Genomic DNA, 57,671 nt, shown 5'->3' on the forward strand with positions numbered 1-57,671 from the left:
TCAGGTGGAGAACAATCTAGCGATTTGAACTGAATACGATTCCCTTGTCCAAGTTTTATAGATTTACACAACCCATGCTAAACTGCGAATAGCCAACAACGTCATTCCTATGTAAATGACAAAAAATATGCCAAACCATACGGACCATGACGGGCTGTTCTCTCCCAAAATAAAAAATGCCACAAAGGCCGCTACAATAATAGAAGGAAGCAAAGCAAGCGCTGTATAGTATTTGAATCTCGTTAAAATAAAATCAATATCAAACAATTGATTTGAAGTAGATAAATAGAAATAGACGATTGGAAGTACGAATAGAAAGAGAGCAGTGAATGCAGCAGGTAAAATTTGCCTCTCCCCGAAAATTTGAGGCAGAAGGTTCATCGTTGCGAACGGTGTAAATGCGACCAGATGCGAAATCAATGTAATAGTAAACAGCGAATGCAATTTGGTGCGCCTATGCTTGATGAATTTGTGAATCAGCTTATAAACGCATACTAAATTGCCTAAAAGCACAACGCTGCTAAAGGCTATGACAATATAGTTGTACACTTGGATCGAAAATAAATCAGTCCAAATATACAGCAAGCTTACAATTCCTACAGCGCCGTTAATACCAAATAACGTACCTAAGGCTCTCTTGCTTATAAAAAGAACGTTAAACCGTTGTAAATAGCTGTTCATAAAACTCATGAACAATAATGGAATAACAGGAAGCACAACATAAATAACCGTATTTCCAACGGGGTCGCTTCGATAGGAAGCGGCAGAGCTGTAATAGCTTATTCCAATAGATATAAAGAACATGATCAGCATAATAGCAGCTTTATCATTACGGCGCTTCACATACAGAAAACCTGAAAACGCACAAAAAATAACAAGTGAAATGCCTGGGATATACAACTGAATCAGTAGCTCCCAAACCGAATGATCACCTGTCCACCCTTTAGGAAATGCTATTTCTTGCTTAACGTTGTCTTTATGTAATATTAGAACACGATCAGCATACTCAATGGAGTTATATTTAATAACATTTTCAAACTCGCTAACCGGATTCCCGTTTACCTCTAGTATCTGATCGCCTACTCGTATTCCCTTAACCTGCGCTTGTCCTGCAGGCTCTATCGATTTAACGAAATATCTTTCACCGGGCTCCTTGACCAGAATGGCCCCGATCGATGGAATCCTTACAATAACAGCAGTTAGATAGAAGAGTGACGATAGAAAAACTGCTAGGAAGAGGATAGCAAATATGCGATTAATCAATGTTGGTCTCATGCTGCCCTCTTCCCTCCGATATGATATAAATCCTAGCCCCACATGTATGCGTATCCGCTGTTCTTTTCTTTTTTGTTGTTTAGCTCGCCAAGAAGAGCTTTTTGCTCCGCTGCAGAAACACCTGCTAATTGCAGTTGTCCACCCATAGCCATAGACATTTTTTCAGTACTGTTTACCAACTGGCGAATCGTTTCTTTCAACATTTAAAACTCCTCCGTTTCTTAGCTAAAATAGTAGAAATTACTTCCTTTTCTACTATAACAGGAAACGGATCGACAATAAACGCAAAAGTGATTCGTATTTACCGAAAGACCTTTTGCGTGGTTTTATATTATGCAATTTCTTGGTTTAATATTTGCAAAAAACTCGTTTTCCAAGGACTTGCTTCCTGTAAAGAATCTAATAATTCGACAAACCGATTATAGTGCATTCGGCTCATTACGGATCCGTACAAGATCGTCCCTGTCCGTTCACATGTCTCCGCGAAGCGTTCGCGGTTTGATTCTATGTCTTCAATTGATAGACGGCCTTCGAAATAGTCGAGAATCCACCTATCGCCTTCGGCAAGGCTCTCTAGCAAATACATCGTAAGCAATGTATGCTTTCGCTGTAAAAAATCGCTTTTTTCGTCCCAGCGCAGCAAATCGCGAAGATCGTTTCTTAGCTGGGCGGCAGTTCCGATCTCTGCTGCGTAATCAGCTACAATGCTTTGCTGCGGCTGACCCGCAAGAATAACGCCAGTCATACAGGCGAACGTCAACAGCGCTGATGATTTCTGCTTGACCACCTCTAGATAGGATTGCTCGTCCATCGCAAAATTCATGATATCGAGCATTTGCCCATTCGCCGCCTGAAGCAGCTGGGTGTTCATCATTTCTGCAAGCGCTATACGGACTTTATTATCGGTGGTGCATTCCATCATAGCCTGTTGCGACAGCATTAGTAACGATGATGCCACATGAATGGCTGCAGATTGCGGCACCTGCATCCATGGCTTGGCCGGGGCATCCTGATCCTGCAGATCGTCCAAAATGTCGGATGCCAAAATAAATAGTTCGACAGCAGCTGCAGCAGCATAAACTTCATCCCCGCTGCCGCCGAACATTTTGTAATGAATGACGGTAAGCTGTCCAAACTTTATGGACTCCCGCAGCTTATCATCAATAAACATCCCGGTAAAACGCGCAAGCGGTTCTGCTGTAAACCAGCGTGAAACCTGCTCGCGCATTTTTTGACCTATTAGTGGATTACATTTGTTCACGATTCATCCTCCGAATTACCAGCATTACTTTTTAGTATACTATGATTCGATTAAGGATACATAATACCACTGCATTCGCTTATGTTTTTGTGCTTAATCATCTCTTTCTTATCGTTCTCCTTATTCTCCCCCTCGCTCATTTGATTCATTAAAAGTGCAATCATCTCCATTCGTTTCTCTATTATTTTGCTGCGATTGTCTGACTTAATCCCTATACGCTAACACTCCCTTAACATCCATCGCATATTGCATATAGACAGCTTCCATCGTCATACCGCCTCCAGGCAGCTCTGAAATGAGCGTTAATGGTTTACCGCAAATGACAAGTTCTCCTTTGCGCAGTACGCCGATTCGATCACAATTGCGCTGAACCTCCTCCATATCATGGGAGGCTATCACTATCGTTTTCCCTTGTTGTTTTAATTGCCGCAACAGAGCCCAGTAATCTTTTTTGGCTTGGGGATCGAGGCCTGTGGTCGGTTCGTCGAGAATAATAATTTTAGGATCATTCACAAGCGCGATCGCAAGCGCTGTGCGCTGTCTCCAGCCGCCGGATAACCGTTTTACTACTTTATTTGCATAAGGAGCGAGCCCAAACTGATCAATAATACACTCTAAATCGCTTTTACGTTTATAGAAGGCTTGAAACAGCTCCATTGCCTCGCGAACGTTCATTTTGTCGATCAAGGATGTGCTTTGAAGATGGATGCCTATATCTTCCTTCAAGCTGTCTGTTTCGAGCAGCGTATCATGTCCTAACACTTTAATGTTGCCGATATCCGGCATGCGAAGACCCATTAACATTTCGAGTAATGTTGTTTTCCCAGCTGCATTCGTACCGATGATGCCGAAAATTTCTCCTTCCTTTACTTGAAAGGATACTTGATCGATTGCTTTATTCGCACCATAATACTTGCTGATCGAGCTTACCTGAATGATCGTTTGCTTATCCATTCCTTGGTATACCTCCATTCACACTTGAATGTCGCTTGAGCAAATCGTCTAACGGTGAGATTTATGCTATTGGTATGCGCCATGTTTTTACGATAACGCAAACCGGTTCGTTTTTCACCGAAAATCTCATTTGTAATTCACGCAATTTTTTTGCGTGACCGCAACTGGAGCGCAAAATAGAAGCATAGCATTCCGGATAAGCATCCGCTGAAACAAAAACCTTTATCCACAAATATACACAGAGATATCCACATATCTGTATAAATTGTTAGTTAATTCTGTCGATGGAATCGGGAAAAATAAGCGGTAATTTCGCGGTTTTCGTCGATTCCTAGGTCCTTAATCATACAAAAGGAGATTTTATCCCCATAACAAACATTATCCACAGCTTTCTAATGAAAAAAGTATCCCCTTTTTGCTGACATTGTTGAGGTTACGTAAACCCAGTAATATCGTACCTTTTTCCTATTTATCCACAATTCCGCTTGGTATTGTGGATAACTTTGTGCACAACACTAATTTTGGTAAAATAAAAGGTTAATTTCTAACCGCAAGTCTGCTGCCTGTTGTCATTACCGCTTGATTGCAGGCCGCTACATATGCCTGTGCCGCTGCGAGCACAATGTCATTGTGGACAGAGGTGCCGCGGAAGCGCTGCTGTTCATGCACGATACTGACTACCGCTTCCCCATGCGCGTCCTCGCCTGTGGATAAGGAATGCAGCTCCAGATCCTCGAACACGGCAGCAACCGGAATGGCTTGCTGGATCGCATGGATGACGGCTTCGATCGGGCCGGCTCCCATCGCGATATAGGACTGCTCAGTCCCAAAATCGTTTTCACGAATCGTGACGTTTGCCGTACGGGACCGCTGTGTACCCGCATGAACATGCAGATCAACAAGGACGTAAGGGTCCGGCTGCGTTTGCGTCAGCTCACCGGCAATTCGGATCAGTTCGTTGTCTGTGACCATTTTTTGCGCGTCGGCCGTTTCCTTAAATTTGTTATACACATCCTCCATCTGTGTCTCAGTTACTTCGATGCCGTATTCCGAAAGTCGATGCTTAATCGCATGGCGGCCGGAATGTTTACCCAGTATAATCATGCTGCGCGAAATGCCCATCGCTTCCGGATCCATAATTTCGTAGGTATTGCGGTTTTTCAGCAATCCGTCCTGGTGAATGCCCGATTCATGCTGAAACGCATTGCGTCCGACAATCGGCTTATTGTATGCGATCGGGAAATGCATCGCTCGACTGACCATACGAGAGGTTTCATAGATTTCGCCGATCTGTATATTCGTCTGAGCCTGCATCGCATCTTTGCGTGTTTCAATAGCCATAACCAGCTCTTCTAAGGAGCAATTGCCAGCTCTCTCACCGATCCCGTTAACTGTAACTTCGATTTGCGTCGCTCCGGCATGAACGGCCGCCAGACTGTTCGCTACCGCCAGCCCCAGATCATTATGACAATGCGCGCTGTATCTAACCGTTTCTCCGCCTCTTGCTTGCTTACGCACGACACGGAACAGCTCGCCCATTTCATCAGGCATCGCGTAGCCAAGCGTATCGGGAAGGTTAATGATCGTGGCTCCCTCGGCTATAACGGCTTCGACCAGCTGAATGACGAAATCTCTCCCCGATCTTGTGGAGTCCATAGCGGAAAACTCGATTTCATCCACAAATTGTTTACCGTATGCGACCATATCGCGGGCAATCTTAACGACCTCGTCACGCGATTTGCGCAATTGATGATTCAGATGAATATCCGAGGAGGAGATAAAGAGATGAAGCCGTCTGCGGGCTGCATCCTGTGTTGCTTTCACCGCCGCATCGATATCAGCCTTCACGGCGCGGGCGAAGCCTGCAATTTCAACATGCTGAAGCTCGCGCGAAATTTGCTGAACCGCTGCGAATTCACCGGGACTCGATACCGGGAAGCCAGGCTCGATCACATCGATACCCAGTTTTCCAAGCTGCCTTGCAATGATGATTTTACGCTCCGGATCAAGCGAAGCTCCCGGCGATTGCTCGCCATCTCTTAATGTCGTATCGAATATTTGAATTTTTTTCATTTCGTTTGTCATTGTCGAAACCTCCAGTAATGGTTTTGGGTACAAAAAAAAGCGCGTCGTCTCCTTGTAAGAGACGACGCGCCTTGGGCTGCCGTGGTACCACTCTAATTGACCGGACCCTGATGCAGAAGCGGACAGCAACTACCTTCGCAGAAGGCAGCCGCACCGCTTGCCGCGGGTCCGAACCCGCTTGAAAGCCCGATGACGGCGGCTAGCCGTAACGATGTACGCTCGGCCGCCTGCCGGCAAACCGTTTCCATCATTCCGCTCCCAGGCGAGATTCAAACCTCAGCTTCGACTGCGTTGCACCGTCCCGCAGCTCTCTGTACGCTTTCGAGCCATTCGCCTGCCAATCGGCAAGAACCACTCGAAATACGCTTTGCCAGCTTCCTGTTCTACTGCTCCTGATCATAGCGTTTTCACTCTATGTTGTTGACAACAAGAAAAGCCTGTCGTCTCTTTATTCAAGAGACGACAGGCTATAAAAGACCCGCGCGGTACCACCCTTGTTGACACCCTATACGTTCGCAAACGAGCAGGGACGCCCACCTTAAGCATCTGGCCAACTCCGGATGTTAGCTCACATGCACCCTCTTACGGGGGTTAACCGTAACAATGTACGGCTTCGGTACTTCGTCCTTCGACGATTCTCCCGCTGCTTCCACTGTTCCGCTCCCAGGTGAGTTTCAAGCTTCCTTCGACTGCGTTGCACCGACCCGCAGCTCTCTGTACCGCAAGCATGCCTGGATGATACGACCCGTGGCGATGCTGCCGGCAATCCCGGATAATCTCTACTATTCCTGTTCCTTGCGTTTGTCACGTATGAAGTTTGAAGTATTGTTGCTTATTATATGCGTTAGTAAATAGTCTGTCAATTCAATTGGGAATCTTTTTTTGCGAAAGCACAGACAGTCGTTAATAGCTAACCGACCATTGCTCCAATGACAAGCCGGGATCTCCCTTTAGATCGAGGTCGCTGAATTGCTTGCGTTTTAGCTTCAAATGCGCCGCTGCTCCAATCATGGCGGCATTATCCGTACACAGCGAATTCGGCGGAATGAGCAGCGAAACTTCTGCGGATGCGCAGTGATCCGTTAACGCTGCCCGTAAGCCGCGATTCGCTGCAACGCCGCCGCATAGGAGAAGCTGCTTCACCCCATATTGGCGAACCGCGCGCAGCGACTTCGTTACCAGCACCTCGGTAACCGACTCCTGGAAGCCGCGTGCCAATGCAGCTTCGTTAAGCTCCAGCCTCTTCATTCTCGTCTGGTTAATAACGGCCAGCACGGCTGATTTCAATCCGCTGAAGCTAAAATCAAAGCTGTCCGCTTCCAGCCACGCCCGCGGCAAAGAGATTGCTTCCTCCGCCTCTGCCGCAAGCTTATCGATATGCGGCCCGCCAGGGTACGGCAAGCGGAGCGCACGCGCCACTTTGTCATACGCTTCCCCTACGGCATCGTCCCTCGTACGGCCGATTATTTGAAATACGCCTTCGCGTTCAAGCAGCACTAATTCCGTATGGCCGCCGGATACGACAAGCGCCAGGCTTGGATATACGATGTCATGCACGAGCTCATTGGCATAAATATGTCCGGCTATATGATGCGTTCCGATTAAAGGAATTTCGAGCGCCATTGCCATGCTTTTGGCGGCAACAATCCCGACAAGCAAGGCACCTACAAGGCCGGGACCCTGAGTAACGGCAATCGCGGAAATATCCTTTAAGGCCAGCCCTGACTCCTTAACGGCTTGCTCGATAATGAGTGTGATAGATTCCACATGCTTGCGTGAAGCTATTTCCGGCACTACGCCGCCAAAGCGCTCATGAATCTCGATCTGGCTCGAGACTACATTCGATAAAATTTCTTTTCCTCCGCGAATGACGGCCGCAGACGTTTCGTCGCAGCTTGTTTCGATCGCTAAAATAACAGCATTCGAAAACTCGCAGCTTGCTGTATTTTCTAAATGACCCACGCTCATTGCTCCCCTGCCTTCAACTGCTCACGATCAAGCTCCGCCCACATAATAAGCGCATCCTCGTTGTTATCCGAATAGTACCGCGGTCGTATGCCCGATGGCTCAAACCCATGCTTGCGGTAAAGCCGCTGGGCAACCTCGTTCGACATCCGAACCTCCAGCGTCATTTTTTCCGAACCGAAAAATATCGCCGTCCGTTGCAGCTCCAGCAGCAGTCGGTTGCCTAGTCCACGTCCGCGATAATCCGATCGTATCGCAATATTCGTCACATGCGCTTCATCCATAATGACCCACATGCCGCCGTAGCCGATAATTTCCCCTTCGTATTCCATAACCATATACCGCGCAAAAAGATTGTTCATCAACTCGTTAGTGAACGCTTCAACAGTCCAGGGACTTGTAAATGCCTCCTGCTCGATCGCGATAATCTCTGGAATGTCGGCCAAGGACATCGCGCGGTAAACCAATTTATTCACGTCTATTTTCATGCCTTCGCTTCACCCGCTTGCTTCGCCTTCCAAATGACTTCCGCCTCGGTTAGCTGTGTATAATTGGGAACAAAGAGATGGGGATCCTCGATCAGCCCAGCCTCTAACCGCGTACGGCCAAGTGCCGCTACCCATCGCCCCTCTTGAACGAATGGCTGCAGCTTAACGTCTACGCCAGCCGCTTCGCCAAGCTGCTTCAGCCGCTCCGCTTCAGCTTCATGCAAAGTTAAATCGCCAACAAGTGAAATGCTTCGGACGCTGCCTTGCCCGCGAGTATGGAATTGCGCTGCCAGCTGGTCTACCCATACGTTCATAAGGCGAACGCCGTCATCGGCCCATCGCATCCACTCCGCATCGTTCGTCATGGAGAAGGCAGCAGAGTACACTTGGCCTCGTCTGGCATCCATAATAGGCAGCACCCAATGCTCTCCAGCCTTGGCATCCGCCGCACCGACTGCATGTACCAGCCTTTGATGCCATGCACCGCAGGCAAGCGCCTCTAAGCTGGATACGCCAACGAGCGGCTTGTTCCACACCCATGCCAACGTTTTGGCCACTGCAACCGCGATTCGCATACCCGTATAGGAGCCGGGACCATTGCCGACTGCGATCGCCGCAAGCTCATTATCCTTGACTCCGCTGCTTGCAAGCATTTCCTTTATATGCGATACCACATGAACCGAATGGTTTCTCTCGGCTAACGATTGAATTTCCGCTAATACGTCATTGCCGTTTATAATAGCAGCGGCCATGGATGCCGTGGCTGTATCCAGCGCCAATATCGGCCCCGGCTGGTGTTTCTGCTCTACTCTCATCATTCCGCTCCTATCTCGTTTAAAGCTTTGCACCATGCGGCATACCGCTCGCCGATGCCGGTTATCCCGATACGACGCAAATCGCCGCCCAAATGCTCAATATTCAACTCCAGCCGTTCGGTTGGCAGCAGCTCTTTAATCAAGCTTGCCCATTCTACGATCGTCACACCGTCGCCGTAAAAATAATCGTCTAAACCGAGCTCGTCCGCTTCCTCGGACGAGAGACGGTATACATCCATATGGTAAAAGGGAAGCCCTTCCCCTTCGTATTCTTTAATAATTGTGAAAGTCGGACTATTTACAATCCCTTTCACGCCGATTGCTCCGGCAAAGGCTTGCGAGAACCGTGTTTTTCCTGCGCCAAGATCTCCGTCAAGCGCCATCAAATCACCCGGTTTCACCCAAGCGGCCAGCTTCTGCGCCAAAGCAACCGTATCCTGTTCCGTATGCGCCAGCCAAATGGCTTGCTCTACCTGTTGTTGCATGCTGTTCACCCGTTCATGACGAAAAATGATTGTACCCTTGTTTCTTAAGCTCTACTCGGTAATCTTGATGTCCTGCTGCTCTGCCCGCATAGACCAAGTCATTGCGAACAAGCTCGACGCCTGGCGATCCGGCCTCGGTTTTCCCGATAATAAAGAAAGGAATGCCTTCTTTATGAAAAATAGCTCTCGTCTCCTCGGCGGCCCCGGCAGTCATCGTTCCCAGCAGCGCATAATCTTCTCCGCCGTTCAGCATCCACTCCAGAGGATCCATAGAGACTCTCGAAGCATACGCTGCCATGCTGCCGCTCTTCGGCAGCTGTCTCTCCTCAAGCACCAATCGCAACCCGGACGCCTCGGCTATTTCCCAGGCTTCGCTCGCAAGACCGTCGCTTACATCATTTAAGGAGTGGCAGCTTCCCCTTCCTAGCAGCAGCCGACCCGCACGCACGGAGGGGCTTGGCCGCTGATGCGCCTGCAAAAGAGCGGCAACCTGCGCGGTCTCCATGTCGCACCTGGCCGCAATAGCCTCGCACACAGCCTGGTCTTCCTCGGCCGCTTTACACCCAGCCCCGCGCTCCTCCTGCGCCAGCAGCGCGTGCAATCCTGCCGCCGCCATGCCTACGGCGCCGGTCACAAACACCGCATCGCCCGGCATCGCGCCCGAGCGGCGCAGCTCGCGCCCCGCCTCAACGGTTCCCGTCACCGTCACGGCGACAACCAAATGCTGCGGCGACGAGGTCGTGTCGCCTCCAACAACGGCAACCCCATAGCGCTCGGCGCATTCGTACAGCCCATCATACAGCCTCCGCATCCGCTCCGGCTTGTACGAAGGCGGTACGCTGACCGATACGAGCGCATGCAAAGGCACGCCGCCCATCGCGGCAATATCGCTAATGTTGGCGGCAAGCGCCTTATAGCCGACATCCTCGTCCCGCATCGTCGACTGCTTGAAGTGGACGGTCTCCACCATCGTGTCGACCGCCAGCAGCAGCCGCTTCGGCTCCGCTACGCCGTCCGCCGCCGCGGCAGTGTCAACGACAGCGGCGTCGTCGCCTATGCCGATGACAACTCCGCGCTGACGCTGCCAATCCTCCGATTGCCGCTGCGCCGTCCAATGATGAATACGTGCAAACTCGTCCAATGCGATATCTCCTTCAGCTTTTATACGATACTACCATCATTAGTGTATATCCCGTTTCTTAAACCGTCCGCCCTTCACATCGTGAATATTGCCGACGGCAAGAAACGCGACCGGGTCCAGCTCGTGGACGATCGACTTCATCTTCGCTTCCTCGAGCCGCGTAATCACGCAAAAGATTACCTTCTTGCTGCCGCCCGTAAAGCCGCCTTCGCCATGCAAATACGTAACGCCGCGGCCGAGCCGGCTCATGATGGCGGCACCGATCTCCGTCGATTCCTCGCTAATGATCCAGACCGCTTTCGATTCGTCGAAACCTTCAATCGTAACATCGATCATTTTGAAAGCAATATAATACGCAATGAGCGAATACATCGCCCTATCCCAGCTATAGACGAAGCCCGCGCTGCCGAGAATGAACAAATTAAAAAACATGACCGTCTCGCCCACGGAGAACGGAAGCCGCTTATTAAACAAAATAGCGACGATTTCCGTACCGTCGAGCGAGCCGCCGAACCGTATGACCATGCCGACGCCGATCCCCAATATAACCCCGCCGAAGATCGCCGCAAGAAATGGTTCAACCGTCAAGGGATCAACGGGATGCAGCAGAAACGTGCCGACCGACATAACCGTTACGCCGTAAAGCGTCGACATGGCGAAGGTTTTGCCGATTTGCTTGTAACCGAGAACGAGAAAAGGCAGATTTAATATAAATAGAAATAGTCCAAGCGGCAAACCGGTCAAATAGGAGCTGATGATGGATATGCCGACGATACCGCCATCGATTATTTGATTGGGCACCATAAAGATTTCGAGTCCTACCGAGACCAGAGCTGCGCCGAGCGTAATAAACAGTACTCTTCGCAGTACCTCGAGCCTGGAGAGCTTGTGGTGCTGTAATGTACTCATATAAGAACGCACGTCCCCTATTTGATCTATTTGTTAGTATTTTACCTTAAACCCTTTCATATTTAAAGCAAGACTCCCATTATTGCAAAAAGAAACCTTCCCATTTATCGGCATGCTTGACGCCGAAAGGAAGGTTTCTTCGAGCCGCATTCAGCCGATTACCGCGAATGCCTGTACGCCCGCAGGTATCGTTCTCCTGCGGAATATTATGCCGGCATTGTCATACAACACAAGCCTATAGGATACGGTTGTCAGCGTGCCTACTCTGCTGAAAAAGACAACCCCGAAACGGTCGAAGCGCGCGGTTTGCACAAGCCTATTGCCTCTATATAACGCTGCATTAAAGCCTGTCGTATTAAAAGGAACTCCATTGCCCGCCACCCATAATATGGTTAGCACGTTAAAGGTCGGTCCGTTTTGAAGCTTACCGACAATAGTCGTCTTGTTAAACGCCTTGCTCTTGCCCTTTGGACCAAAAAATGGCGGTTTGACCCGGTTAGCCATGTCATCACTCCTTCTCGCATTACATTAAGCTATGCAAGGGAAGGAGGATTGGTATGGTCAAGTACTATCGGCATGTATCTATTTTTTTTATACTGCAACCTTACAGCTCTTTTACGATCGTAATAAACAGCTCATTCTTAAGCTCGATTTCGTAAGGCTCCTTCGGCTGCGTGCCATCCTTCTCCATAATGATGCGCACCCGCGGGCGATGAACCGCCAGCTCGTTATTTTCCGATACGACTCCGACCTGTCCGGTGCTGAGCAGAAGTGAGGTTGATATCGGATAAATCGATATATGCTTGCAGAACAGCTTAATCAAATCCAGATCGAAGAAGGTGCCGCCTGCGGCGAACAAAAATTCGATCGCTTCGCTGGCGGTATACCGTTTCCGGTGCGGCCTCGGCGATGTCAATGCGTCGAACGTATCGGCGATGCCGACAATTTGCGCATACATATGAATGTCGTCGCCTTTAAGGCCCCTCGGATAGCCGGAGCCGTTAAACCTTTCATGATGCTGCAGCGCGCAGTGTGCGGAGACGATCGATATATCGTGATATTTACGTAAAATATCAAATCCTTCCTTGGCATGGCTTTGTACGATCATTTGTTCTTCTTTCGTAAAACCTCCTGTATGCGAGAGCAGCTTCGGGGAAATTTTGGTCATGCCGATATCGAATAGCAGCGCGCCGATTCCGAGCTCCTCGAGCTGATTGCGGTTAAAGCCCTTTGCGATTCCCATAATGCCCGCGAGCACCGCAACGTTAAATGAATGTTGAAACAAATAAGCATCCTTAGCATGAATGCTCGTTAAGTTGACAAGCATATTCGGTCTTGCAGCCAAATCCTGCATGATTTGTCCGAAAATCGCCCGGAAGTTGCGCCCCATGTCAGGCGCGATCGTTCTCCCTTTCGTAACGGGCTGATCTTTGAAGGAGCTCATCGTTTTGAAAATCATATCGACCGCTTGCTTGCGCGTTTCCTCACGGATGGTGTCCTCGGGAATCAGATCCGCCGTCAAACCATCTTCGACGAATAAGAAATCGATTCCAAAATTGCGCAATCGCTCGATATAACGATCGTTTAGCTCAACACCCTCTCCAAGAAGGACATTCCCGTTTTCCTGAAAGATGGGCTTGGCTATTTTGTCTCCCGGCTTGACCTGATCAATTTGCACTTTTCTCATTTGATTTCGTTCCTGCTTTCGATATCCGGACTTCTCATGCCAGTTTTCTTTTGACCATACGGTTGCGTCCGTTGAATTTGGCTTCATACAGTGCCGCGTCAGCCTGCGCGAGCAGTTCCCGCAGAAACGCTTTCGGATCGGCAAGGTCGGAAGGCTCGAAATGCTCGATGGAAATAACGCCCATGCTTATCGTGACGGATAATACATGCTCGTTCATGCCCGTCTGCACCTTATTTAATTCCACCGCTTCCATGACTCTTTCCGCAATGATATCCGCCTGTTCCCGGTTCGTATGCGGCAAATATACGGTAAACTCCTCGCCGCCGTACCGCGCCAAAACATCCGTTAGCCGAAGCGTGCCGCGAACAGCATCGACCGTGCTGCAAAGCACCTCATCGCCGACCAAATGGCCGTACTTATCATTGATCGCTTTGAAATAATCGAGATCGAACAAAAATACGGAAAACGGAATGCCGTACCGTATATTCGTAACGACCTCCTGCTCCAGCTGCTGCAGCAAATAGCGCCGGTTATAACAGCCGGTCAAACCATCCGTAATCGCCATATGCTCCAGCTTCTTATTCGCTTGAAACAGCTCGTCCTGCATAATAAGCAGATCCCGGTTACGGTCCTGCAACTGCTCATTCTGACGGTTCGTCTCCTCTACCAGCAGCCTTAGCTCCGTGACGTCCTGAAAGGTGAGAACTCTACCGACCGGCGTTTTCTTCTGGTTCAGGATCGGTGCCGACTGTACGATCACATGGCGGTATTTATCGAAAACAACCGCGAACTCAAACTCCAGCCGCTCGAGCGGACGTTTCCGCTGCGCGTCGAAAAAGGCTTCAAATTCCTTCGCGGAATGCCCTCTAAATTGCGAGGCCAGCACGGCGGAGTTGAATTTATCGCCTATTCTAAGCCGAATGATCGGCTTGATCACTTTGTTCACTTCAATAATAATGTCATTCTCATCAAGCACGATGACGCCCATCGACATCGTGTTCATGACGTCGCGTTGAACCGTTTGAATAATGTCGAACACCTTGTTTCGGCCGATCGCGTACACGAGATAAACGGCCGCTACCGCCATGCCGGCAGATACAAGCGGAATGTAACGAGTAAAATAATCGATAAAAAATACGTTTATAGCCAAATCTGCAAGCGAGAACAGAAGAAGCATGATCATGCCGTTCATCGCCGTCTTGACTAAGGTCCGCTGCCTGACCGACTCCTCTCCGCGCAGCTTGTACACCATAATGGTAACGGATACAGCCATGTATAGAACCAATTGGCCGATCATAATCCAATACAAAGGTCCGTGCTGGAGCTGCTTCAACGGATCAAGATGATCATTGATTCTCAAAAACATCCCGTTTGGATTAATGACCACTGCGGCGACGGAGAGAAGCGCGGGTATCGATAAAATGAACAATCGGCTCTTTCGTATCACATACGACTGGCCGGTAAGAAAAACGATGAATACAAACCATCCTACTCCCAATAAAGAAAGGCCTACATAGGAAACCGTAAGGTAGAAGATTCTGAACAGGGCTGAGGAGCTCGTTTGCGAGATAAATTGGGATAGAGGCCAAATCATAAAGATGATATGCAGTAATAAGTAGATTCGGTGCAGTACCGTAACGGAGCTTGAAGCAAACACGTAAAAAAACAAGCCGAGCAGCACTAGAAACATACTAAAGTCTAGCCAGATCATCCATTCCAATACGGTTCACCCATTCATTTGACAGCCATCTTCTTCCATTGTAGCAAATGTTAAAAGCATCGACAATTGCCTAATTCAAAAATCGGCAATGCAAAGCGGATGGATCCTTATTCTGAAGGAGCCGGCCATCGCTCGGACAGCATTTGCTCCAATGCCGGTGAAATACTCAAAAACTGCCGGAATTGCCGGTACTGCTCCCATTTTTTCATAGAAAGGCCTTGCTGCTCGTTTCTGACCGCTCGAATCAGCAGATTTTTGGGAGTGTGCTCAGGATCGACAAACTCCAGCATTTGAACTTTATAGCCTAGCACCTCAAGAAGGGTTCCCCTGACAGCGTCCGTCGTTAAAGCCGCGAAGCGCTCCTTCAGCAGACCTTGCGATAAAATCGGCGACAGCGTATCGCTGCTGATTTGCCGGAACAGCTCATGCTGGCAGCACGGCACCGACATGATGACCGACGCTCCCCAATTGACCGCCTTCGCGAGCGCGGCATCCGTTGCCGTATCGCAGGCATGCAGCGTCACAACCATATCCGCCGCCTGCAGTTCCTCGTACTCGGCAATATCGCCGACCAGGAAATGCAGCTTATCATAGCCCAACTTTTCAGCCAGCTCCGAGCAGAAGGCAATGACATCGGCCTTTAAATCAAGCCCGACAATGTTGATGCTCCGCTGCTGCTCCACAGCTAACAGATGATAAAGGGCAAAGGTCAAATACGATTTTCCGCAGCCGAAATCAACGATTGTAAGCTCGCGGCCGGTCGGCAAATAAGCAAGCACATCGGTTACCATTTCGAGAAATCGGTTGATTTGCCGGTATTTATCCTGCTTCTTCGCATGGACATGGCCTTCCGGCGTCATGATGCCGAGCTCGACCAGGAATGGAGCCGCTTTGCCCTCCTCCAGCACGCGCTGCTTCTGCCGATTGTGCTGAAGAGCCGCCTGCCGGGCCGTACCGGTTGGCGGCTTCGTTAGTACGGCCGCCTTGCCCTTTTTATTAAACAATAGCTGCACGTCCGCTTCCGGCGTCTTTATAAGCGCTTGGCGGTATTGAAGCTGAAGCAGCTCGATAAGCCGTTCGCCGGCCTGCACGCCCGTTACATTATCATGCGTAACCTTATTCGCAGCGTGATACTCGAATTGGTAATGAAGCCCGTTCTTCAGCATGACGGGCCGAATGACGGTTTTGGGAGCTGCTGATCCATCCTTGCGCTTAGGCTGGCTCAGCGTTGCCTGCAGCAGCTCTCCTGCCCGAATCCATCTGCCTATGTCTTGCTGCCATTGCTCTGTCATGCGCATGCCTGCTTTCTACAAAGTGTTATGAAACAAAAACTTGCTGTTTACGCGCAAGCTTTGACTGATTTCTCTACATTTAGCGACTTACGCTGTCCTTAATGCTGCATAAGAGCCGAGAGCCCTTGCTCGACTTCATCGCGCGGCAAGCCGCCCGCCAATAGACGCTCGTCGCTCTCCAGCAGCATCCGTCTATAGATAGCTGCCGCCTCCTCCGTCCAAAGCGCGTTATCCTCCAGCAGCTCATGCATCACATTTTCGGCCCTATCATATCGCCCTTCCGCTATATGCCACTCGATTAGGAGCCGCTTGGTCGGAACGGGCAGCTCATAAGGCCGCAGCTCCTCCAGCAGTTCCGCGATTTGCTCCCGGGGCTCCGCGATGGTCGGCTCTGCGCCGGCAAGCGACAGCCTGACGAACAGCTGCAAAGCTTTCACATTGGCGGAAAAGCTTTCATCCTCCCGTCCCAGTTCGCCGCTAATTAAAGCCTCCTGCTTCATCAATAAGGCGATAGCCTGCATATGGTCGGTTTCCAGTACTCCGTTCGTCGTCATCACCTTCATCAGATCCTCGTCAGACAAAGAACGAATGAGCTTGCTGCTTAATCGAAAGCGCTTATCGAGCAAATCATCGATCACGAGCAGCGCCTCCTCTTGCTTGCGCTCGCGCCTCAAATTCATAATTTGTCCGATCGCCTCGGTCATTTGCTCAACCATTCTCATAAAATAATCGCGCTGAAACAAAGGATTCCCCTCCCATTTCCTGCCTTTTAGCCGTGATACCTTATCATCCTGAATGGAGGCTCACTAAACGCGAATCTTTTTTACAAAATCAAGAATAGTTGCAGCCAGCTCCTTCGGCTGCTCGATCATTCCCATATGTCCGGCGCTTTCCAGCCTTGTCTTCACGGTTGCCCCATTGCCGGCAGCAAATGTATTCTCGGCAGGAATCAGCTTGTCATTCGCTCCCGAAACGAGTAAAACAGGCAAATTCGTGTTCTCGATTACTCGTGTCCGATTCGCTCGGGCCTTCATGCCTTTCGCGGTTCCGATCGCACCTTGCAGCGCAGTGCCATAGCCGATTTGCTTCGCCAGTTCCACTTCTTCCCGCATTGTCTCAAGATTGGCCGGTGCGAATAGCTTCGGAACTAAACCGTCGACGAACGCTTGCACGCCGTTCTCCTCCAAGGCTGCGACAGCCTTGTCGCGGTTTTGCCTGGCTGCATCGCTGTCCTCGAGGGGAGTGGAGTGAATGAGTCCAAAGCCCGACAGCTTCTTCTCATACTTTTCCGCAAACGCAAGCGTTATGTAGCCGCCAAAGGAATGCCCCAGCAAAATGACATTATGCAATTGCAGCTGAATCAGCATATGAGCGATATCTTCCGCGTACAGCTCCATCGAATAAACCTCATCGTTCGGCGCCGAGCTCAATCCATGCCCCCGCAGATCCGGCGCTATAAGGCGAACCGATTGCTCAAGCTCCTCCGCGATATGCTCCCAATAAGCCGAACCTCCGCAATACCCATGCAGCAGCACGACTACCTCGGAAATACCGTCCTCCGCACCTCCATCCTCTGAATGGGAATCGTAATAAGCGAGTTCTACGCCGTTATTCAAGAACAGCTTGCGCTGGGCGATCGAGCGGATCTTTCCGTCAGCTTCTCTGGACATTTCCTGCACGCTCCTCTATAGAATTCGAATTAGTTGTTATTGTATCCAATTTCCTGGCCGTGTTCAATTTGTGGTCATGACCTATTGAAACATGGTACAATTGCTGCAAAGCAAAACGGACGAATAAGCCTATGCTGACGATGCCTGTTCGGATCGCAATAAATTGAGGAGGCCCTTCATGAATAATTTAGAATTGCAAACGCAAGAAAATGTCGAGTTTATGATTGAAGTCATCAAAACGAAGCTGAAAATGGCATCCGCCGCCGCCATGCAGGCTTCAAATTTCGACATGAGCAAATATGAGGATATTAAAGATTTGTACGAGGTAGTCGCGGCGAAGGATAAATTCAGCATTAGCGAGGTAGAAGCTCTCGTATCCGAGCTGGGCAAACTTCGGAGCTGATACAAGATCATTTCTTTCAAACAAATTATTCCATTATAAGACATTTATTTTCATTTTTCAACAATAGAAGAACCGAGCCCGGACGCCTTCGCCGAGCTCGGTTCTTCTGCTTGCATGGCAAGAGACTACTCCTGCTCTTCTGCCTGCGTTTCCGCCGCTTCAATAGACAGCTTTATGGTTACGTTCTTATGCTCCCCCTTGAGGAAATGCGCGATTCTCTCCAGCTTATCGGCCAGATCCGGACCGCTCAGCGTCGTATTCAATTGATAATCGAAGCTGTCGGACGGCAGCTTGCGTCCCGAATAACCGTCTTGGCCGTTCCAGGCCCGCTCGCCGTTTGCATTCGCTCTAGTCAATAATTGCTCTTGAACAGGATAAAATTTGTCTGATTTGTTGACTACTTTTTCATAGATGCGCAGCTTCTTAAGCAGCATATAATATTGCGCGGAATGCTTGAAATTCCAAGCTTCGCGAATATCCTTCAGCGTATAATCCATCTTCCAGCGCTTTAGCTTCTCCACCTGCTCATCTGTGCTCAGCTGTAAGAAATCGTCAAGCGGCAGCATTTTTTCGGGCATTTGAACCCCTCCGATAAATAGTTTACTAAAAAATATATAATAATCATTTGTTTATCCTATAAAAAATACCATAAATTTTGACCTTTTACAAATTAAATAAGTCCGCTTGGCAGATTTTTAACGATTAGGCATGCGTCTCTCATTATAAAAAAGAACCTCCAAGCAAACGCTTTGATTAAGCGTTTGCCGAGGCTCTATTCTATCGTTATGCCTTCTGAAGCCCGATTGATGCGAGAAAGCGTTCAAACGCAGCTGTACCGGCTGGCGTACGCTTGTAGACGCCCGCGTCCTTCAGCACCTGAAGAAACTTTCCGCCCGTCTCCGCTTCAATGATTACTTTTGCTTGCTCTGCCGAAGCCGCCGTGCCGAAGCGTTCGATCAGCGACAGCAGCCAATCCGCATGCTTATGCAAAGGATGCGCGGCATCCTTTAGCTCATCAGCGCCGGCGGATGAAACGCCCGTCAAATAATCTGCGATCTGCTCCAGCTCATCCTTCAAGCGGCCAGGCAATACCGCAAGCCCCATAACCTCGATCAAGCCGATATTTTCCTTCTTGATGTGATGCAAATGCTGATGCGGATGGAAAATGCCGTCCGGGTGCTCATCGCTCGTGCGGTTGTTGCGCAGCACCAAGTCAACTTCGTATTCTCCGTTATCCCGCAGCCTTGCGATCGGCGTAATCGTATTATGCGGCGTAAGCGTTCCATCCGCCTGCTCCGTGAAAGCAAGCACGGCGACGGAAGCATCGCTATACGAGCGCCACTCGTCAAGCAAGCGGCATGCCGCTTGCTGTACATCAGACTTGGACGGTCCGTTCACCCGCACGACCGACATCGGCCAATTGACGATGCCGAAGCGTACTCCCGGCAACTGCGGATCGACGAATGAAGCTTCCGTACCGGCCGCCTCCATCGGGAATACGTGACGGCCGCCTTGGAAATGATCGTGACTTAGGATGGAGCCGCCTACGATCGGCAAATCCGCGTTTGAGCCGATAAAATAATGCGGAAATTGCTCAACAAAGTCGAGCAGCCTCGCAAAGGACGAATGCGAAATAACCATAGGCTCATGTGCGCCTTTAAAAATAATGCTGTGCTCGTTATAGTACACGTAAGGGGAATATTGGAAATACCATTGTTCCTCCTGCAGCGTAAGCGGCAGCACCCGCAAATTCTGACGGGCGGGATGATCGGGACGGCCGGCATAACCGACGTTCTCCGCGCAAAGCAAGCATTGCGGATATTTCGCCTGCGGCATCGTTTTGAGCAGCGCGATTTCCTTCGGGTCCTTCTCCGGCTTAGACAGATTGATCGTAATTTCGAGCTTGCCGAATTCCGTCTCGTGAAGCCAATATTGATTTTTACGGATGCGGTCCATCCGAATGTAGTTGGAATCGATGTTTAGATTGTAAAAGGAATCCGTCGCAGCCTGCAAGCCTTCGGTCTGCGCCTTTCGAACGAATGCGGCATTCGCTTCGGATGGCCGCGGCAGCAGCAAGCCCATGATGCGGGCATCGAGCAGGTCGCGGTATGTCGTCGTATCGTCCGGAATAAGGCCGATGGAGAAGCCGTAATCAAGCAGCGGCTCGAGCACAGGGACCGCGCTTTCCAGACGCTCCTCCGGAACGACCCCATCGTAAGGCTCGGTGAAATGAAATTGGTCAAGCAGCGCGTTGCGCGCCGCATAAAGGTCCATCTCTTCCAATAAATTGCGCTGCAAGGCGAATTGCAGCAGCCGTTCAATGAGCAGCAGCGTTTCTTTTGCCGCAGGTGCCTGTCGTTCTTTTGCCACGATGAGTAGCTCCTTTCGCATTAGCAACGGCTTTATTTGTCGTTGTAGCCCTTCGGATTGGCTTCATGCCAGCTCCAAGCGCTCTTGATGATATCCTCCAGCTTATCGCGCTTCGGATTCCAGCCGAGCTCTTTGCGGGCCCGATCGGATGAGGCGACGAGCACGGCAGGATCGCCGGCGCGGCGCGCTTCCATCACGGCAGGAATTTCTCTGCCCGTTACGGCGCGCGCGATATCAATAACCTGCTTAACCGAGAATCCCGTTCCATTGCCGAGGTTATAGACCGAGCTGTCCTCGCCTCCGCGCAGACGATCTACCGCTAAAACATGCGCATCCGCCAGATCGCTGACATGAATGTAATCGCGGATGCAAGTGCCGTCCGGCGTATCGTAATCCTCGCCGAACACGGAGATATGAGGACGCTGACCGAGCGCAGCCTGCAGCACGATCGGAATAAGATGCGTTTCCGGACTGTGGTCCTCACCGATTTTGCCGCTCTCGTGCGCGCCCGCCGCGTTGAAATAACGAAGCGATACGAATTTAATGTTATGGGCAACGTCGAACCATTTCATCATTTTTTCCATCGCCAGCTTCGTTTCACCGTAAGCGTTGGTCGGAAGCGTCCGGTCGTATTCGTCGATCGGCACGTTTTCCGGTTCTCCGTAGGTTGCCGCCGTGGACGAGAATACGATTTTGCGTACATTGTATTCGTTCATCTTCTCCAGCAGACAAAGCGTGCCGAATACGTTGTTATGATAATATTTGCCCGGGTCTTTCATGCTTTCACCGACTAGCGAATTTGCCGCGAAATGAATGACCGCGTCAATATCGTTTTCTTGAAATACGGTATCGAGAAAAGCCGCATCGCGAAGGTCTCCTTCATAAAGCTTGCCCCCGAGCAATGCTTTGCGGTGACCCTGCTGCAAATTGTCGACCACGACGATTTCCTCGCCGCGTTCCTGAAGCGCGGCTACGGCATGGGACCCGATATAACCTGCTCCTCCTGTTACAAGAACTGCCATCGTTCATTTCCCCTCTCCATTATGCTGCATCTTAATGATTTGAATGTTTATACGAGTCGTTCTACGCCGTTGCCGATCGTGCAAACATAGAAGTCAGCGGTTAAGCCGGTTGCTTCGTTATATTTGCGGCCAACCTCTTCCTTAAACGCTTCTACGCTGTCTTCATGAACAAGTGATACGGTGCAGCCGCCGAAGCCCGCTCCAGTCATTCGGGAGCCAAGCACGCCCGAAACTTCACGAGCCGCCGCAACCATCGCATCAAGCTCGTGTCCGGTTACCTCATAAAGGTCGCGCAGCGAGTCGTGCGAGCCGTTCATGAGCTGACCGAATTGCGCCAGGTCATTCGCTTTAAGCGCTTTGATCGATTGCAATACGCGGTCGATTTCTTCTACGACATGCTGCGCGCGCCTCTGAACCGTTTCGTCCTTGATCAGGTGCTTTGCGGAGTTGAATTGCTCCAGGCTTATTTGACCGAGCAGCGTAAGCTCGGAGAAAGCGGGACGCAGTTCTGCAACAGCCTGCTCGCATTGGCTGCGACGCTCGTTATAAGCCGATTCGACAAGGCCGCGGCGCTTGTTCGTGTTGCCGATGACGAGCTTGTAGCTGCCCGAATCGAAAGGTACGAGCTCATATTCCAGCGTATCGCACATGAGCAGAATCGCATGATCCTCCTTTCCGTTCGCTACGGCGAATTGGTCCATAATGCCGCAATTTACGCCGTTAAACTCATTTTCCGATTTTTGCGACAGCAGGGCAATCTTCACGGTATCGGTCGGCAGGCCCTCAAGATTTTGCAAAGCATAAGCCGTTACGACCTCAATGGATGCGGAGGAGGACAGACCTGCGCCGTTCGGAATTTCGCCGTGGTAGAGCAGGTCATAGCCGTTCTTGAAGACAACTCCGCTTTGCTGCAGCTCATTCACGATCCCCTTCGGATAGTTCATCCAATCGTCTGTCTCGTCATATACAATCGCATCGAACGAGAATTGCTTCGAAGCTGGAAAATTTGTTGTCGCGAGGCCGAGATGATTGTCAGCGCGCTTGCGGATCAGCAGCGTCGTTCCAAAGGTTAAAGCGGCTGGAAAAACGTACCCGCCGTTATAATCCGTATGCTCGCCGATCAGGTTCACGCGGCCCGGAGCGTGGAATACGGCGATATCATTCGCCTCTCCTCCATAATGCTGTATAAATTGCTGTGTTAGCGCGTCAATGTTTGCCATTTGCTATCACGTTCCTTTTTTATCAGATTAGTTTAGTCTCTATTTTCAACTTCAGTATATAGGAATGCATAAAAAAACGAAATGGCGGGAAGTGTTTATTGTATGGATTAATGTGACTTCTCTCTTTATACCAGGACATGCTATCATTATGGAAACACTACATTTGTCCACCATTAATTCTTCTTATGAAGCAGGTGTAAAGGAAATGCAGCAAGATATGTATAAGGTAGCCTCTAACCCTGTTATCGCGCACGGCGAGAAAGACCCCTTGCATGTATGGTTTGCCGGAGAGAGCCAGACAAAGCCGCTGCATCGTCTCGGGCCTAAGGTATATGATTTTTATTTAATGCATATTGTGCTGGAAGGAAAGGGCACGTTCATTTCTGGCGGCAAGTCCTATGCGCTTCAGGCAGGCCATACGTTTCTAATCGAGCCTGAGCAGCTTATCAGCTATGAATCGGACAGCGACGAGCCGTGGCGCTACCGCTGGGTCGCCTTCCATGGCGCACAATCGGCTGAGCTGGTCGCGGCAGCAGGCTTTCACTCCGAGCAGCACGTCGTATTCGCTGTCGATAAACGCCGGGCCGGCGCGCTGTTCCGGCAAATCTACGAAACGTTCCGCCGCGGCGAAGCAACAGCGGATCTGAAAGCGAACGGTTATCTTCATCTATTATTGGCGGAATACAAGACGCTGCTGCAAGCCGAGAGCAGCAGTTCGCTGCGCACCTCGCAGGCAGAGGGAGACCGGTTGCTCCAGCAGGTGATCCATTATTTATCGACGCAATACGCCCATCCCGTCTCCATTGAGCAGATGGCGGAATCCCTTGGCTACAACCGGGCCTATCTGTCGCGCTTCTTCAAGCAGCGGACCGGCGTTTCGCCGGTTACATTCCTGCTCAATCTGCGGATCGATAAGGCTCGCCAGATGCTCCGCGAGCGTCACGAGCTTACGATCGAGCAAATTTCCGCTTCCGTCGGTCTCCAGGACGCGCTTTATTTCTCCAAGCAATTCCGCCGCCTGCATGGTCAATCTCCTACCGCTTATCGCGATGCGATGCGAAATTTAGACGGGTAATTATCCGTTTATGACAAGCTTCATAATTCGCGAAATCGGGTAATACTATCGGAGGGAGTGATGACTAATGAAGGAGCTGCATACCGGAACTCTGTATTGGCCGGGGACGGAAAAAAACGAAAAAGAATATCCGCCCCTGCGGCAAAACAAAAAAATGAAAATCGCCGTCATTGGCGGCGGATTGTCGGGAGCGCTATGCAGCTTGTTGCTTGTCCGCTGCGGTTTCTCAGCTATTATGCTGGAACGGGGACAAGTCGCTGGAGGAAGCACAGGCGCCAACCTTGGACTGCTGCATTCTTCGAATGACATTATGCTTTGCGATCTAATCGAGCAAATCGGATTACGCGACGCGCATAGGTTCTACAGATCGTGCGCGGATGCGATCAATATGTTTGAGGCTGCGGCTGACGAGCTTGCAGCCGACATTGGCTTCCAAAGGAGAAGCAGCCTTTATTACGCATCAACCGAGAAGGATCTGCCTAAGCTAAAAAAAGAATACGACGCGTTAAAAGCATGCGGGTTCGATGTTGAGTTTTGGACGGCGGATGACATTGCGAAGCATTTTCCCTTTAGGAAGCCTGGTGCCATCGTCACGCACAACGATGCCGAGTTTAATCCGTCCCAGTTCGTCAATGGATTGGCGAATGCAGCCGTGGCTGCCGGTCTTGAAATCCACGAGCAAACCGATATCGTGGAGCATAAGAAGCTGCCGGGCGGCCTTCAGCGCTTGCGAACCGCAGATGGTTTCGAGATTGAGGCGGAGCATGTCGTATATGCGATCGGTTACGAACCGGAGGAGCTGCGCGGCAAACTCATTAAAGCTGAATTAAACCGTTCCTTCGCATTGGTCACCGAGCCCCAGCACAATCTGCAATGCTGGCATCAGCGCTTTCTCATTTGGGAAACAGCTCGCCCCTACTTATATATGCGCACGACGGTTGACGGCCGGGTTATCATTGGTGGACTCGATGAGGAAAAAGAGCATCCTTTGCACAGCGACCAGGCCAGGCATAAGAGGAGCGAAAAGCTTATTGGACAGCTAAGATTGCTCTTTCCACAGCTGCAAGCACCCATCGAATATGAGTGGAGCGCCACCTTCGGCGAGTCGCTGGACAATCTGCCGTTTATCGGAGCGGATCCGTTGTGGAAAAACGTTTATTATTGCTTGGGATATGGCGGCAACGGCAGCGTATACAGTATGCTCGCTGCCCACGTTATCCGTGATCTCATCCTAGGCAAGAGCCATCCGTTATCCGAGATCGTCAAGCTGAACCGTCAGTCGCTGGCGAATGTCTAGCCGCTTATCCGAAGAAAACAGAAGCCCCGCTCTGCCGCACGGCAACCGTCGCGGCAAAGTGAGGCCTCGTTATACCGATTGCATCGGACGGCTGATCTACGCTCCGGCCGTAATGACAGAAGCGTTGCATTGACGGAAAACGGCCTCTGCCGCGCTAAGGCGGGATAAGTCCGGACCATCTTCCTTATCGAGTAATGACTTGCTCTCATCCGTTTGCACGATAACGATTACCGCTCCGCCCTGCAGCGACTTGCTGCAGATCTCGGCTTCCTCTTGATCAAGTCCAAGCGATTGCAAAGCGTCGGCATGCCCGTAATCATTTCCCAGAGCGGCGGCGGCAAAAGGGTAGGCGCCTCCAAAATAAGATGGCATACCGGAACCTGACATTCCATATGCAGGCGCGACTGCCATTCCTCCATACCCCGCTGCTTCCATACCGAAGACGCCTATGCCGCGATCGGCGTCCGACGACTCCGCAAGCTCGCGCAGCTCATCGGCATGTACGCCGCTTTCCGCTTCTATGCGTCTTGAATGCTCGGAATCCTTCGCTAGTACCTGCAGCTCGCCGGGAACGAATCCCGCTTGCTCCAGCTGCCGTATAGCGGTTATCGCTTGCTGCTCGGTTTCAAATATTCCAATTTTTCTGGCCAAGGCATTTCCCTCCTGAGACCTATTTGGGTATGTTAAACTCCAGCTGTATTTGGTATGCCCTAACTTTGACGGAATAAGTCGCCTTTTGTCTAATTGCAGGCATAGGTTGTGCAACCCAAGCAGTTCGGAGTATGATGAAGAAATGATATTGGAAAATCGGACAAGCAGGAGGCAGAGCGATGATAAATCGGATGCTTCGCTATCCCGCAGGATGGGAATGGCATGTACTGCAGCAGGCCAAGCAGCAGCCTTCCAGGCAAGAGGCTTTGCCAAGCAGAAAACATACGCAGAAACAATCTACCGCTGCGCGGGACGAGCAAAGAGCGGTCAATGCCGCAGCCAATATGGAGAAGATAGCAGCCGAGCAGCGGGCTGAGGAGCTTAAGACGCAATTTCCGGAATGCGCTTCTTGGATCGACGAATGCACCGGCAGACGAAATAATATGATATCGGTCGGAGAAGCTCCGAACTCGGACCGACTTCTATACGGGACGCTTATGTTCCAAATATCCGAGGACCAGTCCGACATTCAGCCCTTTCATTTCCGGCTGTCCCAGACAAGGCTTATTACGATGCATGACGATATGCGCTTGCCCTTGCGGCTTCAATCTGTACAGCATGCTTCGAGGCTTGAAGGCTGCGATACGGCGCCGGAAGCGCTGTTCGTCATGCTCAGCATTATTTTAGAGACATTCCACGAGGGCTTGGACGGCTTTGAGAAGAGATTAGGCGAGCTGGAAGCAGCGATGCGCAGAGAGAACCGTACGGGACTGATCGACGTTATTTTCGAAAGACGTTATGATCTGCTTCATTGGAGCCATCTATTTATTCCCGTTAGAGAATTGCATGGCGCTGCCAAAGAGGCCTTTATGGGTGAGCTTACCGATACCGACGGCTTCAAGCGGATTACTCATAAGCTGGAGAGAATTGATGCGCTTCTGAAGCATTACGCGCTGGAGATCGATACGCTCATCTCTATGGACGATGCGATTTCCAGCTTTCGCGGCAATGATATTATGAAGACGCTCACCATATTCACCGTTCTGTTCCTGCCGGCGACCATTGCGGGCTCCTTGTGGGGAAGCAACTTTAATAAGCTGCCCTGGAAGGACCATCCTTGGGGCTTTACCGGCATGCTGGCGATTCTTGCCGTCATTACAATCCTTATCTATATATGGTTATGGAAGAAGGGCTGGACCGGCGATTTATTGAACGGTCGCAGGCCGGAGGAAATTATCGCAGGCCAGGCATCCTCAAGAGCCAAGCGTTCTCGAAGAAAGAAAGCCGGCAGGGCGAAGAACAAGCCGGCTTCCTCAGGCAATGAACCGGTGAACGAGGAAATGCGTTCTCGCAAAAAACGCAGTTAATCGATATAGAAACGGGCCTGAACTCCTTACTCAACAGCTTATGGATGATTCCCTTTTCGGATTAATACCTTGATTATACTTTCGTTGATAGAGGGAAGTCCATTTTTTATCCGCTGGTACCCATTCGCCCATTCCGACATATGATACAACATCAGCAATATCGGGACGTATGAGCGGAGGGATGATATGGGAACCAGCGGGGATAATAAGCTTAGATCGCAAGAGCTGGATCTGCGTACGGCTTTGTTTTTGGCTGCGGTTTGCGGACAAACGTACATGCAATTCAACAACAAGGACGGCTTGTTTCTTGTACCTCGATCATACAGCTTGGCGGGCGGGTTTACGGCTAAAGGAGTCGACAACAGCGAGGAACGATTCGGCTTCGTATTGACCTCGGAGCGAGCCTCCGTTCTCGCGTTTCGCGGCAGCGGCTCCGCTGTCGATTGGGTAGCTGATTTCATCGCCCAGCAAACGTCATACCGCCCCGTCAAAAATGCCGGCCTCACCCACAAAGGCTTTACCGACATTTACATGTCCGCACGTAATCAGATTATAAACATTGTAAAACAGCTCCCGGCCGATCGACCGCTCTTTGTAACCGGTCACAGTCTCGGGGGCGCGCTCGCTACTCTTGCCTCCATAGATTTGGCTGTCAACTCCGCGTTTAATAATCCGATCGTCTACACCTTTGGCGCGCCAAGAGTCGGCGATCCGAGGTTTGTAAGCAAATATAATGCGACTGTCGCGTCGCACTGGCGATTTCAAAATGAATTCGATATCGTCCCTCATCTGCCCACGCTCGTCTACCAATCGCCCAAGACAAAGCAAACCTACTATTACATGCACGTCAAGGGCGAGGTGAAGCGCTCTTTCCGAATGGGCTCCATCGCCGGCAACCATGTGCTGCCCAGCTACTTCGCCGATCTTGCGCGCGAAGAGCCGTTGTTTGCCGTTTCTGTATGCGCCGAGCCGCCAGGCTGGTGCCCGGCGGTCGAGCTTTAATTTTCGGAGGCGAAAGGAAGCAGTCTCCGGACGTTCCGCTCAGCCTTTGACAGAGCCGATCATAACGCCTTTTTCAAAGTATTTCTGCAGGAAAGGGTACAGCACCAAAATCGGCAGCGTAGATACGATGATCACACCATATTTGATTTGATCGGCATATCTTTGCGCATAACCTCCCGAATCGCCGCCGGTGCCCGCTCCTCCCGAGAATACCTGATTCGATAACAAAATATCCCTTAAAATGATTTGCAAAGGCCTCAAGTCGTTATCCCTTATATAAATCAATGCCGTGAAAAAGTCGTTCCAATGCCCGACCAGATAGTAAAGCCCGATAACGGAGATCAGCGCTTTGGATAAAGGCAGCGCCACTTTGATAAAGTACACGAAATGGGAACAGCCGTCCATGGCCGCCGCCTCATACAGCTCTGACGGCAAAGACGCTTCAAAGAATGTGCGCGCAATAATCAAATAAAATACATTCACACAAAATGGAAGAATAAATACCCATGCCGTATTTGTCAAATGCAGGTCCTTCATCAACAAGTATGTTGGAATCAAGCCGCCGTTAAAGAACATGGTAAGGACAAAGGAAAACATAATGATTCGTCTTGCCCGGAATTCGCGCCTGGACAGCACATAGGCTGCCGGCAAAGTAAACAGCAAATTCACCAGCGTACCGGCAACCGTATAAAATACTGTATTTCGATATCCTGTCCAAACCCGCTCGTCTTGAAAAATCTCCTTGTATCCGAACAGGCTGGTTTCTTTCGGAATCAGCAGCACTTTACCGGTCGATACAAGTGTAGAATCACTGATTGAGGCAATAATGATAAAATACAGCGGATAGGCAATGGCCAGAAAAATTAGCGCGCATAACGCAATTAAAACGATTCTGAATGCGATCTCACTGCCGCTAAAACGATGACGAACCATGGTTACTCCTCCTTCTGCAGCCGGCTAGAACAAACTTGTATTCGAAACTCGCTTGGAAATGGCATTCATGGCAAACAGGAAAATAAAATTAACCAACGTATTGAACAAGCCGATCGCCGAAGCATAGCTGAACTGATTGGATACGATACCCATCTTGTAAACATAGGTGGCTATGACCTCCGAGACGGGAAGGTTCAGTGAATTTTGCATCAAAAAGATTTTTTCGAAGCCGGTGCCGAGTATATTCCCCATGCTTAGAATGAATAGAATCACGATGGTCGGGACAAGGGCCGGTAAGTCGATATAACGTATTGTCTGCCATCTGCTCGCCCCATCCATTTTGGCCGAATCGTACAGCTGAGGGTCGACGGTCGACAGCGCCGCCAGATAGATGATGCTGTTCCATCCGCAATGCTGCCAAATGTCGGATATTACATAGGTTGGTATAAAGGTAGAGGTCGAAGCCAATAAGTTGATATGGCCTAAACCCAATGATTTCATCATAAGCCCGACAATTCCAGTCTCAGGAGACAATAGAACATTTAACATTCCTACCATTACAATAATGGATATAAAATGCGGCAAATACACCGTCGTTTGCATGAGCTGCTTCATTTTTTTTGTTCGGATCTGATTCAAAATCAACGCCAGGATGATTGGTGCTGGAAATCCTACCACAATAGTAGTTAAGCTAATGATAAACGTATTTTTCATTAAGTCGGTAAACAAATAGCTGTCAATAAATTGCTTGAAGTAGAATAACCCCTGCCATTCTCCCCCGGTAAGCCCTTTGCTGAAATCATAATCCCGGAAAGCCAATTGAACGCCGTACATCGGGATATAGTTAAATATGAAAATCACGGCAATGGCCGGAAATACCATGATCCACAGTTGATAATCGCGTTTGAAGGTGCTGAAAATCGTTCCAGAGCGCATAGAAATTCTCCCCTTGAGAGAATGAAGCTGCCCGCTAACCGACACTGGACAGCTTCTTCCGTCATGTGATTTTGATATTACTTGCTCACATACTCATCATAGTATTTCTGCATGATCTCCAAATTTTGATCCAAGCCGGCTTTTTTGCTTTCTTTCACGTAGGAATCCCACTCGGCCTCAATTCCGCCTTTGGTCACCCATTTCGCAAAGCTGGTATTGGCCAAATTCATAATGTTCGTATTGTTCAGACTCATCGCGTTATTATCAGCAGTCGAATACTTGATGAACATGCCCGGATACACATCTTTTGCCGGGTCGACTTGCTCCAAGGCTCCAGCGAGCGGCTCCGATTGCGTCAACACTTCCTGCATATCTTTGCCTAGCGTCAATTGCATCTCGTCGGAAATATAGAATGCACCGTTGTCTGCCCACGAGGATGTCCACTTCCATGTTCCCGGATCCATCTTTGAATCCGCTGGAGGCAGCACGGCATAGGAGCCGTCTCCGTTATCCTTGATGTTCGGGCCGATCGAGCCGAATAAGACCTGGATGCCGACTTCAGGGTTGTACAATTCATTAATGAATCTCATCGCCGCTTCTTTATTTTTCGTTTTTGCAGACATGACGATTTGATTCACGCCGAAGTTCAACGAATTATAATCGTAGCTCCAGGATACTTGGTCCGAGTCCGCTGACGCCTTGAGCGGCGGCATCGACGCATATTGCGGAGCAACCTGCTCGCCGAATCTGTCAGACGCGACCCATCCCCAGGTAAAGCCTACCTTTGCCGTATCCCCCTCGCCGCGGGCGACAGCTTGGTATTTCGTGTAGTCATGCGTGAATACCTCAGGATTAATCAAGCCCGCTTTGTAGAGTTTATTAAGGAACAAGACCAATTGTTTATAACGGTCATCCGTCAGGAAGTTTTTCACGCTGCCATCCTCGACGAAGTAGCCTCGGCCGCTTACGTCGGAAGCGAGTGTAATCCCCATGCCGCCCAGGAGAACGGCTGGATTGAAATATCCGCCAATGCCGCCCGGCCAATCCATCGGAATTTCGTCATTCGGATCTCCGTTGCCGTTTGCGTCCTTTTCTTTAAACGCGAGCAGAACGTCATACAATTCATCCCACGTCGTCGGCATGCTTAAGCCTAAATTGTCAAGCCACACTTGATTGATATATTGCCTGTTCACGGTGTCCGGCCAATATCGTTGGTATTTCGGCAATCCGTAAATTTTTCCGTCCTGCTGCGTAGCGATCGCTTTCGTTTCCGGCTTTTCTTCAAACATCTTCTGCACGTTCGGCGCCTGGTCAATCAGCTCGGACAAATTCTGGAACAAGCCTTGGAATTGGGCAAAATCGGCATCTGTGATGACGTTCGGTCCAACGAATAAATCCGGAACGTCGCCGCTGGCCAGCATCGTACCTTTCTTCTGGCCCCAGTCTGCCGTAATCTCCTGCCACTCGATATCGACGCCTGCGGCATCCTCCACCTGCTGCAGCCATTCCATTTCGGCAAGCGGCTTTGTGAGCGGATGCTTCGTAATGACCGCTGTCAATTTCACTTTAGCGCCGCTATTCCCGGAATTGCCTGAAGGATCATTCGCGCTTCCACTGTTGTTTCCGCCATCGGAACCAGAGCAACCTGTCAGTACTGCACATAAAACCAGAATGAGCGACAAAAACAAAATGGCCTTTTTTCTCATTGCACAACCCCCATTAAAAGTTTAGTATGCAAAATCCTTGCGGATTGTTGCCGCGGTTCGGGTGAGTCTTGTGATATCGTTCGGCACCCTTACTCTAATCGTTCGTCCGACACCGCGTAAACAGGCAGTTTTTGATGGGTTTTCATTTTTTGAAAGCGCTTATATTTTTGTCTTGAAAGCGATTGCAAAGCGAGCTGACGGCCCTTTTGAAATATTGTATATGTTCAAAAATTGCGCCTGGGCTTGGACAAAAAAGCCGCTGCAGCGCCGACTGGCAGCGTGAGCGACCCTTTATGCTTATCTATGCGTGTCCCGGTATTGCCCCGGCGTAGTGCCGGCTATTTTCTTGAAGGACCGAATAAAGCTTGAAGTGCTTGAATAACCGACTTGTCCCGCGATTGAATCCAGTGCTTCATCCGAGCTTCGCAGCAATTGGATGGACTTTTGAATACGAAGCCGGTCGATATATTCCTTAAAGTTCTGCCCCATCGTTTTTTTGAAATGATAGCTAAAGCCCGAGAGCGACATCCCGAAATGGTCGGCAATCAACTGCAGGGAAAAATCATGATCCATGCCTTTCTTTTCAATTATATCCAGTATTTCTTCTTGCGAAGCCGTCCGGGAAGGCGGCAGCGTGCCGCGAATGATATCGCATAGCTTGCCGCAGCTTTCCCTCATAATGCCGACCATCTGCTCAATAGTATACCGGTGCTGGAAAGCTGCGTCGGTAAGCCGCAGCAGATTCCGGTCGTCCTGCCGGAACCGCTGCAGCCCGTTGAATATGACGCTTATCGTATTTAAATACACGGTCCTGACCATATGCGGCGGCATACCGTCGCTGCCGATGTAATCGATGATCCGGTCCATGACCGATTCGACTACGGCTGCGTCATTTTTCAGTACGGACATCTCCAGCGATTGCAGCAGCTCCGCAAAATAGGATACGGTGCCGGTTTGCGCAACTTCGATTTCATCAAAAACAAGAATCGCGTACTGCTTCCGGATGCGAAGATATTCGGAAGTGCGCACCGCTTGCAAATAGGATAGATGGACGCCTTCCGGAGAACTCGAGCTTTCGGGCGTTCCGATTCCGATCAAAGAATGAGTGCCTGTCCGTGCAGACAGCTCCCGCTGAACGCCGGCGAGATAAGTTTTCATTGAAAAATCGCGGGCGTGTGAGCAAACGAATATGAACTCTTGATTGTAGATGCTCATGAAGAAATACCCGCGAACCCCTTCCGGTAATCTTTCTTCCTCCATCCGGAAATAGTCCATCGCCTTGCAAATGTCTTGTTCTCCCGTTTCGAACGATATGACGGCCGCCGTGATAAATGGCCGGTTGAAAAATACGCCGTATTCTGCAGCCTCCCCGTGAAACGTTTCCCATGACTTATAATGACCGCTCACAAGTTCAAACAACACATTTTCACGCATGATCGGCAGCGTCCGTTTCACCCTCTCATCAAGCTTGCTGTTAGCGGAGGAAAGCTGGTCGAGCGCATAGCGGATCGTATCGATTTCATTCATGGACTTCGGTTCCTGCTGTTTAAACACATCCGTTGCAAAATCGACCAGCCGTTTGATGGGATGGTAATTTTTGCGTATGGAAATATAAATGACGATTATTTCGAACAGCAATATCAAAACGAAAATGACGACCGTATTCCGTTGGAGCGACCGGATATCCTGCAGCGTTTCCGTTAAGGGCAATAAACTTACGTAATGCCAATCGTTTTTGTCTGATACGGTGTGGGATACGATAAAAGATTTTCCGTCGATCCGGTGAATACCCGAGCCTGTCCCGCGTTCTCCCAGACGGGAAATGAGACGGTTGAAATCGCCGGACTCGCTGTAGGAAGCCGCGTTTGAAGCCACCAACCGCTTTCCTTGCCCGTCAAAGATGAAAAAATCCCCGTTATAGGACTCCGAAACCGACTTCATCATACGAAAGATCGTTTCCTCTTTCACCAAAATCATAACTGCGCCGGGAGAATGATCTCCGCCAAGAGGAATCGGAAGCAGAAATGTCAGCATCCGAATCCGGTTGTTGCCGGGAACTATGACATTCTCTGCCGGCCTTACAGTCGGCAAAATCAAGCTGTCCAATTCCATAATCATATCTTCATGCGGCCAAGCTTCGTAATAATACCCGACTCCCCGACGCGCAAAATCCTGAACGCTGTAAACGCTCCCCGTCTTGGCGAACATATAACCGATGCTTTTCACGTATAACAAAGTATTATCGATAAACGCATCCGTCGCATTGTATTTCCTCATTTCATTCGCAATGACGATTCTCTGGTAATCATTTTCCATGGCCATATACAGCTTCATATCCCGGTTTTGCAGCAGCTCAGACGGCAAATCGTAAACATACCGGGTGAATATATCCATGGACGTCATAAATTGTTCAGTGACATGGGCGTTCCACTCCATCTCCTTTTCCTTCGCAGCTTCCGTCGAATAAGGATAATAGTAAACAAGGATAATGATGACGGGAAACAGCAGCACTAAAATATAGGAGAGCAAAAATTTTGCCAACAAGTTCTTTCTGGTCTTTCTCAAATAAGCCCACCTTTCTAAATGGCATCAGTATGGGAAAGTTATATTTATATTACGATAGCGCTTTCTTAATTGAAAGACGGGATTGTACGATTATCGGACAAAATTTTGTTATGTACAAAAAAATTAAGGCTTGCACCCCGTGTAAGGGAACAAGCCTGAGCCAAGCATTTCCATCCTCTATTTCATTAAGCAGGCAAAACATACAGCAATATCGCAAAGAAATGGACAACGGAGCCGCCGAGCACGAACAAATGCCAAACCGCATGATGATACGGAAAGCTGCGCCACACATAAAATACGGTTCCGAACGTATACAATAAACCGCCGGTTACGAGCAGTTGCACTCCTCCCGGAGCCAAGTGCGCCGTCAACGGCTTCCACGCGAACACGATGATCCATCCCATCGCGATATAAATAATCGTCGAGGTGAACAGGAACCGCGATGCGAAAAACGATTTGAAAATGACGCCGGCTATGGCCGCTCCCCACACGATGCCGAACAGCGTCCAGCCCAGCTTTCCCTGCACGATGTGGAATAAGATAGGTGTGTAGGTTCCCGCGATAAACACATAAATAAACGAATGGTCAAGCGCTTCGAACACCCGCTTAGCCTTTCCCTGGGGAAAGCTGTGCACAAGTGTCGAGGCTGCATAAAGCAGCAGCATGGCAGAGCCGTATATCGTGAAGCTAACGACATAAAAGCCCGTTCCTTTTGTTGCCGCGAAAACGATCAGCACCACAAGCGCCGCGACGCTTAAGCACGCTCCGATACCATGCGTCACAGCATTCGCAAGTTCTTCCCGCTTCGAGTACGTATGAGTATTCGCCATAGGCGACCCGCCTCCTAAATCGGGAGCATCCGCTGCTCCCTCTTCCCATTTTAAAGGATCACTCCCACCCTTTCAACCACTCGCTCACCCGGTTAATCGTCTTATCTAAATTACAAACGGCTTCTTGATCGGTAAAAGGCAGTGTATGGCGAAAATAATCCGCATGGCCGCCTACCGTCGGGATTCCTTCCACGTAACCAGGAGCATACTTCATCCGATTCCAGCGCGGCACCGCATAGCGGCTCTTGCACCAGCCTCCCCAAGTGCCGATTCGGCTAATGGGATCGTTAAGATTGCCCAATTTGTCGATGGAATGAAAGTAGCTGACCTTGTTCTGCATATTCGGATCGATCGGTGTTTTCGGAGCCCCCACCTGCACGATGCGAAAATCTTCGATTTCTTCCTGATCGTAAAGCAGCTTTGCCGCTTGATAAGCAGCCGCGCCGCCGCCGCTATGTCCGAGCAGCAGCACCCTGTCGCCCGTTAGCGTTTCCTTGATCTTCTTCAAAGCAAGCTGTCCTCCAACGCGTCCGGCAGACAATCGATTCGACAAGTCGCTTCGCACCTCCAGCACTTGCCTGACTAAGCTGCGACTCGCATCGCCGTAAGGAAATACCTCATGTATGTCGGGTTCTACGCCTTCTGACCGGAATAGCTTATCAAGCTTTATTTTGCATTCGGTAAATATCGTGTTGGATGTGGCCACACCGGCAAGCAGATAAATGCTGAGTCGTGATGATTGGGTCGCCGTCATAACATATCCCTCCGCTGAAAAAAATTAACGTATACTCATTATGTGGGGGTTAAACGAAATTCATTCTTGCATATTAATGTTATTTCTGAGCTTGGATACTAGAAGTTACTGTATATATCCATCATAGCGCGCCAAACAGGGCGCCTAGCTGTTGTCAGCCGGCGCCCTGTTTCGTTGCTGTTGCTGTGCGGATCACGCCGCGGCAGCTGTTATACACCCATTTTTTTACGTTGATTGTTGACTTTCTTCGTGTTCTGGCTCTTCATCGCCTGCGTCCCCGTAGATAGATGCGTCTGGCCGGGTGCGTTACCCGCTTTGGCTTGCTTCTTCTGAGCGAGCAGCTGCTTCGCTTTCTCCGCTTGCGTCAGCTGCTTCGGCTGCTCAGCGGATTCATTTTGATCGATTGTAGACATAGGTTCACCTCGCTTCATGCCCTACATAGTTCTTATTCTACTACACTTATATATCTTGTAAAAGAGGCTTTGCGGAGTTGTGCGCATTCGTTTATCCGCCAGCCCGCCAGCTCCAGCTGGCGCTGGATCGGCTCTGTCGTGACAATGACCGCTCGTGCGGCCATTCTTCTTACGCTTTCCAGCATGGCAAGCTGCTCTTCCTGCGGCAGGACGGAGCATAAATTGTACGGCATATCCACGATCGCAGCATCATATGTTCCTTTCACCTGCCGCATATCACCAAGCTTCACCCGATCCGGGAAGCCAAAATGGGCCAGATTTATCCGTGCGCCCCGTACTGCCAAGGGATTCAAATCAAAGCCTTCAATATCGATGCCCATCGACATGGCTTCAATGAGTACAGTCCCTATGCCGCAGCAAGGATCAATGATGCGCAATCGGCCTATGGCTTGCCCCGCCGCCAGATTCACTATGGCCCGAGCCGCCCTTGCGGGGAGAGCCGTCGAATAATTTTGCGGCTTTCTCTGATGCTTAAGCCAGAGAGCACCGTTCTTCTCGCAATCGCCAAAGCACCAGCGGCCATCCACCTTCGTCAGGCCGAATAGCCGCTCAGCATTTCGCATATCCGCCTTTCCCCGTATAACCGCGCCTGCGGCACGCTCCAATTGCCGCTGCTCCTCGTACGTAAACGTCTCATCGCCCTGCGTATATAGCACCTTAAAGGTCTGATCCCTCAGCTCTACGTTACGGAGCTGCTCCGTTAACTCCTCTAAGCCGGCTGCCTCGTGCATAACGGAAATACGCCGCTTTATGAACGGGCTCCGGTCAACCGAAACCTCGGATCGGCTCATAATGACCGAGCCTCGAACCGGTTGCTCAAATAGGGTGCGCAGCTCCAGCTCGCATAATGCAGCCTCATCCTCATGGCTTGCATACGTATAAATAAACATAAATAGCCTCTCTATCTAAGTGCTGTTAGTCGCTTGTCGCCGTCCCGAACTTCTCCGTCGGTTCTTCAGAAAGAGGCCCGGTTAACGATTCAGCCAGCTCTGCTTCAGCAGTAAGCTCCGCCACCTGCCTCTCCAATACCTTGACGGTGCGCTGCAGTCGAATCTGGCGGATCATGCCGAGCAGCCCTACTGTCAATCCTCCGAGCAGGGTCGATGCCAAAATAACGAGAATAAGCGGCAGCGTCGCTGTCGTAAACATAAAGTTTACCTGTACCGAATCCACGTTGATGACTGCGAATATCGCAATGAGCAGCGCGAACGCGAGTGCCGAAATCAATACGCCTTGACCTTTCACGTCCGATCCCCCCTTTTACCCAAATCATACCACAAACTCTCCCAAAGCTAATAGTGGACATATGGTTACGATCTCCCCTTTACAAAAAAAAAAGACCTCTATGCCAGAGATCTTCGTTTACGCGGTTTGAAATGCGCCAGTCGCTTGCAGCTCCTCTTGGCAGCCCGTATAGGCATGCAGCTTGCCGTGGTATACTAACTCGAGCATAGGCGTCTGCTCCAGATCGCCCGGTGTTACGAACAAGGAGGGTTTATCGACCAAATTCACGCCGCTTTGCTCGAAAACCGAAGCTACGAATTGCGAACAGAAGTAGGCATAATCTCTCTTCATCTCAATGTTAAGCATAATACCCAGCATGCCAAGCAAGTTGTATTTGTATTGATCCCGGTTTTGCTCCATATAACGAATCTGATTGCGAATGCAAATATAAGCGCAGTGAGTGACCGTACATTTGTATAACGAACAAATCGAATCCTCGAAGAACGGGCCGCGCACGTCCTCCTTCACGAAACCCGCGAAGAAAGGATTGCTCGGATTTTTTCTGCCGAAGCTGTAAACCTCGTTCAAATCGCTGTCAAACGCAATGGAAGCATGATTCAACAGGTTCTTTGTATAAAGCTGAATCGTCTTCGAAAATAGCGTCCCCGTATTCGTTAAAAGCACATAAATGTCTACATCTCTATTCATGCCGTACTACCTCCACATTAAAGAACTCTCATCTAGGTATTAACTTTAATGCAGGAGAACGAATTTCTAAACCTGCTCAGGTAATAGGTGCAACCTCGACCTTAGTCCAGTTTTGTAAGTATAGTGTGACAGAGGATAATCTAGCAACCTTGTTTCCTTCCGAACCTTTCTTCATTTTACTGGATTTTCTCTTTTTACTCAACAAGGAGTTCGCCTGTTTTTCCTCATCCTTAAAAAAATGTTAACTTTTGCATGAAGAAGACGTGGTATAGTAGATAGAGATTGACGCCGTTCGTATCCTATTTATATGCTCGAATCGGTGCTTTAGTATAGACGAAATGAACCTATTATAATGTTGCGGAGGTCTCAGAAAATGGAGTGGTACAACCGTTATAAAAAACAGCTTAAGCTTGTGTTTACGGAGGCAGAACGGCGAATCGCCGACTACCCCGAGCCGCTAAACGCCGTCGGTCTTGCTTATGCCGACAAATTCAATCCAGTCAAGCATGAGGGCGGCAAGGATTATATATGCAGTTTGCTCCCTTTCTGGATCAGGGAAACGGCGGGCATCAGTACAGCCCAGTGTGAACGGCTCGCATTAGCTAATGTATATGGAATGCTTTATTTTTTTATTCAGGATGATGTCATGGACGCAGCTCCCTCCCCGAATTGGAAGGAACAGCTTGCGCTCGGCAATTTGCTGCTGCTGGACATGTTCGCGGTATTCCGCGAGCTATTCGCTTCGGATTCCCCGTTCTGGACCTATTATCATCATTATGCGACCACCTGGGCGGACAGCGTCATGAATGAGGATTGCGCCGACTACTTCGTCACCGATCCCCTTCGCACAGCAGGCAAGGCCGGCCCCGTCAAAATTGCAAGCACCGGCGCTCTGCTGTTGACGCAGCGCGACGAACTTATCGCCGATATGGAGCAAGCCGTCGATATCGTCTTGATGACACTGCAAATGTCCGACGATTGGGCAGATTGGAAGGAGGATCTGGCAGAGGGCAGCTATAACGGATTGCTTGCGATGATCGCTTCCGGCAGGGACTCGAAGGAGCCGCTTACGGAACAAGAGATCGAAACGGACGTGTACGTTCGAGGCTGCTTGAAGCCGTATGCGCGGATTGCCGAGGCGAATCACGAGCGACTGCTTGCTTTGAGCATCGGGGCTGGAGAGTTAATAGACTTTCATGCCTATCTGGCGGTCCATTTGAATCAGGCAGCTGAGACGATAGATACAAATCGCAAGCAGCTTTTGCAGGGCGGGTTTAGTTATTTTTTGTCTAATCAGGCAGCCAAATAAACGTCCAATCTCTGGTTAACTCATTTTATCAAAATATACTTTTTCGAGTACTCTAAATGTTCTTTTAAGATTTGGAGTGCGAGTTGTTTATTTTTTTGTTTCACTGCTTCAACAATTAACTGATGTTCGTTAACTGTTTTGTTTCTTTCTGCCTGATCCATTTGAGAATGAGAAATGCTGGAAAAATACTCTGCAATTATGTCTGTTAATTGCGCAAACAGGTCATTTTCAGTCGCTTTAATTAAACAACTATGGAATTCAATATCATACTCTTGAAACTTCTTTGTATCACTTGTTTCCTTCATTCTATCGATAATATTTTCCAACTCTTTTAGATGGTCGACTTTTGCAGATAATATTATTTGCTCAATAGCCGCCTTCTCCAGGACATGTCTAAGTTCGAGCAATTCATTCATTTTATCATTATTCAATTTCCAGAAGTATAGTAAATGATTTAGAATTACACTGGAATCATTTGTATTGACAAAGGCCCCTTCACCATGACGAATAACAATGATGCCGGTTGATTCTAAGGATCTCAGTGCTTCTCTGATCATGACTCTGCTAACTTCCATCATTTTAGCCAGTTCTCGTTCTGCCGGGAGCTTTTCTCCGGTTTTAAGTTTTTTCTCAATAATGTATTGCCTTAAATTATCACTCACTATTTTGCTAAGTGTATATCTTTCTTTTTCTTCTATGGGTTTCATAAAATTCACCGACTTTTAAATGTAATGGTAAAGGGGGCTTAAGTGTTTTTTCATTTCATTTTTCGCTGAATGTATATCTTTATTGAGTATATAGCGGATAATATTTTGGTGTTCTTCATAGGCAGTTTTAAAATCAGAAAGCTCATTTATTTTTTCAAAATCATTCATGTCAAAGTATGCATTTATTATTTTCGAAAACTGGAAATAAGTTTCGTTTCCAGTCGCGAAAAATAAGGCGGAATGAAATTGCATGTCTTCATGCTTTGCTTTAATGCTATGTTCAATCTTTCCTTTGATCTCATTATTCCAATAGATAAGTTTGTCAATCTTACTGACGTCATAATGTGCAATCGCCAGTTCAATTGCACCCTGTTCGATGATAATTCGAGTATCTATAATTTCTTTGAATTTCACCTTGTCCACTTTCATGCCAAATGAAACTTGTTCAAAGATATCACTAATTGAAACTTCTTTAACAAAAATTCCGCTGCCTGGTTTAATCTCAATGATTCCATTTGATTGTAAGGTTTTAAGTCCTTCTCTAACAATGGTTCTACTCACATTTAGCTTATCCATCATTTCTTTCTCAGATGGTAAACGATCCCCCGGCCGCAAATCGTTCTCAACAATAAATTGTTTAATGCGTTCGTTAACAATGCTGGATAACGTTTGTTTTTTACTAATCACTGCATATCCTCCTGCCTAAGTGGTAAGGCCATCGTTCCTTTGAACCATTATAACATAACACTATCACTGCATACACGTTAACGGTGAGAAAAAAAGAACCCTCATTAGCGATATGTCGAGCAGGAGAATGCCGTCCCGCTTGAGCGCCATTGAGAGTTCAAATCAGTTGAAGATTTTACTTTAACTTACTCCATCTTTACAGCTAAATGCGCTGCGCCAATAATACCGGCATGATTGCCCAGCTTTGCTGACAAGAACTCTACATTTCTAAAATTCGGCATAATTTGTCTCTGAATATGTTCCTGAACGTATGCCAACATATAGGATTGCTCCATAATGCCCCCGCCAAGTACAATCAGACTTGGATTAAATACATGGATCAAGGTTCTAAGTCCTAGAATGACTTCATCAAGCCAAGGATTAATGACGTCTGTATAAACACGCTCGTTCTCCTGAGCAAGCGCCATGAGCATTCTGCCATTTAATCCTTCGGAAATTCCCAATTTTTCTTCTGCCAGATTGATTAACGCCTTTGTGGAAGCATACACTTCATAGCATCCTTTATTCCCGCAGGTACAATCTCTATGACCGCCATGAATCGTAATATGACCGAATTCCCCCGCAGAGAAGGCACTGCCATGATAGAGTTTTCCCTGTTCAACAATCGCTCCGCCAATTCCAGTACCGAAAGTCAAACATACCATACTGTCTTTGCCCTTGCCGGCCCCATAATAAGCTTCCGCTATTGCTGCAGCATTCACATCATTCTCAACACAAGTCGGTACAGCAAATTTTTGTTCGATAATTTGTTTTATCCTCATCCCTGTCCAGCCTGGGATATTATCGGTTGCAAAGATAACCTGCCCTGTTGCAGGGTCAATTTGCCCGGCGCTGCTGATACCAATTCTATTATAATTGTTATACTTAGTAATAAGGCGCAAAACTTTATTCATAACCGTCTGTCCGCCTTGAAAGGCTTCCGTAGGCATTTCATGGAAGCCGCTGACAACACCGTCTACAACAATTCCTGATTTTATATTCGTACCACCTATATCAATCCCCAACATTCGCATAGCAAGTATCAACCTCTATTAAATTCTTTGTTGTCACCGTGAATCAACTAGAGCTGCAACAAACCGCTTTGTGATTTCACGCGGCCTTGTAATGGCTCCGCCTACGACTACGGCATGCGCCCCGAGTTGTATGGCCTGTGCTGCTGTTTCTGGAGAATAGATTCTGCCTTCTGCAACTATGGGAATCATTAAGACCTTTTTCAAACTTTGAATAAGTTCCAAATCAGGGTCATCGCTTTGCCGACTATAAGGCGTATAGCCGGATAGTGTAGTCGATACGAGATCCGCTCCTAGTTCTTCAGCCATAACTCCCTCTTCAAAGGTTGATATATCCGCCATTATTAATTGTTTAGGATAACGTTTTTTAATTTCTTGTATAAAATGCGGAAGCTCTACTCCGTGCGGCCTCGTCCTGTTCGTAAAATCCATGGCGATGATATCAACTCCGCAATCAATCAGCGCAGTGATCTCCTCGAGGGTTGGCGTAATGTAAACATCGGAGTCGGGAAAGTCTCTTTTGATAATCCCTATAATCGGAAGATCGACTTCCTTCTTGATAGCTTGTATTTGCTGTACCGAGTTCGCTCTAATTGCAGAAGCCCCTCCCTCCTTTGCAGCAAGAGCCATTTTCGCCATGATATAAGGATCATAAAGCGGCTCATCTTCTAACGCTTGACATGAAACGATAAGTTTTCCCTTTAGCGATTCGATGGTGTCGGTGTCTGTCATATTCTGCTCCCTCATGATTTCAACCAATCCAACGTAAACGTTCCGAATTGAATATCCATGTTATTCCAATCAGAGTAATCATATACCCTTTCATACAGAACACCAATGTCACCATTTTTAAGGACGGTTAAGCAGGAGTAACCATAATATCCGTCTTCAACCACTTTTCGGTATGGCCAGGTTTTTCCGCCATCCTCGCTCAAACGTACAGTTCCCTTTACCCTTGTTTTCTCATCATCCGGATTTGAGAATAAGACTCGTACCTTCCCATCTCCCTGATCAGGATAAAGTACGACACTTGATTGGCAAATTGGATCCACTAGTGCCATATCAAATGTAACTTCACCCCATGTTTCCCCGCCATCTGTGCTCGTTGTAACAGCCGTTCTTTGAAGTCCGTAATGATTTCTCAAATAGTATTTCAGTTCACCTGTCGGCAATTCAATGACCTGCGATTCTGTCAAATACTGCTTCCCTTCAGAGATGGTCTTCGCAGACAGAACTTCGCCGTCCAATTCTCTTCCGTCGTTCGGTGATTCTCCACGCTGCCAAGTAGCCCCGTGATCGTCACTATACATACAAGCACAGGATAAATGGCCTGCTTCATTTGAAAAATAAATCGGAAATACTAAGCGGCCTGCTTTTTCACCATGCATTAATTGAATACCGCAGCCGGGTCCGGATCCAATAAATCGCATCCATTCCTCTTTAACCATTAGGTTTAATTCTCTTGGCTTGGACCACGTAAGTCCATCATCTTCACTTTGAATCATTTGTAAAAATGACGTTCTTGCTTCCAGCAAACTCTCATTTGGATCGATGCCTTTTTTATAATAAATATTCCCCCGGGCCTCTCCGCCTTTGAACACATACCCTTTTTCATCAACGGTATAATTAGTCCCATTACCCTCAGAATCAGCAACTTCTCCATCTTCGGCAAGTAAATACATATTACCTTCTTGATCATATAACTTCCTGCGGCCATCTGAATCAAATCCAATCCCAGGCTCACTTGCCCAAAGACCAATTCCTCCAGGCGTATGCATATAAAGCATAAAAATAGTACCTGTTTCTTCATCTTCCAAAAGTGAAGTATCAATAGCTGCTGCACCATCTAAGCCTTCCCCGGCAAAAGCAACTAGCTTTTGAACTGGCCCCCACGTTTTTCCATGATCTTCGCTTCGTCTGATGGTAGCATCGATCTGGTTAGGATTGTCTGTCTGATCCACAATCCTTGCATCAATCCCTACAATCACTGTTCCTTTGCTTGTTGTAATCATCGATGGAATTCGATATGCTCTTGAACCAGCTAAATTCGGATAAAAAATGGCTTGCGTTTCAATATTTGGCATATGAAATAACTCCCAACATTTAATTTAGTCAGCACTTAATAGATCAGACACCACAGGTGCTTTTTCTAACTCTCCAAGTGTCTCTTTACCACCATTATTCATCCAGTTTTCAACATAACTATCCCATTCTTTATCAATATCTACTTCTCCAACAATTGCTTTCATTCTAAACTCATCCACAATCGTATTAAGCTGTCCGCTATACCGTTTTGAAATTTCTATTTGATTTGTTTCATTTAGAAGATCCCATTTATGCGGACGGATTAACATTTTTTCTTTAATATCAGCACGAGCGTAAAATTCATCTTTTAATTTCAGTGTATATTCTGAAGTAAACCATTTGACTCTTTCTTTACTATAAGTACGGAAGTTGTATGCCCAGAATCCTGAATTCCCTTCTTGTTCTGCATATTCCGGACGCACTTTAAGCGCAGACTTTTCAGGCTCTCCTTCCCAATCGGAATGTACGCCAACTTCTCCATATAATGTCCATCTTGCTTCATCATCAAAGTTAATATAATCAAAAATTTGCAAGATCCTGGTCAATTGTTTATCTGTTACTTCTTTCGAGATATAGAAGGAATCAGCCAAATTCGTAACAGGCAGGTAAGCTCCTAGCCCTTGCTGACCATCTGTACCTATTTCAGGAGCAGTTGCCAGCACTTTTGCTGTAGAATCAGGACTTTCCACGATATTTTGCGGGGCTCTTCCTTTAGCCCAGTCATCCATAGCGATATAAGCAGGCTGTGCTATATAATATCCGATTTTCCCCTGTTTATATTTTTCCCAGCCCAATTTCTCATCCAATGTTGTAAACTCAGGGTCGATGAGGCCCATGTCATACCACTTTGCCATTAATTTCAAAAACTCTTTATATTTTTGTGAGATTTCTGTAATGACTAATTTATCATTTTCGATAAAGTTATAGCCTTTGGCTATGCCGAAAGCACCCATTAGAGAAGCAGCCCAGTTCATATTGTTATTAGCTGGCAAAATGCCGTACGTATCATCTTTGCCGTTGCCATCCGGATCGTCAAAGGTGAACGCCTTCAGTATTTCTTCTAATTGTTCCAATGTGTAAGCTCCTTCCGTGAAGAAAATCTTTTCACGGCCGCCGCTTGGACCTACCTGCTTCTTTTCTCCTGGCAGCTCTATACCCAAGTTCTCAAGCCAATCAAGACGAAGTGTTGGACCCCAAGCCAGACCATCAACATGAGCATATTGTCCAATTAATTGCAAATACTGATCATCTGTTCCTTTTTTCAAATTCATGATCGGACCTGGAGCATTCTCTGATAGCATTTTCATGTAACGCGGCGCGTATTTTTCCAGCATTTCTTTAGGAATGGTTCTTGTTAAGCCAGAATCATATAATTGTTGCGCTGTTTGCCCGCCTGCTGTGAAAGCAAATGTATCGGGCAAGTCGCCAGAGGCTACCATTAAGTTCACTTGGTCAGCGTTCCAGGTGTCCACTTTTGTGTTCTCAATTGTAATGTTGAATTGTTCTTCCAGACGTTTTTGAACATAGCTTCCATCTTCAGCCTTACCTTTAGTTATGGATCCGGAAAGTTTTAATGTAAGGTTTTCCGAGAAATCTCCCGGTTCTGCCAGACTCGAGGTGTCCACTGGTTCCTCAGTCGTATTGCTGGCAGCTTGGCCGCATCCAGCTATAACTAAAGCTGCTGACATGAATGCCCCTAGAAAATAACGTTTCACGTTTTTCATCCTTCTTCTCCCCCTAATCGATTATCCTTTAAGTGACCCAATCATAATGCCTTTGATAAAATACTTTTGCACAAACGGGTATACCAAAACAATCGGTCCAATCGAAATCATTACAGTTGCAGCACGCACATTACTTAACAGCAGATTTTCGCTTGATCCACCACCACCCCCTCCAATCGCAGCTCCGTTGGCAGATTGAGATAAATCCATTGCAGTCAACATATCTCTTACAATCATTTGCAGAACTGTTTTTGAATCATCTTGAATATAAACCAATGCATGGAACCATTCATTCCAGTGGAACACTGCTGCCCATAAAGCAATGGTTGCGATAACGGGCTTTGATAATGGCAGAATGATTTTTGTTAGAATCGTAAAATAGCTTGCTCCATCCATGAATGCGGATTCTTCGATTCCTTTATCAATGGTCATGAAGTAGTTTCTCATAATAATGATATAAAAAACGTTTACTGCTGACGGTAAAATCAAAGCCCATCTTGTATCCAATAATCCCAAGTTTTTAACTAATAAGTAATCCGGAATAATTCCGCCGGAGAAAAACATTGCAATCAAGAAAAAGATTGTAATGGTGTTACGGTATGGCAAATCCCTTTTTGAAAGGGGATAAGCTGCCAACATGGTGAACGCAACAATTAAAAATGTTCCTGATAAAGTACGGACAATCGTATTTGCATAGGCTTGCATAATATCCCCATAACCGAACACAAATTGATAGGCATCCGGTATCCATCTTTCAGGCCAAAGATTCGGTCCTAGGCTGGATGCTTGGTTTGGATCTGAAAAAGATAAAACAAGCGTTTGCCAGAAGGGATACAGTACAAGAATTGAGAATATGATAAACCCGATCATTAATAACCACTCAAAGATCGAAAACCTTTTTTTTCCAACCATACTTTTCACCCTTTCTACCAGATTCCATGCTCACTTTTTCTGCGGATGATGGCATTGGCACCCAATATAAAGATAATTCCTATGATGTTTTTAAATAAACCAACTGCTGTGGCGTAGTCAAACTGGAATTGTTCCAAACCGCTGCGATAAACATAAGTATCAATTATATCTGCCACTTCGTAGACGAGCGGATTATACAGGTTCAAGATTTGGTCGAAACCTGCATTCAAGACTCCGCCTAATCGAAGAATGAACAAGATGATCACCATCGGCATAATGGCTGGCAGTGTAATATGAATCATCTTTTTAAATCTGCCGGCTCCGTCCATTTCTGCAGCTTCATATTGAGCAGGATCAACGGAAGCAATCGATGCCAAGTAAATAATCGCTCCGTATCCTATTTCCTTCCATATATCAGTTAGTATCAGCACGGGTACAAAGAAGACTTTACTGGACAAAAAGTTTATCGGATCTCCGTCAAAAGCAGTGATAATAAAGTTTACAATACCTCTTTGCGGTGAAAATACTTCGATAATCATGGCTGATAATATAACCCATGACATGAAGTGAGGTAAGTAAGAGATTGATTGAGTCACTTTTAGAAATTTTTGATTCCGAATTTCATTTAGCAATAATGCAAAAATAATCGGTGCCGGGAATGCAATCACAATTTTTAATAAACTGATAATAAGCGTATTCTTTAACGCCCTGATAAACAAGAAATCCTCGAACAGCCTTGTAAAGTGTTCAAAATTATTCCATGGACTGCCCCAAATACCGAGGCCTGGCGAAAAATTTTTGAACGCGATCAGAACTCCATACATGGGGAGGTAGCTAAAAATAAATAACATGACCGCAGGAAATAGAAGCATTACATAAAGCAATTTCATTTTTTTCATTTGCAGCCAGATTGACTTCTTAGCACTTTTTATTTCTATCGGGATCTCTTTTACTGTCGTAGTTTCTGATGCCATTTTTTTCACTTCCTTATCACTTATGAAGTTGAAGATTCAATATCATTAAGCGTAACTCTTCATTGAACTCTCAATTTCTTCATTAAGGTTTCTCAATTCTGCGATATGCTCTTCACCGACAGGCAATAATGGCAATCGCGGTGCTCCTGTTTCAATACCCCTCATGTTTAAAATAGCTTTACATGCACCATACAAGGACGGGAAGCTTAATAGTTTCGTAATAATAGCGTTTATTTTATCTTGCAGCTGCTGAGCTTCTTTAATAGCGCCTTGCTGATAGAACGCTTCCAACTGACAGAATAATTCCGGCATAACACCATACGTACCGCCGATTCCTCCATCTGCCCCCATAATCCTGCCGCCTAAATATTGCTCGTCCGGTCCGTTATAGACTATAAATTGTTTTCCGGCATTTGCTTTAAACTGTTGGAGTTCAAATACACTTTCACCAGACATTTTAATACCAATGACTTTTTCTTGGGCGGCCATTTTTTTGAATAAAGTTTGCGTTAAATGAAATCCTGTTGTTTGCGGAATGTTATAGATAATAAACGGCAACGACGTACTATTGATCATCTCTTGCCAATGGTTTTCAACAGATTTCTCAGATAACCGGTAGTAAATGGCCGGAACTGCTGAAATGGCATCAGCGCCGCAATTTTCTGCATGGATGGCTAATTCCACACTTTCTCTAGTAGAGTTAGCGCCCACATGAACAATAATCGTCAGTTCTTGGCCAACCTCTTCCATCACTGCCTCTAATACCTTTTTCCTTTCTTCAACCGTTTGAAGAATTCCCTCTCCGGAACTTCCCCCCACATATAAACCTTTAATACCTGATTCGACATAATACCGCGCTAGATTTTTCACTTTATCCTCACAAACTTCTCCTGCATCGTCGTAAGCTGAATACATGGCTACAAATACACCATTAAACTTTTCCAAATCATAATTCACTTATACTCATCTCTTTTCTTCATATTTTTAAATAAGGAGCAATAACATAAACTCAACGTAGATAATCATAATATGGTCCTACCACAATGAGCAAACTAAACAACTTATTATTATTCCAGAAAAGATAATGCAGTTTTGATAGTATGGTCCTACCAAATGAGTTAATGGAGAATAATAAATTTTCTAATAGTTCAAATTTAACCGCTTTCAAACAAGGTGTCAATACAATTTTTTTATATTAGCATCAAGATCGTGGATTGCCCGATCGCTCGGCGTTATGTCAACGGTATGGTGTTTTTCACAAGCTATAAGAAAATGAAACAGGCCGTTAACCGGTTAGTCAATCCCGGTTAACGGCCTGTAGCATCCTCCTTTAAGCCTCCTGCCAGAAGCGGCGTAAATTGTCCATGGCTATCTTGGAAGCGGCCCTGCATTCCTCCATGCCTTCGAACTCGACTGTAATATTGCCGTCGTATCCTGATTGCTTAATGAGCTTCACGATTTTTCTGATCGGGATGTCCCCGTGCCCAACGATCGCTCCGCGCAGAAAATTTCCATGCGATGTGGTGAACCATACTCCATTGCCTGGATCTTCGTCGTAAGGACGGAAATAAAAATCCTTGAAGTGGACGAGTGACGCATAAGGCAAGTTTTTCATTACCCCGATAATCGGATTTTCATCCACGCACATGAAGTTGCCGATATCGAGCGTCGTCTTGAAGTTCGGGCGGTCAACCGCCTGCAGAACTCGTTGGACGCGGTCGCTCGCCTGCACGCTGAAGCCGTGGTTCTCGATCGTGGTCGTAATTCCGAACTGCGCGGCGTAATCGGCAATGATCCGGCTGCCTTTGACGATGAGCGGCAAGCTTTCCTCAAACCACGCGATCGTCATCTTCTCCTTCGGCAGAGTAAAGGCCGTTACGTCGTGGCGCATATGCTTTACACCCATCCGATGCACGACATCGACATGTCTCTTGACGCGGGCCATTTCTTCTTCGAAGGCTTCTTCTGTTTCCTGTACGAAGTTAGCGGGCATGGAGTAGTTGGACAATTCAATGCCTGCCGATTTAGCTTTTTCGCGGATTGCATCCGCCAATTCAGGATTGTCTTCGACTGTATAACCGTAAGGGACCATCTCCATATGCTCGCCGCCGTTGTCCGCGATCCATTGGATAACGTCCAGAACTGTCATTTCCCCGGACTTCAAAGCATTTAACAAACTATAAGTGCTGAGACCAACTTTCATTGCTTCCACCCCGCCCATTTCAAATTTGATAGTTACAAAATTCCCTTCACCATTGCGCGATAAATGAGCTGCGAAAAAAGACTGTTCGACCATGCAAACCAAGGACGGGTAAACCGTTTCGGATCATCGGCATGGAATCCCTCATGCATAAAGCCGGTATCGGCATCGGTCGCTTCCAATAAATCGATCATCTCCCGCATTTCCTCATCTGTCGCGGCGGTTATGCCTTGCATGGATAACGCCATGTGCCAGATGTATCCCGGCGGCGTATGGGGACTGCCGATCCCTTTCGCAGCTTTCCCTTCAAAATAAAACGGATTCTCTTTGCTTAAAATAAAACGGCGCGTATTTTGGTAGATTTGATCATTGACGTCCGTGTAGCCGATATACGGAATCGATAGCAAACTTGGCGTGCCCGCATCGTCCATCAGACAGTAGTTGCCGAATCCGTCCGTCTCGAAAGCGTAAATTTTCCCGAATGTCGGGTGGTTGTACACCCCGTAAAGCTGGATGCCGTGGCGAATGTCTTCCTCCAGAAGCTTCATCTCCTGAACAAAGGCTTCATCGCGGTACACCCATTTCGCCATCTCCTGCATTTGGGAAAGCGAAACAGCGGCAAACATGTTGGATGGAATATTGAAATGCAGGTCGCAAGCATCGTCGCTCGGACGGAATCCCGACCATACCATTCCCGTGTAATTGACGGGCATCCCGTATCCATCGTTGCGCAGCGTATCTATAGCCGGGCAGTTGTATCGCATAAACCGGTATTTCGATTTTTCGAAATGGCGCTGTTCCGTTTGCCATACGTCGACAATGGCGCGCAGCGCCTGTTTGAACTGCTCATCGAAAATATCGGTTAGACCGGTTTCTTTCCAATACATATAGGCCAGACGAACCGTAAAGCAAAGCGAATCCAACTCAAATTTACGTTCCCAAACCCAAGGGGACATCTCGGTTTCATCGTTTGCGTCCCAATGCCAGTGGTTGGCCGTTTCGTTAAAGGCGTTCGCGTAAGGATCGATACCGATATACATGGAGTGACGCTTGATCAACCCCGAGATGATTCGCTGCAGCCCCGCATCATCCTTCGCGAACGGTACATAATGAATGATTTGCTCGACCGAATCGCGAAGCCACATCGCGGGAATATCCCCCGTAATGACGAAGGTCGTGCCATCGTCCATCAGCTTCGTTGTCGTTTCGAGCGTATTTGGAAAACAGTTCCGAAACTGGTGCAACAGCTTGGGACGGCGGGCCAGCTTTTCCTCCGCCTCGTCCAGCACTTTCTTTATCGCTTCCGGAAGCTCCAGTCGAGGGATGCTTACCTTCGGCAGCTTAAATTGTTCCATATGACATAGCTCCTCCTATACAGCAGAGTTGACGCCGCTGCATCGAACGTTCACCTGATCCGGACGGTATACGGACAGCAATCGTCCTTCACGGTCGGCGGCAAACATAACCGTTCTTTCTCTATCCAACGTAAACGCATAATCGGCTCCTGTCAGCGGATCGCGCACCTGAATGTCGGTATCGCTGCTGTATTCGGACACGAAAATGTAAAGACATCCTTCAGCAAATTGAAGCTTTCGCCCGTATACTCCCGGAAGCTCCCCGCCGCTTAACCATTCAAGCTCAGATACGGCACCGGATATGCGCAGCGCTTCCGTATACAACGCTTGTATCGGTTCCCAGCGGTCATTCAGCTCAAGCGGAAGCGGACACCAGATGAAGCGGCCCGTCCCGAGCTTCGCTGTGATTGGACTGAGCGCTCCGCTATTGTTTGCCGCGTTTCCGCCGCTAACCGGAATATCAATGGCAACCGTGCCGATTTTGCGATCCCCGAATGATGCTGCGTAAAGCTTCCCGTTCAGCAGCAGCGCTTCCTCACGCAGCACGTTGCCGTGTACCGTCTCGCCGATTTCAGCCTGGAGCCGTTCATTGGCCGGGCCCCAGTAGGCATCTCTGCGAAGCGGACCGGTCCAGAGTACCGTGCTTCCTCTCTTCGCGAGCTGGGCCAACCGATCAAAAGCGTCATCGCTGAAGTTATGCGGGCTTGGCACGATAACCAGCTTGGCAGGCTCCCGCTCAAGATCCTCCAGTTGATACTCCCCGATGCCTCGAGGGTGTATGTTCATCCCGTAAGTGAGTACCCTTATTGCCTGCGCGGTGGATTGGAAAGCGTGCTTGCGGTTCGAGAAATCGTTGGAATACGGATAGACGACCGCCACATCTTCCAGCACGCGTCCCTCGAACAGTCCGCTGATTTCGCCCATGAATCGGCCGAAATCGTAAGAGATATCCGCCTCCGGCTTCTGGGTGCCGTCGGCTCTAAGCGCACCGATATTCGATTCGTTCGCGTTGTTCATAAAGTAGTTAATATTCCAAATCCATTGAACGGCTCCGGCACCGCCGGTCGAGAACGCATAAGCGTATTTCCGTTCGAGAATGTTGCGCAGCTCCTCTTCGGATCGCTTCGCAATGCCATCCGGTCTTTGGATATGCATGATCCCGGTTTCTTGAATCAAATTCGGTTTATCGGCCGTCTTTGCGAAGATGCCGTCCCATACCAGTTGATCCATCAGCCACCAGCTGTGAACCGTCGTGTAATCCACAGCCGGAGCATAGAAGAACGGTGACGGCCTTTGAGCGCCCAGCCCCTCATCCTGCCCGACCGTCACCAGCTGTTTAGGATCCGAACGACGAATTGCGGCGGTCAACTCCGATGCCCAGCGGTTGTGCATTTCCATCGTGAACAATGTATAGTCAAGCCACCGCGCCCACTTCTTCGGAAGCAGCACACTGTCGAATTGCGTATCGTTCGGGTCAGGCGGCATCGCCGCTTCGAAGGACGGCAGCTGCTCGGGTGTCATGTTCCACCGTTCTTGAATCAGCGTTATATCGTTCTTGTGGCGTTCCTGCAGCCAATCGGAGAACGCCTTGCGTTCAAATCGGTCCGCTAAGGTGCGGGGCCCTTCGAAGACCCGTGCAGGATCGAAGAGGGACGGTTCATTGATCAAATCCCAATGCACGTTCTTCGTTCCTTGATGGCGGGAGACGATGGAAGCGATGAACCGCTTCTGCGCTTCTAAGGCTCGCGGATCCAAATACGGATTGACGCCCTCCCAAGCTTCAGGCGCGAACGAGAAAAAGGTGAATGTCACCTCAAGCTCATGCCTCTTCGCCGTCAAGATGAAAGCGTCGATGGCCCGCATAATATCTTCTGCCGCATGTCCGTCAGCGAACATAATCGAACGGTACCCTGTCCAGATCCCGGTGCGAACCAGGTTGATCCCTGCGCGCTTCATCTCCGCCATATCCCGCTCCCAGCGGTCCACATTCGGAAGATGGAGAAACTTGCGCGCCACATCCGAGGTCATATACGTCATTCCGACAATCGGCATCGGGCGGCCGCCGCGGATGAAATAATCGCGGCCGCATTCCAGCAGCTCCCCGCTCTGCAGCAGCTCCCGGTCCATGCCCCAGTACGCTTGCGTCATCAAACGGACATCGCCTACATCCGACCTAGCTTCGCAGCGGACCCGGTAAAGGCCAGCTTCCGCCCGAACCTGTACGGGAATACGCAGCAGCTGTAAATCCCGACTGTCCGTCCCCGTATGAGCTTGAACGGTTCCGGTCCAGATCGGAGCCTTTCCCTCGTGTCCGACTGACAGCTCAAACGACCAGTTCCGGTTGACTGCATAAGTGCGGGACAGCGTCTGTACTTGCAGCGTCAGCTGGGGTTGTTCGCCTGCCTCATAAACCGCATAACTAGGCTTCAGCCACAATTCGGTTACACCGCGTCCAGCAAATTCGGCAAGCTCCTTTAGCAATTCAAGGCCGCGGCCGCTCCAGAATGGCGCCTGCAACGTTTGGTTGACGAGTACCCAACGCCCACCGGCATAATCGCCTTTGGTGTTCTCGATCAACACGATTGGGGCGGCTCTCTCCCTCCCGTCACGGTCAACCCCGATGAGCAACGGATAAATATGAGCATCCATCGGACCGCCGGATCCCATTTCGCTTGGAATATCGCTTGATTTCGTCGGATGAAGCGTCAATCCCCAAGTTGGTTCGATCCCAAAGAGGCTTTCGCTGCCCTGAAAAATCGCAAATTCGCTGGAAGCGACCACCCGCTCTACTTTATGGACATCCACTGGCAATGCGTCGTGAATGTTCAGCAGCTGATGATACGCGACTTGCTCCCGTTCGACCCTCCAAGCATTGCCGTCCTTAACGACCGGTCTGCGGAATGGAACGCCTCCCGTATGAACCAATCCGCCGCCGCTCTCCAGATGCAATTTCACGGATTTCCATGCCGATTTAGGAAAATAGGATCCATGCAGATGAACGAGCGCGTCCCAGCCTCCCTCTGCCAATCGGTCTGACAACGCATCCGCGCTGCTGATTTCCGCCCACGCGGAAGCCTCCTTCAATACCTGCTGCGCGGGGCGCGCTCCTTCATAAGGAAACGTTTCATCGTAAAAGAGCAATATTTTCATAGCTGCCTCCGAATATTCATATTTGTTATTTTTGTTATTATATATTACAATAACGTTATGTTACTTTCAGTCTAAATCCTTTAGTACTAATCGTCAAGGAGATTCATATGCCCCGTAAAATTTCGATCCAAATGATAGCCGATCAACTCGGTTTATCGAAGTACGCCGTTTCCCGGGCACTCAGCGGGAAATCCGGCGTAAGCCAAACGACGCGCGAACGCGTCTTAGAACTCGCCCGGACGCTGGGTTATGAGCTTCCGCGTCAGGAGGATAACACGTTCCCGACTGCCGCCGGCACCGCTTCTTCCTTTGTCCTGATCTTTATCAATCAATCCAATCAAGGTGAGCCTTACTACTGGCAGCGGGTTTTGGGAGGCTTGATCTCCGGATGCAACGAAAGGGGATGGCACCATGTCATTGTATCCCAAACTTTCTCGTCCTCTCCCGAAACCGCACAATCTCCTCAGGAAGCGATAGCGCCGCATTTGGATTGGAGCAGCTGTCTTGGCCTGATTGTACTGGGTTCTCATCCATACGATGCACTGCAGCGGATGGCCCGCACGGGCAAGCCGTTAGTGCTTGTCGACCACAGCGAGCCGCTGCTCGCTTGCGATTCGGTGAATCATGCCAATATCGAAGCGGGAATCACGGTCACGCGCCATCTGCTATACCGGCAATGCCGGAAGATCGTATTTCTAGGTGACAATAGCCGATCCGTCAGCTTTGCCGAACGACGTATCGGTGCTCGGCTTGCCGTGGAACGTTACGGTTCCAAGGAAACGAAGCTGTTCGAGTGGGAGCTCTCTTATGAAGAAGGCGGATGGCAAGACGCCGCAGCGGAGCGACTCGCCCATCTTCCCCCGGAGGAGCGGCCGGATGCTTGGATCGGTGCCAATGACGACATCGCACTTCAATGGATGCGGAAACTGCAGCAGATGGAATGGTCTATCCCGGACCAATGCCGCGTAGCGGGCATCGACAACGTGGAAGCGGCCGCCTTAGCATCTCCGCGGTTGACGACAGTCAACCTTTGCAAAGAGGAGTTAGGCACCCGCGCTATCGAATCGCTTCAACGCCGGATCGAGCGTCCCGGTTCGCCTAGTGAAAAAATTCAGCTTTCCGCTGCGTTGATTCCGCGGGATTCGGCGTGACAATCTAAAAGGAAAAAGCAGCAATGACTTCCATGCCTGCGGGTACTTTCACTTCAGAGTTGGAAAATCCCTTGCTCTCCATTCGGTAAGCAAGGGATATTTTTCAATTTCCTTTGATTTCCATACTTAGGGTTATGATTTCATATTTTTTGACAGGCAGTATATAATTTCCGTCTGCAACGGCAGGAACGGCTTCCTTCCTTCTTTCGAGGACATCGCTGGTGTGCAGCTTTCCGAATGGGAATTGAGGCCGCACCGATAAATTCTCTTGAATCGCCCCCATTTGATACCATCTTGCAACGATGTCGCCTGTCATCTCCGAAACCTTCAACGATGAGAAGGCGAGCGTCTCTCCGCTCCACGGCATCCAGGAATGCACGGGCGGGATTGTGCCGCCGTGTACCCCGGATTGCAAAGCTGTCCAAGGGACCTGGAATTGATATGCCTCAGCGTATACCCCTGTCCGCTTCGGATCGCCGCTATGAGGGAAGATCATATATTCCGCCGTATGTGTACCTTGGCATTGAGCCTCCGGCGTCGGGAATACGCCCCAATCGCCCAATTCGGCGACTGCTCTAAGCAACGTAACGGCAATGGTGTTTCTGCCGTCCCTCAGAATTTCGTACTCGTTCAGACCTTTATTCGCTACCGTTAATCCCATCTGCCCGTCGTAGACACTCGCAAATGCATGTTGATGGTGGCAGTTGCTCGGGTTTTTCCATTCGGGCGCGGGTTCATTGTCCCGTTCCGCGATTTCGAAGATCGAATCCGCATAATGCGTCGCACTATGTAAGTCGGAAGGAAACAACACCCGAAGCCTGTGATCCTTGGAGGTATTGTCGATTGTCGTTTTCACGAGCACTCCTCGCGCATGTTTATCTAATGTAATCCTGGTCTTAATTTCCATAGGAACAAATTTCTGCGAGCGGCTCGCTTTTCGTTGAGTAAACCAAACCAGCTCCTCCCGCTCTTGCTGCAGAAGTTCATCAGCCTGTTCGGGTACCTGAATCACATGAACCGTTTCGAACGACGCACGGTAAGGAGTATTCTCAACGAGCCGAATGTCCGCGGCGAGGTGTTCCGTCGTAAGGGCAACGTCCCCGTCCGGCTGTTTGTACATGTACTCATTGCCGACATCCCCGGTGTTTTCGTATACCCCGAGTCCTTTAAACGTATGGCCGCTTTTTTTCTCCGTCAATTCCCACGTTCCGTTATTCGCGATAACAATTCGAACGTAATCGTTCTCCATCGTCCGTTCTCCCGTGACCAGCAATGGGGTGCTCTCATCATCATCGCTTCCGGAGCCTTCCACCCATGCGTAAACAAGGTGACCGAGGGCCGGAACATTTGCCGCCTCGAATTCCAGCTCTACCGATCTTGCGAAGTACGGCTGACGGAATTGGTCATCCGGAAGATCATAGCCGAACTGAATCCCCAAATCTTTGACCGAAGCAGGAATCGTCTTCCCTTGCGGATCAACCAATTTTCTTTGTCCGAGCGGCAATTGCTTCATGCTTCGGCGCATCTCGTCAAAGCCGATGCCTTCACGGAAATATACGCGGTCCACGTCGAGCTTTATGCGAACGACACCGCTTCGCCCCCATCCGGTCGTATTCCATACGACGATCGGCAATGCGGATGCGCCGTACGGCTCGTATAACCGGGTATCGATTTGTTTTTCAAGATATTCGGCGCTTTGCTCCACAATCGATTCCGCCACGTGGAGGCTTTTCTCGAAGCGCGCCGTCATTTCCCGGTGAACCTCGTCGATGCTGCACCCGCAAATGCTGTCATGCGGATGGTTTTTCATTAACGTCTTCCACCCGTATTCAAACCAATGATGAGGGTAGGCTTTGCCTGCCGTATAAGCCATCGCGGCCATCGGTTCGGCCACCTTCTCCAGCAAGGTCTGTCCTTTTTCGTTCGCCTGCTTCAAGTAGATCCGGGAGGAAGCCGTGTTTACAAGCGTGCCCCACCCGTTCGTACGTTGGCTCCTAAGCTCGCCCTTCACGACTTGCAGCTTCTCTGGGAGATTCTCCTTAACAGCGGCGATATAATCATCGA

At 48.7% G+C, this 57,671-nt stretch carries 53 protein-coding genes (1 of these 53 running past the window's edge); 7 read left to right on the forward strand and 46 right to left on the reverse strand.

Features of this window, described 5'->3' with window-relative positions; translation table 11 throughout:
• Positions 1-63 precede the first annotated feature (63 nt).
• From L1N85_RS12170 to L1N85_RS12255, 18 genes are all read right to left on the reverse strand, one after another.
• The gene (locus L1N85_RS12170) at positions 64-1,275 is read right to left on the reverse strand and encodes a PDZ domain-containing protein (RefSeq protein ID WP_235238203.1); all 1,212 of its coding nucleotides are present in this window, start codon (positions 1,273-1,275) and stop codon (positions 64-66) included.
• A gap of 32 nt (positions 1,276-1,307) precedes the next feature.
• Positions 1,308-1,478 carry a competence pheromone ComX gene (gene comX, locus L1N85_RS12175; protein WP_235238207.1) on the reverse strand — a complete coding sequence of 57 codons (171 nt, stop codon included), beginning with the start codon at positions 1,476-1,478 and terminating at the stop codon, positions 1,308-1,310.
• Positions 1,479-1,606: 128 nt separating this feature from the next.
• A complete protein-coding gene (locus tag L1N85_RS12180; RefSeq protein WP_235238209.1) occupies positions 1,607-2,536 on the reverse strand; it encodes a polyprenyl synthetase family protein in 930 nt (309 codons plus the stop codon).
• A gap of 204 nt (positions 2,537-2,740) precedes the next feature.
• Positions 2,741-3,490 carry an ABC transporter ATP-binding protein gene (locus tag L1N85_RS12185; RefSeq protein ID WP_235238211.1) on the reverse strand — a complete coding sequence of 250 codons (750 nt, stop codon included), beginning with the start codon at positions 3,488-3,490 and terminating at the stop codon, positions 2,741-2,743.
• 537 nt (positions 3,491-4,027) lie between these two features.
• Positions 4,028-5,575 (reverse strand): 2-isopropylmalate synthase, encoded by a 1,548-nt coding sequence (locus L1N85_RS12190; protein ID WP_235238214.1) that lies wholly within the window; start codon positions 5,573-5,575, stop codon positions 4,028-4,030.
• Positions 5,576-5,822: 247 nt separating this feature from the next.
• A complete protein-coding gene (locus L1N85_RS12195; RefSeq protein WP_235238216.1) occupies positions 5,823-5,975 on the reverse strand; it encodes a hypothetical protein in 153 nt (50 codons plus the stop codon).
• A gap of 503 nt (positions 5,976-6,478) precedes the next feature.
• Positions 6,479-7,543: a tRNA (adenosine(37)-N6)-threonylcarbamoyltransferase complex transferase subunit TsaD gene (gene tsaD / locus L1N85_RS12200; protein WP_407946371.1), complete on the reverse strand. Its 1,065-nt coding sequence runs from the start codon at positions 7,541-7,543 to the stop codon at positions 6,479-6,481.
• Complete coding sequence (rimI, locus tag L1N85_RS12205; protein ID WP_235238220.1) at positions 7,540-8,028, reverse strand: ribosomal protein S18-alanine N-acetyltransferase; 489 nt, start codon at positions 8,026-8,028, stop codon at positions 7,540-7,542. The genes tsaD and rimI overlap by 4 nt, the downstream gene beginning before the upstream one ends.
• Entirely contained in the window at positions 8,025-8,843 is an 819-nt protein-coding gene (gene tsaB / locus L1N85_RS12210; RefSeq protein ID WP_235238222.1) for a tRNA (adenosine(37)-N6)-threonylcarbamoyltransferase complex dimerization subunit type 1 TsaB, read from the reverse strand. The genes rimI and tsaB overlap by 4 nt, the downstream gene beginning before the upstream one ends.
• Positions 8,843-9,328, reverse strand: coding sequence for a tRNA (adenosine(37)-N6)-threonylcarbamoyltransferase complex ATPase subunit type 1 TsaE (gene tsaE, locus L1N85_RS12215; RefSeq protein WP_235238227.1), 486 nt, complete (start codon positions 9,326-9,328; stop codon positions 8,843-8,845). The genes tsaB and tsaE overlap by 1 nt, the downstream gene beginning before the upstream one ends.
• A gap of 13 nt (positions 9,329-9,341) precedes the next feature.
• Positions 9,342-10,475 carry a thiamine-phosphate kinase gene (gene thiL / locus L1N85_RS12220; RefSeq protein ID WP_407946373.1) on the reverse strand — a complete coding sequence of 378 codons (1,134 nt, stop codon included), beginning with the start codon at positions 10,473-10,475 and terminating at the stop codon, positions 9,342-9,344.
• A 33-nt stretch (positions 10,476-10,508) separates the two neighbouring features.
• The gene (locus tag L1N85_RS12225) at positions 10,509-11,378 is read right to left on the reverse strand and encodes a YitT family protein (protein WP_235238231.1); all 870 of its coding nucleotides are present in this window, start codon (positions 11,376-11,378) and stop codon (positions 10,509-10,511) included.
• A gap of 150 nt (positions 11,379-11,528) precedes the next feature.
• Positions 11,529-11,882 (reverse strand): hypothetical protein, encoded by a 354-nt coding sequence (locus L1N85_RS12230; RefSeq protein WP_235238233.1) that lies wholly within the window; start codon positions 11,880-11,882, stop codon positions 11,529-11,531.
• A 100-nt stretch (positions 11,883-11,982) separates the two neighbouring features.
• Positions 11,983-13,065, reverse strand: coding sequence for an HD-GYP domain-containing protein (locus L1N85_RS12235; protein ID WP_235238235.1), 1,083 nt, complete (start codon positions 13,063-13,065; stop codon positions 11,983-11,985).
• A 34-nt stretch (positions 13,066-13,099) separates the two neighbouring features.
• Positions 13,100-14,776 carry a histidine kinase N-terminal 7TM domain-containing diguanylate cyclase gene (locus L1N85_RS12240; RefSeq protein ID WP_235238365.1) on the reverse strand — a complete coding sequence of 559 codons (1,677 nt, stop codon included), beginning with the start codon at positions 14,774-14,776 and terminating at the stop codon, positions 13,100-13,102.
• 116 nt (positions 14,777-14,892) lie between these two features.
• The gene (locus L1N85_RS12245; RefSeq protein ID WP_235238238.1) at positions 14,893-16,077 is read right to left on the reverse strand and encodes a class I SAM-dependent methyltransferase; all 1,185 of its coding nucleotides are present in this window, start codon (positions 16,075-16,077) and stop codon (positions 14,893-14,895) included.
• A gap of 98 nt (positions 16,078-16,175) precedes the next feature.
• Positions 16,176-16,820, reverse strand: coding sequence for a DUF6483 family protein (locus L1N85_RS12250; RefSeq protein WP_235238239.1), 645 nt, complete (start codon positions 16,818-16,820; stop codon positions 16,176-16,178).
• A 63-nt stretch (positions 16,821-16,883) separates the two neighbouring features.
• Positions 16,884-17,747: an alpha/beta fold hydrolase gene (locus L1N85_RS12255; RefSeq protein WP_235238241.1), complete on the reverse strand. Its 864-nt coding sequence runs from the start codon at positions 17,745-17,747 to the stop codon at positions 16,884-16,886.
• A 178-nt stretch (positions 17,748-17,925) separates the two neighbouring features.
• On the opposite strand from L1N85_RS12255, the gene L1N85_RS12260 reads away from it, so the two are divergent.
• Positions 17,926-18,150, forward strand: coding sequence for a DUF1128 family protein (locus L1N85_RS12260; protein ID WP_235238244.1), 225 nt, complete (start codon positions 17,926-17,928; stop codon positions 18,148-18,150).
• Positions 18,151-18,275: 125 nt separating this feature from the next.
• On the opposite strand, the gene L1N85_RS12265 is transcribed toward L1N85_RS12260, so the two are convergent.
• The 4 genes from L1N85_RS12265 to L1N85_RS12280 all read right to left on the reverse strand — a co-directional run bounded on the left by L1N85_RS12265 (position 18,276) and on the right by L1N85_RS12280 (position 22,762).
• Positions 18,276-18,728 carry a hypothetical protein gene (locus L1N85_RS12265; protein WP_235238246.1) on the reverse strand — a complete coding sequence of 151 codons (453 nt, stop codon included), beginning with the start codon at positions 18,726-18,728 and terminating at the stop codon, positions 18,276-18,278.
• Positions 18,729-18,933: 205 nt separating this feature from the next.
• Positions 18,934-20,541: a UDP-glucose--hexose-1-phosphate uridylyltransferase gene (locus tag L1N85_RS12270; protein ID WP_235238248.1), complete on the reverse strand. Its 1,608-nt coding sequence runs from the start codon at positions 20,539-20,541 to the stop codon at positions 18,934-18,936.
• Positions 20,542-20,552: 11 nt separating this feature from the next.
• On the reverse strand, positions 20,553-21,542 hold the full coding sequence (gene galE / locus L1N85_RS12275; RefSeq protein WP_235238249.1) for a UDP-glucose 4-epimerase GalE: 990 nt from the start codon (positions 21,540-21,542) through the stop codon (positions 20,553-20,555).
• A 47-nt stretch (positions 21,543-21,589) separates the two neighbouring features.
• Positions 21,590-22,762, reverse strand: coding sequence for a galactokinase (locus L1N85_RS12280; RefSeq protein WP_235238253.1), 1,173 nt, complete (start codon positions 22,760-22,762; stop codon positions 21,590-21,592).
• A gap of 148 nt (positions 22,763-22,910) precedes the next feature.
• On the opposite strand from L1N85_RS12280, the gene L1N85_RS12285 reads away from it, so the two are divergent.
• Both L1N85_RS12285 and L1N85_RS12290 read left to right on the forward strand, forming a co-directional pair.
• Positions 22,911-23,837 (forward strand): AraC family transcriptional regulator, encoded by a 927-nt coding sequence (locus L1N85_RS12285; protein ID WP_235238254.1) that lies wholly within the window; start codon positions 22,911-22,913, stop codon positions 23,835-23,837.
• Between the two features lie 67 nt (positions 23,838-23,904).
• Complete coding sequence (locus L1N85_RS12290; protein ID WP_235238257.1) at positions 23,905-25,134, forward strand: NAD(P)/FAD-dependent oxidoreductase; 1,230 nt, start codon at positions 23,905-23,907, stop codon at positions 25,132-25,134.
• Between the two features lie 96 nt (positions 25,135-25,230).
• Here the strand turns inward: L1N85_RS12290 and L1N85_RS12295 are convergent, their stop codons facing one another.
• The gene (locus tag L1N85_RS12295) at positions 25,231-25,785 is read right to left on the reverse strand and encodes a general stress protein (protein WP_235238260.1); all 555 of its coding nucleotides are present in this window, start codon (positions 25,783-25,785) and stop codon (positions 25,231-25,233) included.
• 179 nt (positions 25,786-25,964) lie between these two features.
• Here L1N85_RS12295 and L1N85_RS12300 point away from each other — a divergent pair, with 179 nt between their 5' ends.
• The gene (locus L1N85_RS12300) at positions 25,965-27,152 is read left to right on the forward strand and encodes a magnesium transporter CorA family protein (protein ID WP_235238263.1); all 1,188 of its coding nucleotides are present in this window, start codon (positions 25,965-25,967) and stop codon (positions 27,150-27,152) included.
• Positions 27,153-27,338: 186 nt separating this feature from the next.
• Positions 27,339-28,154 carry a lipase family protein gene (locus L1N85_RS12305; protein ID WP_235238265.1) on the forward strand — a complete coding sequence of 272 codons (816 nt, stop codon included), beginning with the start codon at positions 27,339-27,341 and terminating at the stop codon, positions 28,152-28,154.
• 39 nt (positions 28,155-28,193) lie between these two features.
• On the opposite strand, the gene L1N85_RS12310 is transcribed toward L1N85_RS12305, so the two are convergent.
• From L1N85_RS12310 to L1N85_RS12355, 10 genes are all read right to left on the reverse strand, one after another.
• Complete coding sequence (locus L1N85_RS12310) at positions 28,194-29,087, reverse strand: carbohydrate ABC transporter permease (protein ID WP_235238268.1); 894 nt, start codon at positions 29,085-29,087, stop codon at positions 28,194-28,196.
• A 24-nt stretch (positions 29,088-29,111) separates the two neighbouring features.
• The gene (locus tag L1N85_RS12315; RefSeq protein WP_235238270.1) at positions 29,112-30,023 is read right to left on the reverse strand and encodes an ABC transporter permease; all 912 of its coding nucleotides are present in this window, start codon (positions 30,021-30,023) and stop codon (positions 29,112-29,114) included.
• 77 nt (positions 30,024-30,100) lie between these two features.
• Positions 30,101-31,729, reverse strand: a complete 1,629-nt coding sequence (locus L1N85_RS12320) for an ABC transporter substrate-binding protein (RefSeq protein WP_235238273.1) — start codon at positions 31,727-31,729, stop codon at positions 30,101-30,103.
• A 297-nt stretch (positions 31,730-32,026) separates the two neighbouring features.
• Positions 32,027-34,294 (reverse strand): helix-turn-helix domain-containing protein, encoded by a 2,268-nt coding sequence (locus L1N85_RS12325; RefSeq protein WP_235238275.1) that lies wholly within the window; start codon positions 34,292-34,294, stop codon positions 32,027-32,029.
• A gap of 185 nt (positions 34,295-34,479) precedes the next feature.
• Positions 34,480-35,124 (reverse strand): PAQR family membrane homeostasis protein TrhA, encoded by a 645-nt coding sequence (gene trhA / locus L1N85_RS12330; RefSeq protein ID WP_235238277.1) that lies wholly within the window; start codon positions 35,122-35,124, stop codon positions 34,480-34,482.
• 58 nt (positions 35,125-35,182) lie between these two features.
• Positions 35,183-35,878, reverse strand: coding sequence for a hypothetical protein (locus L1N85_RS12335; protein ID WP_235238279.1), 696 nt, complete (start codon positions 35,876-35,878; stop codon positions 35,183-35,185).
• Between the two features lie 209 nt (positions 35,879-36,087).
• On the reverse strand, positions 36,088-36,291 hold the full coding sequence (locus L1N85_RS12340; RefSeq protein ID WP_235238281.1) for a hypothetical protein: 204 nt from the start codon (positions 36,289-36,291) through the stop codon (positions 36,088-36,090).
• A gap of 32 nt (positions 36,292-36,323) precedes the next feature.
• Positions 36,324-37,241, reverse strand: a complete 918-nt coding sequence (locus L1N85_RS12345; RefSeq protein WP_235238282.1) for a TRM11 family SAM-dependent methyltransferase — start codon at positions 37,239-37,241, stop codon at positions 36,324-36,326.
• Positions 37,242-37,266: 25 nt separating this feature from the next.
• Entirely contained in the window at positions 37,267-37,596 is a 330-nt protein-coding gene (locus L1N85_RS12350; protein WP_235238286.1) for a LapA family protein, read from the reverse strand.
• A gap of 117 nt (positions 37,597-37,713) precedes the next feature.
• Positions 37,714-38,283, reverse strand: a complete 570-nt coding sequence (locus L1N85_RS12355; RefSeq protein WP_235238289.1) for a C40 family peptidase — start codon at positions 38,281-38,283, stop codon at positions 37,714-37,716.
• Positions 38,284-38,656: 373 nt separating this feature from the next.
• Here L1N85_RS12355 and L1N85_RS12360 point away from each other — a divergent pair, with 373 nt between their 5' ends.
• A complete protein-coding gene (locus L1N85_RS12360) occupies positions 38,657-39,592 on the forward strand; it encodes a hypothetical protein (protein WP_235238293.1) in 936 nt (311 codons plus the stop codon).
• Between the two features lie 20 nt (positions 39,593-39,612).
• On the opposite strand, the gene L1N85_RS12365 is transcribed toward L1N85_RS12360, so the two are convergent.
• The 12 genes from L1N85_RS12365 to L1N85_RS12420 form a co-directional block, all read right to left on the reverse strand.
• The gene (locus L1N85_RS12365) at positions 39,613-40,299 is read right to left on the reverse strand and encodes a FadR/GntR family transcriptional regulator (RefSeq protein WP_235238296.1); all 687 of its coding nucleotides are present in this window, start codon (positions 40,297-40,299) and stop codon (positions 39,613-39,615) included.
• Positions 40,300-40,314: 15 nt separating this feature from the next.
• A complete protein-coding gene (locus L1N85_RS27595; RefSeq protein WP_235238299.1) occupies positions 40,315-40,986 on the reverse strand; it encodes a FadR/GntR family transcriptional regulator in 672 nt (223 codons plus the stop codon).
• Positions 40,987-41,171: 185 nt separating this feature from the next.
• Complete coding sequence (locus tag L1N85_RS12375; RefSeq protein ID WP_235238301.1) at positions 41,172-42,059, reverse strand: ROK family protein; 888 nt, start codon at positions 42,057-42,059, stop codon at positions 41,172-41,174.
• Between the two features lie 33 nt (positions 42,060-42,092).
• Positions 42,093-42,788, reverse strand: coding sequence for an N-acetylmannosamine-6-phosphate 2-epimerase (locus L1N85_RS12380; protein ID WP_235238303.1), 696 nt, complete (start codon positions 42,786-42,788; stop codon positions 42,093-42,095).
• A gap of 11 nt (positions 42,789-42,799) precedes the next feature.
• Positions 42,800-44,140, reverse strand: coding sequence for a sialidase family protein (locus tag L1N85_RS12385; protein ID WP_235238305.1), 1,341 nt, complete (start codon positions 44,138-44,140; stop codon positions 42,800-42,802).
• Positions 44,141-44,164: 24 nt separating this feature from the next.
• Positions 44,165-45,865: a type 2 periplasmic-binding domain-containing protein gene (locus tag L1N85_RS12390; RefSeq protein ID WP_235238309.1), complete on the reverse strand. Its 1,701-nt coding sequence runs from the start codon at positions 45,863-45,865 to the stop codon at positions 44,165-44,167.
• Between the two features lie 21 nt (positions 45,866-45,886).
• Positions 45,887-46,777, reverse strand: coding sequence for a carbohydrate ABC transporter permease (locus L1N85_RS12395; protein ID WP_235238312.1), 891 nt, complete (start codon positions 46,775-46,777; stop codon positions 45,887-45,889).
• A 14-nt stretch (positions 46,778-46,791) separates the two neighbouring features.
• A complete protein-coding gene (locus L1N85_RS12400) occupies positions 46,792-47,751 on the reverse strand; it encodes an ABC transporter permease (protein ID WP_235238314.1) in 960 nt (319 codons plus the stop codon).
• A 45-nt stretch (positions 47,752-47,796) separates the two neighbouring features.
• Complete coding sequence (locus L1N85_RS12405) at positions 47,797-48,708, reverse strand: dihydrodipicolinate synthase family protein (protein ID WP_235238317.1); 912 nt, start codon at positions 48,706-48,708, stop codon at positions 47,797-47,799.
• Between the two features lie 373 nt (positions 48,709-49,081).
• On the reverse strand, positions 49,082-49,954 hold the full coding sequence (locus L1N85_RS12410; protein WP_235238319.1) for a sugar phosphate isomerase/epimerase family protein: 873 nt from the start codon (positions 49,952-49,954) through the stop codon (positions 49,082-49,084).
• A 32-nt stretch (positions 49,955-49,986) separates the two neighbouring features.
• A complete protein-coding gene (locus L1N85_RS12415) occupies positions 49,987-51,306 on the reverse strand; it encodes a glycoside hydrolase family 125 protein (protein ID WP_235238322.1) in 1,320 nt (439 codons plus the stop codon).
• Positions 51,307-51,321: 15 nt separating this feature from the next.
• Positions 51,322-54,456, reverse strand: a complete 3,135-nt coding sequence (locus L1N85_RS12420; protein ID WP_235238324.1) for a beta-galactosidase — start codon at positions 54,454-54,456, stop codon at positions 51,322-51,324.
• Positions 54,457-54,563: 107 nt separating this feature from the next.
• Here L1N85_RS12420 and L1N85_RS12425 point away from each other — a divergent pair, with 107 nt between their 5' ends.
• Positions 54,564-55,607 (forward strand): LacI family DNA-binding transcriptional regulator, encoded by a 1,044-nt coding sequence (locus L1N85_RS12425; RefSeq protein ID WP_235238326.1) that lies wholly within the window; start codon positions 54,564-54,566, stop codon positions 55,605-55,607.
• A gap of 103 nt (positions 55,608-55,710) precedes the next feature.
• Here L1N85_RS12425 and L1N85_RS12430 read toward each other — a convergent pair whose 3' ends face one another.
• A protein-coding gene (locus L1N85_RS12430) for an alpha-mannosidase (protein WP_235238329.1) crosses the window boundary here: on the reverse strand, positions 55,711-57,671 show its 3' portion. Its footprint extends 781 nt past the window's final position; the window shows 1,961 of its 2,742 coding nt (coding positions 782-2,742); its start codon lies beyond the right edge, outside the window; its stop codon occupies positions 55,711-55,713.

Source organism: Paenibacillus alkaliterrae (assembly GCF_021532375.1).
In the GTDB taxonomy this organism is placed as follows: domain Bacteria; phylum Bacillota; class Bacilli; order Paenibacillales; family Paenibacillaceae; genus Pristimantibacillus; species Pristimantibacillus alkaliterrae.

What these genes read in the sequence shown, in the direction of transcription:
- L1N85_RS12170 (WP_235238203.1), bottom strand. Translation starts at nt 1,275, where the DNA reads ATGAGACCAACATTGATTAATCGCATATTTGCTATCCTCTTCCTAGCA.
- comX (WP_235238207.1), bottom strand. Translation starts at nt 1,478, where the DNA reads ATGTTGAAAGAAACGATTCGCCAGTTGGTAAACAGTACTGAAAAAATG.
- L1N85_RS12185 (WP_235238211.1), bottom strand. Translation starts at nt 3,490, where the DNA reads ATGGATAAGCAAACGATCATTCAGGTAAGCTCGATCAGCAAGTATTAT.
- L1N85_RS12190 (WP_235238214.1), bottom strand. Translation starts at nt 5,575, where the DNA reads ATGACAAACGAAATGAAAAAAATTCAAATATTCGATACGACATTAAGA.
- L1N85_RS12195 (WP_235238216.1), bottom strand. Translation starts at nt 5,975, where the DNA reads ATGATCAGGAGCAGTAGAACAGGAAGCTGGCAAAGCGTATTTCGAGTG.
- tsaD (WP_407946371.1), bottom strand. Translation starts at nt 7,543, where the DNA reads ATGAGCGTGGGTCATTTAGAAAATACAGCAAGCTGCGAGTTTTCGAAT.
- rimI (WP_235238220.1), bottom strand. Translation starts at nt 8,028, where the DNA reads ATGAAAATAGACGTGAATAAATTGGTTTACCGCGCGATGTCCTTGGCC.
- tsaB (WP_235238222.1), bottom strand. Translation starts at nt 8,843, where the DNA reads ATGAGAGTAGAGCAGAAACACCAGCCGGGGCCGATATTGGCGCTGGAT.
- tsaE (WP_235238227.1), bottom strand. Translation starts at nt 9,328, where the DNA reads ATGCAACAACAGGTAGAGCAAGCCATTTGGCTGGCGCATACGGAACAG.
- L1N85_RS12225 (WP_235238231.1), bottom strand. Translation starts at nt 11,378, where the DNA reads ATGAGTACATTACAGCACCACAAGCTCTCCAGGCTCGAGGTACTGCGA.
- L1N85_RS12230 (WP_235238233.1), bottom strand. Translation starts at nt 11,882, where the DNA reads ATGGCTAACCGGGTCAAACCGCCATTTTTTGGTCCAAAGGGCAAGAGC.
- L1N85_RS12235 (WP_235238235.1), bottom strand. Translation starts at nt 13,065, where the DNA reads ATGAGAAAAGTGCAAATTGATCAGGTCAAGCCGGGAGACAAAATAGCC.
- L1N85_RS12240 (WP_235238365.1), bottom strand. Translation starts at nt 14,776, where the DNA reads ATGATCTGGCTAGACTTTAGTATGTTTCTAGTGCTGCTCGGCTTGTTT.
- L1N85_RS12245 (WP_235238238.1), bottom strand. Translation starts at nt 16,077, where the DNA reads ATGACAGAGCAATGGCAGCAAGACATAGGCAGATGGATTCGGGCAGGA.
- L1N85_RS12255 (WP_235238241.1), bottom strand. Translation starts at nt 17,747, where the DNA reads ATGTCCAGAGAAGCTGACGGAAAGATCCGCTCGATCGCCCAGCGCAAG.
- L1N85_RS12260 (WP_235238244.1), top strand. Translation starts at nt 17,926, where the DNA reads ATGAATAATTTAGAATTGCAAACGCAAGAAAATGTCGAGTTTATGATT.
- L1N85_RS12265 (WP_235238246.1), bottom strand. Translation starts at nt 18,728, where the DNA reads ATGCCCGAAAAAATGCTGCCGCTTGACGATTTCTTACAGCTGAGCACA.
- L1N85_RS12270 (WP_235238248.1), bottom strand. Translation starts at nt 20,541, where the DNA reads ATGCGAAAGGAGCTACTCATCGTGGCAAAAGAACGACAGGCACCTGCG.
- galE (WP_235238249.1), bottom strand. Translation starts at nt 21,542, where the DNA reads ATGGCAGTTCTTGTAACAGGAGGAGCAGGTTATATCGGGTCCCATGCC.
- L1N85_RS12280 (WP_235238253.1), bottom strand. Translation starts at nt 22,762, where the DNA reads ATGGCAAACATTGACGCGCTAACACAGCAATTTATACAGCATTATGGA.
- L1N85_RS12285 (WP_235238254.1), top strand. Translation starts at nt 22,911, where the DNA reads ATGGAAACACTACATTTGTCCACCATTAATTCTTCTTATGAAGCAGGT.
- L1N85_RS12290 (WP_235238257.1), top strand. Translation starts at nt 23,905, where the DNA reads ATGAAGGAGCTGCATACCGGAACTCTGTATTGGCCGGGGACGGAAAAA.
- L1N85_RS12300 (WP_235238263.1), top strand. Translation starts at nt 25,965, where the DNA reads ATGATAAATCGGATGCTTCGCTATCCCGCAGGATGGGAATGGCATGTA.
- L1N85_RS12305 (WP_235238265.1), top strand. Translation starts at nt 27,339, where the DNA reads ATGGGAACCAGCGGGGATAATAAGCTTAGATCGCAAGAGCTGGATCTG.
- L1N85_RS12310 (WP_235238268.1), bottom strand. Translation starts at nt 29,087, where the DNA reads ATGGTTCGTCATCGTTTTAGCGGCAGTGAGATCGCATTCAGAATCGTT.
- L1N85_RS12315 (WP_235238270.1), bottom strand. Translation starts at nt 30,023, where the DNA reads ATGCGCTCTGGAACGATTTTCAGCACCTTCAAACGCGATTATCAACTG.
- L1N85_RS12320 (WP_235238273.1), bottom strand. Translation starts at nt 31,729, where the DNA reads ATGAGAAAAAAGGCCATTTTGTTTTTGTCGCTCATTCTGGTTTTATGT.
- trhA (WP_235238277.1), bottom strand. Translation starts at nt 35,124, where the DNA reads ATGGCGAATACTCATACGTACTCGAAGCGGGAAGAACTTGCGAATGCT.
- L1N85_RS12335 (WP_235238279.1), bottom strand. Translation starts at nt 35,878, where the DNA reads ATGACGGCGACCCAATCATCACGACTCAGCATTTATCTGCTTGCCGGT.
- L1N85_RS12340 (WP_235238281.1), bottom strand. Translation starts at nt 36,291, where the DNA reads ATGTCTACAATCGATCAAAATGAATCCGCTGAGCAGCCGAAGCAGCTG.
- L1N85_RS12345 (WP_235238282.1), bottom strand. Translation starts at nt 37,241, where the DNA reads ATGTTTATTTATACGTATGCAAGCCATGAGGATGAGGCTGCATTATGC.
- L1N85_RS12355 (WP_235238289.1), bottom strand. Translation starts at nt 38,283, where the DNA reads ATGAATAGAGATGTAGACATTTATGTGCTTTTAACGAATACGGGGACG.
- L1N85_RS12360 (WP_235238293.1), top strand. Translation starts at nt 38,657, where the DNA reads ATGGAGTGGTACAACCGTTATAAAAAACAGCTTAAGCTTGTGTTTACG.
- L1N85_RS12365 (WP_235238296.1), bottom strand. Translation starts at nt 40,299, where the DNA reads ATGAAACCCATAGAAGAAAAAGAAAGATATACACTTAGCAAAATAGTG.
- L1N85_RS12375 (WP_235238301.1), bottom strand. Translation starts at nt 42,059, where the DNA reads ATGCGAATGTTGGGGATTGATATAGGTGGTACGAATATAAAATCAGGA.
- L1N85_RS12380 (WP_235238303.1), bottom strand. Translation starts at nt 42,788, where the DNA reads ATGACAGACACCGACACCATCGAATCGCTAAAGGGAAAACTTATCGTT.
- L1N85_RS12385 (WP_235238305.1), bottom strand. Translation starts at nt 44,140, where the DNA reads ATGCCAAATATTGAAACGCAAGCCATTTTTTATCCGAATTTAGCTGGT.
- L1N85_RS12390 (WP_235238309.1), bottom strand. Translation starts at nt 45,865, where the DNA reads ATGAAAAACGTGAAACGTTATTTTCTAGGGGCATTCATGTCAGCAGCT.
- L1N85_RS12395 (WP_235238312.1), bottom strand. Translation starts at nt 46,777, where the DNA reads ATGGTTGGAAAAAAAAGGTTTTCGATCTTTGAGTGGTTATTAATGATC.
- L1N85_RS12400 (WP_235238314.1), bottom strand. Translation starts at nt 47,751, where the DNA reads ATGGCATCAGAAACTACGACAGTAAAAGAGATCCCGATAGAAATAAAA.
- L1N85_RS12410 (WP_235238319.1), bottom strand. Translation starts at nt 49,954, where the DNA reads ATGAAAGTTGGTCTCAGCACTTATAGTTTGTTAAATGCTTTGAAGTCC.
- L1N85_RS12415 (WP_235238322.1), bottom strand. Translation starts at nt 51,306, where the DNA reads ATGGAACAATTTAAGCTGCCGAAGGTAAGCATCCCTCGACTGGAGCTT.
- L1N85_RS12420 (WP_235238324.1), bottom strand. Translation starts at nt 54,456, where the DNA reads ATGAAAATATTGCTCTTTTACGATGAAACGTTTCCTTATGAAGGAGCG.
- L1N85_RS12425 (WP_235238326.1), top strand. Translation starts at nt 54,564, where the DNA reads ATGCCCCGTAAAATTTCGATCCAAATGATAGCCGATCAACTCGGTTTA.